The sequence below is a fragment of the Streptomyces subrutilus genome, from assembly GCF_008704535.1.
Lineage (GTDB): Bacteria > Actinomycetota > Actinomycetes > Streptomycetales > Streptomycetaceae > Streptomyces > Streptomyces subrutilus.
Window position 1 is genome coordinate 1929098 of record NZ_CP023701.1, and the last position, 57671, is coordinate 1986768.

Genomic DNA, 57671 nt, shown 5'->3' on the forward strand with positions numbered 1-57671 from the left:
GAGTAGACGCCGACGATCTTGTCCTTGCCCAGCGCCGAGAGGGCGGCCGCCATGTTGGTGTTGGCGTTCTCCGGCTTCCACTCGACGGTGTCGTACTCCTTGCCGACGGTCACCTTGCCGTCGAGGACGGAGTGCGCACCGGACTTGAAGAGCTTGGCGTTCGGGTCGGTCACCGAGCCGTTCATCATGACGATCTGGCCGTCCTTGGCCTTGTCGCCGAGCGCCTCCAGCAGCGCCTTGCCCTGGACCTTGCCGACCTCTTCGTTGTCGAAGGAGGTGTACGCGTCGATCGGGCCCTCGGCCAGGCGGTCGTAGGCCACGACCGGGATGCCGGCCTCCTTGGCCTTCTTGACCGAGCCGGCTATCGCCTTGGAGTCCACCGCGTCCACGATGAGGACGTTCACCTTGTTGGTGATCATCGTGTCGACCTGGGAGTTCTGCGTGGTGGCGTCCTGCTTGGCGTTGGCGTAGACGACCTCGCCCTTGCCGCCCGTGAGTTCGGCGACCTTCTTCTCGATCAGCGGCTTGTCGAACTTCTCGTACCGCGCCGTCTGGTTCTCCGGCAGCAGCAGGCCGACCTTGATCGCGTCGCCGACGGCGGCGGAGTCCTTGGGCTTGTCTCCGGCCTCCTTCGCGCTGCCACAAGCGGCAAGCGAAACGGCCATGGCGCCGGCGGCAACGGCTACGGCGGCTCTACGCATACGCGTGTTCATTACTTGAACCTCCCTGACGAGGCCGCAACGCTGCGGCCGAGGTGGATGTGAGTCAACCCCGGCCGCGTTTTGCCGTCAAGGAGTGAATCCTTAACGAGATGACAACGGTGCCATCCGTTATCTACCTGAAGACAAGATGGCGGGAGCCCGCACCCCGCTCGCATGGTCCGACAAAAGCGTCGAATCACCCATCTCGCTGAGGACGAGGGCCAGCGCGCCCAACACCTCGGCCCGCCCGCCCAGCGAACCCGTGAGGACCGACAACTGCCGGGCCGCGCTGGGGATCGCGTACCTCCCCACTGATTCACGGATGGGGGCCAGGACGAGTTCACCGGCGTCCGCGAGGGAGCCGCCCAGGACCACCCGGCTCGGGTTCAGCAGGTTGCACAGGCTGGCCACGCCGCTGCCGATGTGGCGGCCCACGTCCGTGATGACCCGGCGGCAGCCCGGGTCCCCGCCGCGGGCCAGCTCCACCACCTGTTCCATCGTCAACTCCGGTCCGTGCGTGCCCTGGAGGAGCGGCAGCACGTAGCGCGCGGCGGCGAAGGTCTCCAGGCAGCCGCGGTTGCCGCAGCGGCAGACGGGGCCCGACTCGTCCAGGGTGATGTGGCCTATCTCCCCGGCGGTGCCGCCCGGCCCGCGGTAGATCTCCCCGTTGATCACCAGCCCCGCGCCGACCCCGCTGGCGACCTTGATGTACGCGAGGTCCTTGACCCCGCGGCCGCTCCCCCACACCAGCTCGCCGAGGGCCCCCAGGTTCGCGTCGTTGTCCACGTAGACCGGCACGCCGAGCCGCCGCGAGAGCTCCTGGCGGGGGTTGATGCCCGCCCAGCCCGGCAGGATCGCGGTCGAGCCCAGCGTCCCGGACTCCACGTCGATCGGACCCGGGACGCCCAGGCCGACGCCGATGACCTTCTCCAGACCCACCCCGACGTCCGCGACCAGCCGGCCGACCAGGGTCTCGGCCCGGTCGAAGCCGTCCGTCCACGACGCGTCGACGTCCAGCGGCTCGGATTCCTCGGCCAGCACCCGGTGGGCCAGGTTCCCCACCGCGACCCGCAGGTGGGTATGGCCGAAATCCACGCCTATGACGATGCCGGCGTCGCCGCTGAGCGAGACGCTGCGCGCCCGCCGGCCGCCGGCGGAGGTGTCGGTGACCTCGACGGTCCCCCCGTCCTTCAGCTCCCGGACGATGTTGGAGACCGTGGCCGCCGACAGTCCGGTGGCGCGGGCGATCTCCGCCTGGGTCAGCGATCCCGCGAGCCGCACCGCCCGCACGACCCGTTCCAGATTCGCGCGATGCAGCGAGGACTGCGATCCGGGAGTCTGCACGACTCATCCACTCCTGCCCATAAGCGACGGCCAGCCGTCGCCCCCCGGCCGGGCCCCTGCGGCTGCACGCTCCGAGACCCCGGCGTCTCTCCAACTTGTGAACCTTAAGTCGAGCCTTTGCGCATCCTGACGTCAAGAGGCTGACGCAGCACGAATCGGCCACTACCGGCCACAAGAGGGAGGGAACGGTCGGGGAGATCGTGCTACGGTCGCCAGGGCGCCGGTCCTCTGCGGCCTTCCGGCCGGACCGGGCGCCACGTCATGACAGCGCTGCGCGAGGAGGTGTTCGGGATGAGTCCCGATCGAAGTCCTCGCAGCGCCCTCCTCGGCTGATCCGTTGACCGGCTGACCCCTTCCCGAGCGCGCGCCGCCGCGGCACTCCCGCCGGCTCCGTGCGCTTCCGCGTACCCTCCTTCCCCCTTTTCCGCTTCCCTCCCCCCCTTCCTTCCGCATGCCCCGACGGCACCGTCGGGGGTGCGCCCCCATGCCCTCCGGCGTGCCCGCGGCCCCTACGGCGCCGCTGCGCGCCCACCCCCCATCACTCCACGTGACCGGGCGGCTCCGCGCTGCCCGGGGACCGTGGAAGGAGGCCATTGCCATGACCATGCTGACCCCCCGCACCCCCTCCCCGCTCGCACCGCCGGGCCGGGGCCGCCGCGAGCGCAAGGCCGCCGAGCTCGCGCTGCGCACCCGGCTCGCCGCCGAACGCCTCACCGCGGCCGGCGCCCGACCGGCCGCCGAGGCCCTTCGGGCCGCCGACTCCTCCGCCGACGGCCTCACCCACGCCGAGGCGGCCCGGCGCCTGGAGCGCCACGGGCCCAACGCCGTCGCCCGGGAGCGGGCCCCGCGCTGGTACCTCCAGCTGGCGAAGGCCTACGCCAACCCGTTCATCGCCGTCCTCGTCCTCCTCGCCGCCGTCATGTACGCACAGGACCCCGCGGACCCGGGCGTCGTCATCCTGTCCGTGATGGTGGGCGTCAGCGGACTGCTGCGCTTCTGGCAGGAGTTCCGCTCGGGGCGGGCCGCCGACGCGCTGAAGCGGCTCGTCACCACCACCTGCGCGGTGCGGCGGCGGGCCGGCGGCGGCTGCGTGCCCACCACCGTCGAGGTGCCGGTGGACCGGGTGGTCCCGGGCGACCTGGTGAAGCTGGCGGCGGGCGACCTGGTCCCCGCCGACCTGCGGCTGGTGGCCTCCAAGGACCTGATGGTCTCCCAGGCCGCCCTGTCCGGCGAGTCCCTGCCCGTCGCCAAGGCCGACGTCCGGCCCGACGACCTCGGCCGCCCGGGCGCCGACGACCCGGTCGAGGCGGAGAACCTGGCGCTGATGGGGACCTCGGTCACCTCCGGTACCGCGTCCGGGGTGGTCGTGGCGACGGGCTGCGACACCTACTTCGGTTCCATGGCCGGCTCGCTGGTCGGCGAGCGCCCGCAGACCAACTTCGACACCGGGGTGCGCAAGGTCGGCTTCCTGCTGGTCCGCTTCATGCTCGTCATGGTCCCGGTCGTCTTCGTGGTCAACGGGGTCACCAAGGGCGACTGGGACGAGGCCCTCCTCTTCGGCATCGCCGTGGCGGTCGGTCTGACCCCGGAGATGCTGCCGATGGTCGTCTCCGCCAACCTGGCGCGCGGCGCGGTCGCCATGTCCCGGCGCAAGGTCGTCGTGAAGCGGCTGAACGCCATCCAGAACCTGGGCGCGATGGACGTGCTCTGCACGGACAAGACCGGCACCCTCACCGAGGACCGGATCGTCCTGGACCGCTGCCTCGACGTGCACGGCGAGGCGGACGAGGAGGTCCTGGAGTACGGCTACCTCAACGCGCACTTCCAGACCGGGCTGCGCAACCTGATGGACCGGGCGGTCGTCGACCGCGTCGGCGAGGCCGAGGAGGTTGTCGTCGACGCACGGTTCTCGATGGTCGACGAGATCCCCTTCGACTTCGCCCGGCGCCGGATGTCCGTGGTCCTCGCCCGCACCTCCCCGGGGGACGGCGCCGGCCGCACCGAGCACGTCGTCATCACCAAGGGCGCCGTCGAAGAGGTCCTGGACCGGTGCACCCACCTGCTGGACCGCGGCCGGACGGTCGGGCTGACCGGGCGGCTGCGACGCGACGCCGCCCGCGTCGCCGAGGAGAACAACCGGCAGGGCCTGCGCGTCCTGGCCGTCGCGACCCGTACGGTCGCCGTCCCGCGCGACACCTACACCGTCGCGGACGAGGACGGCCTCACCCTGGTCGGCTTCCTCGCCTTCCTCGACCCGCCGAAGGCCGACGCCGCGCGGGCCCTGCGGGGCCTGGCCGACAAGGGCATCGCGGTCAAGGTGGTCACGGGCGACAACGACCTCGTCGCCGCCCGGGTCTGCGCGGACGTCGGCCTCGACGTCGGCCGGGTGGTGCTCGGCGCCGAGACCGAGGCCCTCGACGAGGGGGCGCTGCGCGCGCTGGCCGCCGGTACGACGGTCTTCGCCAAGGTCAACCCGGTGCAGAAGGCGCGCATCGTCCGGGCCCTGCGGTCCGGCGGGCACACGGTCGGGTTCCTCGGGGACGGCATCAACGACGCGGCCGCGCTGCGCGACGCGGATGTCGGCATCTCGGTGGACACCGCCGTCGACATCGCCAAGGAGTCGGCGGACATCATCCTGCTGGAGAAGGACCTGACCGTCCTGGAGCAGGGCGTGCTCCAGGGCCGGACCACCTTCGGCAACACCGTCAAGTACATCAAGATGACGGCGTCGTCGAACTTCGGGAACGTCTTCTCGGTGCTGGTCGCGAGCGCCTTCATCCCCTTCCAGCCGATGCCCGCGATCATGCTGCTGGTCCAGAACCTGGTCTACGACCTCGCGCAGCTGGCCACGCCGTGGGACCGGATGGACGAGGAGTACCTGCGCAGGCCCCGCAACTGGGACGCCCGGGGCATCGGCCGCTTCATGGTGGCCATCGGGCCCGTCAGCTCCGTCTTCGACATCTCGATGTTCCTGGTCATGTGGCACGTCTTCGGTGCCGACAGCGAAGCGGACCAGGCGCTCTTCCAGTCCGGCTGGTTCGTCGAGGGGCTGCTCTCGCAGACCCTGATCGTCCACATGATCCGCACCCGGAAGATCCCCTTCGTCCAGTCCCGGGCCTCGTGGCCGGTGATGGCGGCGACCGTCCTCGCGGTGCTGACCGGGCTCTGGCTGCCCTTCTCGCCGCTGGCCGCCCCGCTGGGGTTCGTCGCCCTGCCCGCGGGTTACTTCCCGTGGCTGATCGGCGTGCTCCTCGCCTACTGCACGCTCACCCAGTTCGTGAAGAACCGGTACGTGCGCCGGTTCGGCGGCTGGCTCTGAGCGGCCGGCCGCGCCGGGCCCGGTCCGGGTCCGGCGCGGCCGGGGGCGCGCTCGCGGGGGCCTACTTGAGGGTGGCCGAGGTCAGGCCGGCCTGGATCTGGCGCTGGAAGGAGAGGTAGACGGCGAGCATCGGGATGATCGCGATGGTCGCGCCGGCGAACAGCACCGGCAGGTCCGTCTCGTACCCCATCTGCTGCTGGAGCTGGATGAGGCCCTGGGTGAGCATGTAGCGCTCGGGGTCCTCGCTCGTCTGCGGCTGCATGAGCACCGCGGGCAGGATGTACTGGTTCCACTGCCCCAGCACGTTGAATATTCCGACGCTGATCAGGCCGGGCTTGGCCATGGGCAGCATCACCTGGAAGAAGATCCGGGTGTCGGAGGCCCCGTCGATGACCGCCGCCTCGTACACCGCCGTCGGCAGGGTCCGGAAGAAGGAGTGCATGAAGAAGACGGTGAACGGCAGCGAGTAGGCGATGTAGACCAGGATCAGGCCCTGGTAGGTGTTCAGCATGTCGAACCGCTTGACCATGAAGAACAGCGGGACGAGCGCCAGGAAGACGGGGAACATGGCTCCGCTGACGAAGAAGTAGTAGACGGGCCGGTTGCCCCGGAACGGGTAGCGGGCCAGTACGTACGCGGCCATGGAGCCGAACAGCATGGTCAGCGGGACCGAGAACACCAGGACGATGACGGTGTGGGCGAAGTAGCCCCCGATGCCCTTGTCCCAGGCCCGCGAGAAGGCGTCGAAGTGCCAGTTGGAGGGCCAGCTCAGGGCCGAGCCGCCGATCTGCGCATCGGTCTTGAACGAGCCGAGGACGAGCCAGATCAGGGGCAGCACGATCATTATCGCCCAGAGGGCGAGGAAGCCGTGCGAGAAGACGTTGAGGACCATGCCGTCGGCGCGGCGCTTCTCCCGCTCCTTCGCCTGTCCGGCTCCCCCGGAGCGCTCCGCGGGGGCCTCGCCCGGAGCCTTGATCACTGTGGACTCTGCGGTCATCGTGGAACTCCGCTCAGAACTCGATGCGCTCGCGGCGGGTGGCGCGCAGCGTGACGACGGAGAGGATCATGGTCAGGGTGAGCATGACCACGCCCATGGCGCAGGCGTATCCGCTCTTGCCGAAGTACAGGAAGTTGCGCATCAGCACCGTCGCCATGACCTCGCTGTGGTGGTCGGGTCCGCCGCCGAACTGGCCGGAGGTCATGGTCGACACCAGCACGAACATGTCCATCGCGGCGATGCCCAGGTAGACCGCGGAGGTCTGCACAGAATCCCACAGCAGGGGCAGGGTGACCCTGAAGAACGTCTGGGCGCGTCCGGCGCCGTCGAGCAGCGCCGCCTCGTAGATGTCCTTGGGCACGGTCTGCATGGCCGCGGAGAAGAGGACGAGGTAGAAGCCGACGCCGTGCCAGACGACCACGAAGAGCAGGCACCAGAGCACGAAGTTCGGCTCGTTGAGCCATTCGACGGGGTGCTGGGGGTCGACGACGCCCAGCTTGACGAGGAAGCCGTTGAGCAGGCCGCCCTCGTCGCTGCGGTAGATCGCGCCGAAGAGCACGGCGAGGATCGCGAGGGAGAGGACCTGCGGGAAGAAGTAGATGACCTTGTACCAGCGCGAGCCGCTGACGCCCTGCACTCCGCCGGCCCCGCCGCGCCCTCCCGCGTTCACCATGAAGGCGAAGAAGAGGGCGAGCAGGATGGTGATCACCGGGACGAACACCAGGAGCAGCAGGTTGTGCCACAGCGCGCCGCGGAAGACCTCGTCCTTCATCAGGGCCGCGTAGTTGTCCACGCCGACGAAGTCGAAGGTCGGCGACTGGCCGGTCCAGTTGGTGAAGGAATATCCGAATGTCTGAACGTACGGCCAGATGACGAAGGTCAAATACAGTGCGAGTGGCGCGATGAGGAAGCCGGCGATGAAGCCGCCCTTCCCCCTTCCCTGGGCTACGTGGCTCATGGTGTCCGTCCCTGGTGTTGCCGGGTGACCGGTGGACGCGGCGTCAGCTGCGGCGGTTGTTCTTGGCGTTGGGGTCCTTGGCCGCCTTGTCTACCGCAGCCTGGGCGCGCTTGATCCACTCCTTCGGCTGGATCCGCTGCGCCATCAGCTCATTGGACGCGTTCTCGATCTCGGTGCCCATCTCGCTGTACCACTCGGTGTACAGGTAGTTGAAGGTGTTGTCACCGGCGCCCTTGAGCGCTTCCACGGCCGACTGGGTGCCCGGGCGGAGCTTGACCGCCGGGTCCACGCCGTCCTTGACCACGGTGAGCGAGTTGGCCTGCTGGGCGAAGATCGTCGACCATTCGCGCGACAGCATGGAGCGGAGGAACTCCAGTCCGCCGGCCTTGTTGGCGGCCTTCTCCGGGACGATGAAGGGCTCGCCGGCTCCGGCCCGGATGGCCTCGAAGGGCAGCTTGCTGTCGGCGAGCACCGGGACCGGGAGGAACTTCATGTCGAAGTCGTCCGGGGTCTGCTTCAGCTGCTCGTTCTCCAGCCAGGAACCGGAGGGGATGAAGGCGGCCTTGTACTGGTTCCAGGCCGTCTGGGACTCGGTGTGGGTGAGGCCGTTGGTGCCCGGCATCAAGAGGCCCTTCTCGACCACCTCGTAGACCGCCTCGACGGCGGCGAGGGCGACCGGGCTGCCCTCGAAGGCGTTCGGCTCCAGGTTGTCGATCGCCTTCATGGCGTCCAGGCCGCCCTTCTTGGCGATCAGGTCCATGATGACGACGTTGATGTAGTACGGGAACTTGCCCTGGTGGGCGAGGCCGCCGATGCCCGCCTCCTTGGCCTTGGTGCAGACGGCGAGGAACTCGTCCCAGGTCTTCGGCGGGGTCCAGCCCTTCTCCTTGAAGAGCTTGCCCGAGTACCAGAGGCCGAAGACCGTGTACACGTAGTTCAGCGCGACGAACTTGCCGCCCTGGGTACCCTGCTCGACGGTGCCGGCGATCAGGGTGTCGCGGACCTTCTTCGCCGGGTCGTCCAGCGAGGGGGCGTCGAGGAGCACGGCGAGGTCGGCGAGCTGGCCGCCCTTGGCGAGCACGTCGAGCTTGATCTGCTGGGCGCCGGCGTCGTCGACGACGTCCGGCGGGTTGCCGCCGTTGAAGCGCGGCTGGAGCTTGGCGGTGATCTCCTGGGTGCCCAGGTGGGAGCTGGTGGTGCCCCACTTCTTGTCGAAGGCGGCCTCCCATGCCTTCGCGTAGTCGTCGCCGAACCCGCCCTTGAAGACCACGACGTCGAGCTTGCCGCCCTTGGCCACGCCGAAGGGGTTCTCCTTGGTGACCGCTCCCTTGGGGGCGCCGCCCTTGGTGGCCGACTCGTCACCGCCGGCGGCGCACGCGGAGAGGAAGCTCATCGTCGGCACGGCGATCAGGCCGAGTGCGGCGGATCGCTTGATCAGGTCGCGGCGGCCGAGACCGTCGGTGCTGTTCTCGCCGTGGGCGGAGGTGGATCCCATGCTCAAGTCCTCGCCTTCGTCAGAAGTGTGAAGGAGGGGGAAGTCGCAGCAGTTGCCGTACGTGCGGCATCACCGCAGGTCCCCGCCGTCCCCCGGTCCGGGGCCGCTCGATGCGCGGTGGTCCGGACGGGCACAGGTATAGTCCACTTCCGCTCGTGTGAGCAAGATCATGCACAAGGATCAGCCCCGGCTTTTCCGAGTTGAGACCTCACCGTCACCTGATCCGGCCGCCGAAGGCACCGGAACAAACGGAAGGGCCGTATCCCCTTTTTCGGGGATACGGCCCTATGGTGCCGACAAGCGGAGCCGAGTCGACTGATTCGGCTCCGCCTGGCGCGCCCCTAGCCTCGGATGAGGTTGCGGAGCACGTACTGCATGATGCCGCCGTTGCGGTAGTAGTCCGCCTCGCCCGGCGTGTCGATGCGCACGACCGCGTCGAACTCCACACCGGTGTCGGTGGTCACCTTGACGGTGCGCGGGGTGGTGCCGTTGTTGAGCTCCTCCACACCGGTGAAGGCGAAGGTCTCCTCGCCGGTGAGGCCCAGGGAGGCCGCGGTGGCGCCCTCGGGGAACTGCAGGGGCAGGACGCCCATGCCAATCAGGTTGGAGCGGTGGATGCGCTCGTAGGACTCGGCGATGACGGCCTTCACGCCGAGCAGCGCGGTGCCCTTGGCCGCCCAGTCGCGGGAGGAGCCGGAGCCGTACTCCTTGCCCGCCAGGATGACCAGCGGGATGCCGGCGGCCTGGTAGTTCTGCGAGGCGTCGTAGATGAAGGAGACCGGCGCGCCCTCGACGGTGAAGTCGCGGGTGAAGCCGCCCTCGGTGCCCGCGGCGATCTGGTTGCGCAGGCGGATGTTGGCGAACGTACCGCGGATCATGACCTCGTGGTTGCCGCGGCGGGAGCCGTACGAGTTGAAGTCGCGGCGCTCGACGCCGTGCTCGGTGAGGTACGTGCCGGCCGGGGTGTCGGCCTTGATGGCGCCGGCCGGGGAGATGTGGTCGGTGGTGACCGAGTCGCCCAGCTTCGCCAGCACGCGGGCGCCGGCGATGTCGGAGACCGGGGTGGTCTCCATCGTCATGCCCTCGAAGTACGGGGGCTTGCGCACGTAGGTGGACTGCGGGTCCCACTCGAAGGTGTTGCCGGTCGGGATCTCCAGCGCCTGCCACTGGGCGTCGCCCGCGAAGACGTCCTGGTAGGACTTGTTGAACATGTCCTCGCCGATGGCGTTCGCCACGACGTCGTTGACCTCGGCCTCGGAGGGCCAGATGTCCGCGAGGTAGACCGGCTTGCCGTCCGTGTCGGTGCCCAGGGCGTCCCGGGTGATGTCCACCTTCATGGAGCCCGCGATGGCGTACGCGACGACCAGCGGCGGGGAGGCCAGGTAGTTCATCTTGACGTCGGGGTTGATGCGGCCCTCGAAGTTGCGGTTGCCCGAGAGCACCGAGGTGACGGCGAGGTCGGCCTCGTTGATCGCCTTCGAGATCTCCTCGTCCAGCGGACCGGAGTTGCCGATGCAGGTGGTGCAGCCGTAGCCGACGAGGTTGAAGCCCAGCTTGTCCAGGTACGGGGTCAGGCCGGCCTTGTCGAAGTAGTCGGTGACGACCTTCGAGCCCGGGGCCAGGGTGGTCTTGACCCAGGGCTTGCGGGTCAGGCCCTTCTCGGCCGCCTTCTTCGCCACGAGCGCCGCGGCGACCATGACGTAGGGGTTCGAGGTGTTGGTGCAGGAGGTGATCGCGGCGACGGTGACGGCGCCGTGGTCGATCTCGAAGGAGGTGCCGTCGGCCAGCGTGACCGGGGTGGGCTTGGTGGGCACGCCGTTGGCGGCGGCCGGGGAGTCGGACGCGGGGAAGGACTCCTTGCCGGCCTCCTCGTCGTCGCTGACGTAGTTGCGCACGTCGACCGCGAACTGCTCCGCGGCGTTCGCGAGGACGATGCGGTCCTGCGGGCGCTTCGGGCCGGCGATGGAGGGGACGACCGTGGAGAGGTCGAGCTCCAGCTTCTCGGAGAAGTCGGGCTCGGCGGCCGGGTCCAGCCACAGGCCCTGGGCCTTGGCGTAGGCCTCGACGAGCGCGACCTGCTGGGCGTCGCGGCCGGTCAGGCGCAGGTACTTCAGCGTCTCCTCGTCGATCGGGAAGATCGCGGCGGTGGAGCCGAACTCCGGCGACATGTTGCCGATGGTGGCGCGGTTCGCGAGCGAGGTGGCGGCGACGCCCTCGCCGTAGAACTCGACGAACTTGCCGACGACGCCGTGCTTGCGCAGCATCTCGGTGATGGTCAGCACGAGGTCGGTGGCGGTGGTGCCGGCCGGCAGCTCGCCGGTCAGCTTGAAGCCGACGACCCGCGGGATCAGCATGGAGACCGGCTGGCCGAGCATCGCGGCCTCGGCCTCGATGCCGCCGACGCCCCAGCCCAGCACGCCCAGGCCGTTGACCATGGTGGTGTGCGAGTCGGTGCCGACGAGGGTGTCGGGGTAGGCCTGGCCGCCCCGGACCATGACCGTGCGGGCCAGGTGCTCGATGTTGACCTGGTGGACGATGCCGGTGCCCGGGGGGACGACCTTGAACTCGTCGAAGGCGGTCTGACCCCAGCGCAGGAACTGGTAGCGCTCCTTGTTGCGGCCGTACTCCAGCTCGACGTTCTGGGCGAACGCCTCGTGGGTGCCGAACTTGTCCGCGATCACCGAGTGGTCGATCACGAGCTCGGCCGGAGCCAGCGGGTTGATCTTGGACGCGTCGCCGCCGAGCGCCTTCACGGCCTCGCGCATGGTGGCGAGGTCCACGACGCAGGGGACGCCGGTGAAGTCCTGCATGATCACGCGAGCCGGCGTGAACTGGATCTCCTCGCTGGGCTGGGCCTGCGAGTCCCAGTTGCCCAGCGACCGGATGTGGTCGGCGGTGATGTTCGCGCCGTCCTCGGTGCGGAGCAGGTTCTCCAGCAGGACCTTCAGGCTGTAGGGAAGGCGGGCGGAGCCCTCGACCTTGTCCAGCTTGAAGATCTCGTACGACTCGTCGCCCACCTGCAGCGTGCTGCGGGCGTCGAAGCTGTTCGCCGACACGACAGTCTCCTTCATGCATGAATTCGCGCGTTTTACCGCAATCCTGCCGCGTGGCGCTCTGGCCAATCCGCTAAGGTGAGGCTAAGTTAGGTAACCCTTACTAGCGGGACGGCTGCGGTTCGCCTGGGGCAGATATCTCGATGTCGAGATAACTCTAGTACATGTCCGGGGGCCGGGACGAGGTGCGCACCCTCAGTCCTGTCGCCACCGTGCGCTGCCCCGGCGATTCCGCTTGTCCGGATTCGATGATCCCGACCAGCGCGGACACCGCCACGACCGCGATCCGCTCGGGGTTCAGGGTGACGGTGGTCACGGCGGGCTCGTGGTCCGCGTACCCCGCGTCCTCGCTGGCGCAGACCAGCAGCAGGCCCTGCGGCGTCCGGATTCCGTGCCGGGCGGCCGCCGCGAGCACCTGGTGTCCCCCGGGGTCGTAGACGCTGTAGACGGCGTCCGGGCGGTCCGGCGCGGCGAAGGCCGCGTCGAAGGCGTGTCCGGCCGTGTCCGCCGGGTCGAAGGGGATCACCAGGGCCGGTACGCCGCGCTCCGCGCACCACTGGGCGTAGGCCGAGGTGACGGCCGCGGTGTAGTGCTCCCGCCCGTACCCGGAATGCAGGGCGGGGCGGCGGGCCCCGGACGCGGCGAGGTGGTCGAGCACGGCCCGGGTGGTGGCGGTGTGGTCGTTGTCCACCCACACGTCGTCGGGCCGGGGCGCGGCGGGCCGCCCGTCGAAGACCACCGGCAGCCCGCGCGCCCGCAGGGCCCGGAGCACCAGGTCCCCGTCCGGGCTGTCGAGCAGCAGCATGCCGTCGACGGCCAGGGTGTGCCAGAGCGGCTCGGCCCCGCGGTCGGCGGGCAGGGTGGTCAGCGCGTAGCCGCGGGCGTGCGCGGCGGAGGTGGCGGCGGTCAGCAGCCGGGAGAAGTAGGCGACGCCCGCGAAGTCCCAGGCCGAACCGGCGTACGTGGTGACGGCGAGGCCGAGGGTGCGGGTGCGCGTACGGGGGCCGCGGGCTCCGTAGCCGAGGGCGGCGGCCGTGTCGCGGACCCGGCGGCGGGTGCCGTCGGCGAGCCGGCCGGTGCCGTTCAGCGCGTGCGAGACGGTCGCGGTGGAGACCTCGGCGGCGCGCGCGATGTCGGCGATGGTCGGTCCCGGTCCTGGCACGCGGTCATCGTACGGAGCGGGGCTGCGGATTCCGTGGGCCGGAGCGGGTTCCGGTTACGGCCTTAACCAAAGAGTGTCCTGGCCACGTCCAACGTTTGGAGTGGTCATGACGGATTCTTCCCTGACGCCGGCGCAGCCCGGCCCCCGCCCCCTGTCACGGCGGGGGCTGCTGGCGGCGGCCGGAGCCGCCGGGGCGGCGGGCCTGGTGGGCGCGACGGCCGGCCCGGCGACGGCTGCGCCTTCGGCATCGGCATCGGCATCGGCATCGGCATCGGCATCGGGGCGCGGTTCGGCCGCGCTGGTCGTCCGCAACGCACGGGTGTTCAGCGGGGTGACGCGGGGCCGCCCCGCGCAGGCGGTGGCCGTCGGGCGGGACGGGAGGATCCTGGCCACGGGCCCGGACGCGGAGCTGCGCCGGTACGTGGGCCGGGACACCGAGGTGGTCGACGCAGGCGGGAACACCGTGATGAGCGGCATCCACGACGGGCACGTGCACCCGCTGGGCGCCGGCGACCGGTCGCTGCGGCCCTCGCTGGAGGGCGCGGAGACCACCGTGGCCGAACTCCTCGCGCTCCTCGGCGGCTTCCTCGCCGACACCGGGGGCGCGGGGGCCGAACCGGACGGCTGGCTGGTCGTGGAGGACTGGAACCCGGTCGGGCTGCTGCCGGCGGGCACGGCCGCGCACCACACCCTGCTGGACGCGCTGGCGACCCGCAGGCCGGTGGTCCTGGTCGGCGGCGACGGACACAACCTGTGGGCCAACCGCCGGGCCCTGGACCTCGCCGGCATCACCGCGGCCACCCCCGACCCGGTGGGCGGCCGGATCGTGAAGGGCGCGGACGGGCAGCCGACGGGCGTGCTCAAGGACGACGCGCAGGACCTGGTCAAGCGGCACGTCCCGGAACCCTCCCGGGCCGAACTGGTCACGGCGTGCGCCCGGGTGCTGGAACTGGCCGCCGCCTCCGGGGTCACCACGATGATGGACGCCCTGGTGGGACGGCACGAACTGGAGCTCTACCGGGACCTGGCGGGCTCGGGCCGGCTGCCGCAGCGGATCGTCCCGGCGCTGCGGCTCGACGCGGCGCAGGCGAAGGACCCGGCGGGCGCCCTGGCGTACGCGCGCGGCCTGCGGCGGGAGTTCGACGGGGTGGCGGGCCTGCGGTTCGGGATGGTGAAGGTGTTCCTTGACGGGGTGATCGAGTACCCGGCGCAGACCGCCGCGCTGCTGGAGCCGTACCTGGACGGGTCGGGCCGGCCGACCGGCAACCGCGGCGAGCTCTACACCTCGGCGGCGGACTACGGCCGGCTGACGGCCGCCTTCAACACCGCCGGGTGGCAGCTGCACGCCCACGGGCTGGGCGACCGGGCGGTGCGCACCGCCCTGGACGGCTACGCGTACGCCCGACGGGCGACCGGGCTGCGCGACCCGCGCAACGCGGTCGCGCACCTCCAGCTCGTGGACCCGGCGGACCTGCGGCGCTTCGCGGAACTCGGGGTGGCCGCCTGCATGCAGCTCCAGTGGGCGGCCCGGGACACCTGGACCGTGGAGGCGCTGCTGCCGTACATCGGGCCGCGGCGGCACCGGTGGATGTATCCGGCGCGCAGCCTGCAGAAGGCGGGGGCCCGGCTGTCCGGCGGCTCCGACTGGCCGGTGGACGCCCTCCAGGTGTGGAACCAGCTGCGCACGGCCGTCGACCGGCAGGGCGCGCACGGTACGGGCGGGCTGTACCGGGAGCTGGAGGGGCTGGACCGGAGCACGGTGCTGCGGATGCACACGTCCGGGACGGCGTGGCAGCTGCGGCAGGAGGGGCTGACGGGGACGGTGGAACAGGGCCGGGCCGCCGACCTGGTGGTGCTGGACCGGGATGTGACCCGCTGCCCGGTGGCCGACATCAGCGGGACGCAGGTGCGGATGACCCTGGTCGGCGGCCGGGTGGTGCACGACGCGGAGTCGTCGGCGGGACGGACGGCCGCGGCCCGCCTGGCCCGCGGCACGTCCGCACCGCGCCCGTCCGCGTACGCGTCGGTCCACGGCGGCCGCCACCGCGCCTGCGGCTGCACCGGGGGGTGAGGGGAGCGGGGCGGGGGGCCGAGGCTGGGCCGGGTCGGGTCGGGGTCGGGTCGGGTCGGGTCGAATTTGAGTCGCGCCCAGAGAATGGGGACGAATTCCGCCGAATTGGCCCGGCCAGTCCCCCAACGCACGCACCCGGAGCATCCGTCCACGGGAAGGCGACAAATAGCCCCATGTCCACCCGAACAGCACCCGACCGGCACCCGACCGGCACGCGTTCACCCGTTCGGCCGTTCCGCCGCGCGCCGCTCCCCCGCGGCGCGCACCCTGGAAGCCGACGGACGCCCCGGGCCAACGGGTGTCCGTCGGCACGCCGACGAGATCTGACGGTGGGTAACACCCGTTCGCCACACCCGGCGCGAGCGACATCTCATATCTGAGATACCGTTCACCCATGGCAGACGACTACCTCGTACGCATCGGCAAGCTCATCCGTGACGCCCGGCAGCACCGCGGCTGGACACAGAGTCAGCTCGCCGACGCGCTCGGCACCAGCCAGAGCGCCGTGAACCGGATCGAGCGCGGCAACCAGAACATCAGCCTTGAGATGATCGCCCGGATCGGCGAAGCCCTCGACAGCGAGATCGTCTCTCTGGGCTACGCCGGTCCGATGCACCTGCGGGTCGTCGGCGGCCGTCGGCTGTCCGGTGCCATCGACGTCAAGACGAGCAAGAACGCGTGCGTCGCCCTGCTCTGCGCCTCCCTGCTCAACAAGGGCCGCACCACGCTGCGGCGCGTGGCCCGGATCGAGGAGGTCTACCGCCTCCTGGAGGTCCTGAACTCCATCGGTGTCCGCACCCGCTGGATCAACGGCGGCGTCGACCTGGAAATCGTCCCGCCGGCCCGCCTCGACATGGAGGCCATGGACGCGGACGCGGCGCGCCGGACCCGGAGCATCATCATGTTCCTGGGCCCCCTGCTCCACCGGATGGACCACTTCCGCCTGCCCTACGCGGGCGGCTGCGACCTCGGTACCCGCACCATCGAGCCGCACATGATCGCGCTGCGCCGCTTCGGGCTCGACATCACCGCCACCGAGGGCATCTACCACGCGCAGGTCGAGGCGGGCGTCTCGCCCGACCGCCCGATCGTGCTGACCGAACGCGGGGACACGGTCACCGAGAACGCGCTGCTGGCCGCGGCCCGGCACGCCGGCGTCACCGTCATCCGCAACGCCTCCTCCAACTACATGGTCCAGGACCTGTGCTTCTTCCTGGAGGCGCTGGGCGTCAAGGTCGAGGGCATCGGGACCACCACCCTCACGGTCCACGGCATCGCGAACATCGACGTGGACGTCGACTACTCCCCCTCCGAGGACCCGGTCGAGGCGATGAGCCTGCTGGCCGCCGCGGTCGTCACGGAGTCGGAGCTGACCATCCGCCGGGTCCCGATCGAGTTCATGGAGATCGAGCTCGCCGTCCTGGAGGAGATGGGCCTGGACCACGACCGCTCGGCGGAGTACGTGGCCGACAACGGCCGCACCCGCCTCGTCGACCTCACGGTCCGCCCGTCCAAGCTCGAAGCCCCGATCGACAAGATCCACCCGATGCCGTTCCCCGGGCTGAACATCGACAACGTCCCGTTCTTCGCGGCCATCGCCGCCGTCGCCCAGGGCCAGACCCTGATCCACGACTGGGTCTACGACAACCGCGCGATCTATCTCACCGACCTCAACCGCCTCGGCGGCCGCCTCCAGCTCCTGGACCCGCACCGCGTCCTGGTCGAGGGCCCCACCCGCTGGCGCGCAGCCGAGATGATGTGCCCCCCGGCCCTGCGCCCGGCCGTGGTGGTCCTCCTGGCGATGATGGCGGCCGAGGGCACCTCGGTGCTCCGCAACGTCTACGTCATCAACCGCGGCTACGAGGAACTGGCCGAACGCCTCAACTCGGTGGGCGCCCAGATCGAGATCTTCCGCGACATCTGACGGGCGGGGTGTCGTGCTCCTTGGTGGCAAGGGGCACGACACCTCAATATGCCATCTGACCTGCGGATACCTACCTTCACTACCCTCCACTGATCTCTGTAGTTTTTCAGCACCTTGTGCAACGCTGGTGCAAGATGATCCTGCATCCATGACGGCGCGTCAGGGCAACCTGATGGTCCGTCACTCTTTACGCAGAGTTATCGCCGAAGCGACCTCGCAATGTCCGGCGTCGGTCGCGTCACGTTGGGCCGACGAGCCGAACCGCTATCCACCTGCGGCTGGCGAGCAGGCCGGGCACTCGTCCTCGAACAGCGCCACCAGCGTCTCGCGCTTGTCGGCTTTCGCGCAGGTACGAGGAACGACAGTCCCCCGCAAGCAGGCCGTACCAGCCAGTCAAACATCGTGATCAACGACCACCGCAGGAAACGCGGCTTGATCAATTTGACTATGCGTCACAGCGCCTGACAGCGTTCCGCATCTCGGAACAACCGGGAACAACTGGGGGGTTGGCAATGGGACGTCACTACACCGCGTCGAAAAGTCGTTCGCAGGGGCGAGACGGATGGTCAGTTATCTTCCGGCACCCGAGTCGACTTGATCCGGCGACCGGTAAACAGGGGCGGCGTGTCCGACGAGGACTGGGAACGAGCGTCGACGAGGAGGCTGACGTCCTCGTCGAACAACTGAATCAGATCCTTCAGGACGAAGGACTGTGGGAGTCGCAGGCCCGGTCGAAAGCAATCGCGCTGTACGACCAGCGGATCGTCGATGTCTTCTACGACGGACTCGAAGCCACCCGCACAGACTTCAGAGGACTGCGCGAAGAATTTCTGCCTCTGCCGACCTTGGCTGATGGATACCCCCATGTCCTCCTGTTGGGTACGACAGGTGCCGGGAAAACCACGGCGGTGCGGCAACTGCTCGGCACAGATCCCGGCACCGAGCGTTTCCCGTCCACGTCGACGGCGAAGACCACGGTGGCCGATACCGAGATCATCCCGACGGAGGACGGTCCTTACCAGGCTGCGGTCACCTTCGCCGCTCGAGATGAGGTGATCGATCACCTCACGGACAACGTGTCCTCCGCTGCATTGGCAATCTTCCAGGGGAAGTCGAACAGCGAAGCACTGAGGCGACTTCTGGATCACGTGAACCAGCGCTTCCGGTTCAGCTACACACTCGGCCGGCCGACCCTGACATCCGATGACGACGACATGCCGGATGACGAGGACGAGACGGACGAGGACCCGACTGCGCTCGAAGCCGACGAACTCGCCGCCATCGACAGTGACGCGACCGCCGCCATGCTCATCACGGCCGTGGCCGAGCTGCGAAGGTTGGTGGCGGAACAGAAGCAGGGTGCCCTTGCGGACCTGCAGCCGCAGGCGGGTGACGACGAGCGTGTCATCGAGGAACTCCTGGAAGAAGTGCTCGACTCCTCGCTCCGTCAGCTGGAGGAGTTCCACATCATCGTCGACAACATGCTCCACGAGATCGAACTCCGTTTCGCACTCCTCACGGAGGGCGAACTCCGGCGCACGCGTCAGGGGTGGCCGCTCACCTGGACGCTGTCGACCGAGGACCGTGGCGCGTTCCTCAAGTCGGTCACGTGGCTTTCCAGCAACTACGCTCCGCTCTTCGGCCGGTTGCTCACGCCACTCGTCAACGGTATCCGAGTGGGGGGGGCCTTTTACTTCCTCGTGGGCAGATGCGCCCCAACGGATGGTCCTCATCGACCTGGAGGGTCTGGGGCATACGCCGAAGTCGGCGTCCACGCTCTCCACCGATCTGGCCAAACGACTCGACGAAGTCGATGCCATCCTCCTGGTGGACAATGCCACCGCTCCCATGCAGGCAGCCCCGGCCGCAGCTTTGAAGTCCATCGCCGTTTCGGGGAACACAAGCAAGCTGAGCTTCCTGTTCACCCATTTCGACCGCATGAGAGCCGACAACCTTCCGAGTTTCGCGGACCGGGAGGAGCATGTTCGCGCCTCGGCGGAAAACATGCTCAGCTCCATCGGGGAGGAGCTGGGTACGACAGCAGAGCGGGGAATCCGACGGCGACTGGAGCGACGCTGCTACTTCGTCGGTGGAATGCACAAGCCACTACGCCCCGTCAGCAACAGTGCCAGACGCACCATCAGTCAGCTTGAGGCATTGACACGACAACTCGCCGAGGGTGAGAAGTCGGTGCCACTGGGGCCGGCGAAGCCGGTCTTCGACCGGATGGATCTGGCCCTCGCCGTGACCAAAGCGGCGAGCACCTACCGTGCTCGATGGCGTGGGCTTCTCGGTCTCGAGTCGAACTCGAAAGAGCATTGGACGCGGATCAAGGCACTTTCCAGGCGGCTCGGTGAATGGGGTTGGGACGAGTACGACACACTCAAACCTGTCGCTGAACTCCGCAATGAGCTTCAGGTGCAGATCATGTGGCTGCTTGAGCGTCCCGTGCGCTGGGAAGGGGAATCTCCGACCGGTGAGCAGCGGGACGCGATCGTCGAAGAGATCAGCAGCGCCATCACCAGCAAGATCTACGCTCTGACGGAAAAACGCATCAAAACGGATGTTCAGAGTGCCTGGCTGGATGCCTACTGCCAGCAAGGAAAGGGCTCCACCTTCATTCGGGCGGAGATCATCGACTCCGACGTGCTGGAGCGTGGCGCTCCCATCCCCACCGCCACCCCGTCACGCGATGGTAACGGCCTGCTGCATGCCATGTCCGCTCTCGTGGACCAGGTGATCGAGGAACAGGACCTGTTCCGCTGGAACGGTCACCGATCCTAGGCAATAGCGCGGACATGTCGGTCAAGTACAAGGAGACCGCCAGCGGCGGCCTCGCGGTGAACATCATCGAGTGTTAGGCATGTAGGCCCTGACCAGCGCGTTCGTACCTTTCCGCGCTGTCAGGGCCTTCCCTGCTTGCACAGCGGAAAGTCCCTGGAAACCCCCTGGGACAGACGTGAAAGTCCCTGAAAAGTCCCTGGGCTGTGCCATGTCCTGAGACCCGGTCGGATGCGGCCCGAGTCACCTCTCGGTCGCCAGCGCACAACGCCGTCCAAGCAGATCAGGACTCCAGCTGCGGAGCGCACGCGTGCGGTCGCATCGCACGGAGTCGCGCCTCGACGTCGGCGACGACCAGCTTGGATTCCTCGGTCGGGCGTCCCACTGGGTCGGCGAGCGGACATGTCATGACCCTCACCGCGAGTCCGTCGAGATCGACCATCGTCGCCACTTCCGCGCGCTGACGGGAGTCGTAGCGGGTGAAGTCGTCACACGCTTCGACCAGAGCGACGAACGACGGCAGCCGGGCCGTCAGCTCGGACCGCAGATCCTGGATGACGCGTTGCACCTCCTCGGAGTGCTCGTGCAGCGCGAGCGCCTCGTCCCGTCTCTGCTTGACGGCGGCTTCGCGCCGTTCCAGTCCTCGCGCCTCATCCTGCTGGCCGTCCCCGAACGTTTGGATCCGCCACGTCGCAGCGACTTGGTAGGTGATCTTGGCTGACTTGAATTCGATCTTGCCCAGCACCTTCCTGCCGGCTGCTCGCCCGCCACCGCCGACCGCGACAGCCCCGCGGCCAAACCATGCTTCCGCCGCGTTCCGGGCTGCGGCCCCACGAAGCGTCTTGATCGCCCTGCCCGTGGATGCGGAGCCGAATTCCTGCACCGCTCGATAGGACCCCGACTTGGCAGCGTGACCGACAGCGAGACGGGAGCGCGACGAACAGAACCACACGACCCGCCATGCGAGCGGCCGGCAACACGGCGATACCCCCCGTTCGCCTTGGCTCGACACCCCCCTCACGGCTCACAGTGGACATCTCGATCGTCGCCAGAGCGAAGTGATCCACGTTCTTCAGACGCCCGTAAACATCACGGGAGGGAAGAACGGCCACTTCGCAGAGCATCTGCCGAGCCTCGTTCAGGGCAATGCAGTCCTCAGCGGCTTGCTGATCGAGCTCCTGCGTAGCCTCTTGCAAATGCCTTGCGCATCTTCCGGTTTCTACGGACGAGCCCTACGGCGTCGACTACGTCGATGGTCACGTTGCCCCCCACATGCTTTTGTATGAGCGTAGTTGAGATCGCCGAGTCGCGTCTCGGCGTTCGGCTACGCCGAAGTCACGCAGGTCGACTTGATCGTTCTCGGCCCTCCGCCCGTTGATGCGAAGACGCCGTCGGCCCTTGGCATCCGCGGGCACGTACGACGGCAGCCGTAACGTGCTTCCGACGTGGGCCGAAGGACTTGCCCGCAGTCTTCGTCCGCCTCTCGATTGCGTTCTGCCAGTCAGCATCGTTCGCAACCGCTGCCTGACGGCGCTCGGCCTGTCAGTCAGCCAGGAGCTTGCTGCACCGTCCTGGGATCACCGGGTAATGGTGTTCAGCCGTTCGCCCTGAGGAGACGGGGCGTCAACCTGCACCCCTTCGGCAGTCGACCGATTCAGCCAAGAGTTCGGTCCGTTCCGAACAGATTCGATCAACTTGGTTTATCGGCTTGTAACTTGCTTCGCTCCGAGCTCATCCTGATCAGGTTCGGAGAAGCAGAGGATGTCCGGCCACGGCGTCGTGCCATGGCGGCTTCTGACTCGCGGACCCTGGAGATTCCCGTGGACACCCCTGTCCTGCGGGCCGGTTGTGCATGCTCGTCGCCGCCGGCACGTACCTCGGAGCCGCCTCGGCTCCCCCGTCGCTCGTTCGTGAGCGACGGCGCCAGTCTGCTGCTCAGGCCCTCCTGCAGCGCCTCCTCCCTGTCGGCGACCTACGCCGAGGCTGGAGGAGGGACGCCGTGACCACACCGCCGTTCAAGCCGAGCGTTACCCAGCAAACGGCTCTCGTCGAGCACCTCGTGAGCGCGGTGGTCACCGACGCGACAGGCGAGGCACAGGGCGACGTCTGCCTCGGCGAACCTCCCAGCGCGCGCTACTTCATGGAGAGCCTCGGCCCCCACGCCGTCGAGCCGGGTGGCGCCGCCCCCAGGTACGGTCGGATGACTCCGGACAGCCTCGGGTTCGAGTTCGAGGCCGAGAACGCCAGCTCCGTCATGGTCAGGGCGAAGGCGTCCTTCTACTACGCGGCCCTGCCGACCCGAGCGGAGCAGCTGGAGTGGGCCGGCGACCGCGAGGAGCCGTACCGGCTGGCGCCGTTGTTCAGGCGGCTTGACGTGGCGGTCGGCCCCGTGGAGATCGTCCTCGGTCAGGCCGGCCTCCGTCAGACTCTGGAGGGTGAGTTCCGGCACGCCTTCGCGGGGGCCGTCGAGCTGGCGCTCCGTGATCCGCGTATCGACCGTCGCGTGGGCAACGACCGGCGGGAGCGTCTGGTGCCTCCCGCAGCGATGGAGGACGACAGGTCATTCGAGCAGTGGCTGGCCCGGGAGGTGGCCGGGGATCCTGTGATGCCGGCCCCCGCAGCACACGTCGTCATCACGTCGAGGCCGGTGGCCCCGGGACGGCTCCGGGTGACCGCGACCCTGCAGAACCTCGCCGCGGACCCGGTCGTGACCGTCCAGGGAAAGGGCAGGAACGCGGGCCGCAGCCGCCGCGACGAGGCGAGGGACAACGCCCTGTTCCGCGCGGGGCTGGAGATCGACGGTGACCGTCTCCTGCCCATCGTGATGGATCTCGGTGCCGACGCCTACCGCTACTCGGGGGACCTGGGAGCATACGCGAACAACTGCGGTGTCGAGCCGCGGTGGCACGACGGCCGGCTCGTCTCCGTCCGCAGCGTGCCCGTGCCGCAGCACGACACCCATCGCGCGGTGGCCCGTGCTGACGAACGCTGGGGCTACTCGGCGCTCGCTGCGGACCCGCTGCCGGTTCTGGAGGAGCTCGCCGACGAGATGGAGGCGTATCTCGACGCCCCCGCGTGGAGCACGGAGGACCTCCAGGACAGGCCGGAACTGGCCCGCCGGAAGGAGTCCGACCGCCAGGCCGCCGCGTTGGAGGTCGCCCGCTTCCGCGACGGCATCGCGTGGCTGCGGCGGGATGACCGTCTGCTGACCGCGTTCCAGCTCGCGAACGAGTCCATGACGGAGCTCAACACGCGGTCAAAGCGGCCGAACCGGGGGTGGCGCCTCTTCCAGCTCGTGGCCATCGTGAGCCAGCTCGGCGCCCTGGCCTGGCGGGAGCACCCCCAGGAGCTCTTCACGCCGGGACTCTGGGGTGACGACCAGGACGTGGATCCCACCGAAGCGGCGACCGTCGTCTGGTACCCGACCGGGGGCGGCAAGACGGAGGCCTATCTCGGCTTGGTCCTCGTGTGCATGTTCTACGACCGGACCAGAGGAAAGGAGGTCGGGGTCTCGGCCTGGTGCCGCTTCCCACTCCGGCTCCTCACCCTCCAGCAGACACAGCGGCAACTCGACGTCATTGCTGCCGCTGACATCGTCCGAGGCCGCAACGCCGACCGCATCAAGGAGGTCGGCGGCAATCCCGGGTGGCCCTTCTTCATCGGTTTCTACGCCGGCGGAGGCAACACCCCCAACTCGCTCACCTCCGATCGCACGCTCGACCGCCTTCGGTCGAGCGAGGCAGAGCGGCATGCGTACCGACTCGTACACGACTGCCCCTACTGCGGTGAACGGTCGGTACACATCCCGCCCCCCGATCCCCAGGAGCTCAGGCTCAAGCACGTCTGCGGCAACGAGCAGTGCGGGAAGGTCCTGCCCATCGTCGTGGTGGACACCGAGATCTACCGCTACCTGCCCACGGTCGTGGTCGGCACCTTGGACAAGCTGGCCAACGTCGGGCTGTCGGACAAGTTCGGCGCGCTCCTGGGGGACGTCGACTGCTGGTGCACGCCGCACGGGTTCGGTCGGGGCGGGAAGTGCCACGAGCGCCACGCGCCCGGTCATCCGAAGACGGCTCCCGGGCCACTGAAGGCACCTCTCTACGACCCCTCCCCCTCCCTGGAGATCATCGACGAACTGCACATGGTCAACGAGGAGCTCGGGGCCTTCTCGGGGCACTACGAGGGGCTCCTGGCAGAAGTGCAGCGCACCCTGACGTCGAGGCACCGGGCCGACGGACGAGCAGTCCGCATGAAGGTGGTGGCGACGACCGCCACCATCCGGGGCGAGGACCGCCAGAGCGAGCATCTCTTCGGCCTCAGGTCCGTCGTCGTGCCTCTCCCGGGACCGAACCTCGACGAGAGCTTCTACTGGCGTCTGGACCGAGGGCTCCCCCTCCGTCGTTTCGTCGGGGTCATGCCGACCCGGGGAACTGCGGAGATGACGCTGGTCAGGATCCTGACCTCCGCACACCGAGCCCTGTGGAAGCTCGAGCAGCGCCGTGAGCTGCCGCCGGCCTTCGAGGCATGGCCGGAGGAGGAGCTTCGTGCGGTCGTCGACCTGTACCGCACGAGCCTCACGTACGCCACCACGCTCGTCGACTTCGGCCGTATCCGCCGCTCGCTGGACACGCAGGTCAACGAAGCGCTGCGCCGGGAGGGTTATCCGGACCTCCGCGTGGCCGAGCTGAAGAGCGAGACGCGCCTGGACGAGGTGCGTGGCGTCTTGGACGACCTGAGCAGCACCAACGGCGAGACAGGCATGGTCGTGGCCACGAGCATGGTGAGCCACGGGGTCGACGTGGACCGACTGAACTTCATGCTGTTCAACGGCATGCCCAGGTCGATGGCGGAGTACATCCAGGCGTCCTCACGAGTCGGCCGCGCACACCACGGACTCGTGTTCATGCTCTTCAACCCGGTACGAGAGCGGGACCGCTCGCACTACCGGTACCACGGCAAGTTCCACGAGTACCTGGACCGCATGGTCGAACCTGTGGCGATCAATCGCTGGAGCCGGTTCGCGGTGCGCAGGACCCTTCCCGGAATTCTCATGGGTCACCTGCTCCAGATCGCCAACCGCGACTGGTGGCAGGCGGGCAACGCCCCGGGGCATCTGCACGACCTCTCCAAGATGCAGGCCGCTCTCCGCGATCCCTCCCGTGGCGGCCTGGAGGGCGTCCAGCTCACCGAGCTGCTCGAGGCGCTCCATGCGGTCTTCCAGTCCCATCGGCCGGAAGGACAAGAACTCCGGGGCGACTTGGAGCAGATGGTGAAGGACGCGATCGCCAGCCTCCGTTCTGCAGGCGCCTCTGCCGCCCTCGCTGGCGGGAACAACCGGGGGTACCGCGCGACGGGCGACTACCTGGGACTCGAGCACCGCCCGATGACGAGTCTCCGCGACGTCTCCGAGGGCATCCCGTTCCACGTCGTGTCCGACAGCCGGAGGTCGTGATGGCGTTCAACCCCAGGAACGACGAGATGTCGCGCGACCGTGGCCAGGTCCTCTTCCGGTTCCGGCCCGGCCAGACCTTCGACCACCGCGCCGGCTACACCGCGCAGGTGATTCAGCTCGGGCGTGACGAGGAGTTCGACGGCCCCTCCCTGGATCGTGACCACCTCGTTCAGGAGGCGATGCGGTTCGTTCGCAGATGGCGGGCCGCCGGACGTGCGTTCGTCGCCGGATCCGACCGGGCCCCTGAGTTCCCCGGGGACCAGGACAGACTCGCCGATCGCCACTACGAGGTCGTGGTCCCGGGCAAGGTCTTCTGCCGCATCTGGCCCCGGGTGGTGCGCTGCTCCAGGGCAGGATGCGGGCACGTCTGGACGGCCAGCGACCCACGGCCCGGAACCGACGACTGGCCGCCGGCCTGCCCGGCCTGCGGCGGCGTCGTCGGCAACCGGCAGCTCCAGTTCGTCTTCGCGCACAAGTGCGGGGAGACGTCACCCATGTACCCTCCGAGCAAGTGTCCCAGGGGGCACACCCGGTTCAGGCTCGACGACCGCGCCAGCCGGTTCCTGGACTTCCGGTGGGAGTGCATGACCTGTGGCTTCCCGCTGGGCGTGCAGTGGAGTTGCAGCAACTCCTCGTGCAGCTACCCGGACAAGTTCATGAACCCCCTCCTTCACTCCGCGGGAACCGCGCACGTCGGCCACGGGCTCACCCTCGTGAACGTGACCACGACGGAGGAGGCGACCCGGCAGAGCAATCCCCTGTACACCGCGGCCGTACTCGGCTGGTGGCTCGGGGAGATCACCGAGGACGAGTTCCGTCGGCTCACGGACGGACACACGGTCGATGTCCCCGACGAGGTCGTCGAGAGCATCCGGGTGATGGAGGATGCCGGTCTGCACGACCAGGCGCGTGCTCTGCGGGCACGCTTCATGCCGGTCGAAGTGGACCATCTGCGGGACCGGGTGGGTAAGGCCCTCGGGCTCGACACGGGGAGTGACGACGCCCGCGGGCTCGCAACCGAGCTGCACACCTACCGTCGCGTTCTGAACCTGAAACGCCTCGGGGTCCCCCGACTGCAGCGAGAAGCGCGCAACCCGGAGCGGCTTGCCCTCTACGAACGCTACCCCGGAGTCCTGGCAGCTGCCGGTCTCAGCCGTGACACCTGCCTGGTAAGTGATCTCCCGATCACGTACCTCGCGATCGGCTACAGCCGGACCGGCTTCAGCCCCGAGGAGGCGGACCTGGTGCCCTACCGGGGTCGCGTTTCACGGAGTGCTCCCGAGAAGACCCTTCTCTACGCGCACCCCACCCAGGCGGAAGCGCTGCTCTTCCCGGTGGACCGGGACCGGGTGAGCCGTTGGATGGTCCGCAATGATCTCGTAAGCCAACGCACTCTTGATGACGCCGGGGGCGTCGCCCAGTGGCTCGTTCATCAGCTCGGTCCGAGTAACGGCCAGGCTCTCTCCCACGAGGTACGACCTGCTCCGGGACACCCCGACCTGCCGGTGCACGAGCTGTTCGGTCTGCTGCACTCCCTGTCGCACCAGATCCTGCGGGCGCTGGCGGTCGACAGCGGGTACAGCGAGACGAGCCTGTCCGAGTACCTGTTCCCGTACGACCTGGCCTTCGCCGTCTATCCCAACGGGGGCAGCGACTTCAGCCTGGGTGCGATGCGGACCGTTTTGGAGCAGAACCTCGACGCCGTCGTGAGTCGCGCCGTCGACAACGACTCGTGCCTGTACGACCCCAACTGCATGATCACGAACGAGGGTGCCGACCACGGCTGCCTGCAGCTACCCGAGACGGCCTGCCAGTCCTGGAACAGGAACCTCTCCCGCTGGCACCTGTTCGGTTCCCCGGACGGTTCGAGAGTCGGGTACTGGGACCCGACTCTCTGAGCCCGAGGACCGTCCCCGCCCCGCCCTGTCGACAACGCAGGGCTCCCGACCACCGAAGTGCACGAGTGGAGCTCTGCGTGAGACCAGAACAGGACCTGCTGGGCATCCTTGCCGACGCTCGGGACCGGGCCCGAACGCTGCACGGATGGAACTCCGGTCCGGAGCGGATCTACGATCTGCTCCGGACCGCGACCAAAGTCCGCGCGATGGAGATCAGCGCGGGAGTCACGACAGACGTGCCGTGGGAAAGCGTTCTCGCGCAACTCGTCGCGTGGCATCACGACCAACCCGTCGGCACTGGTGCGTGCTCGGAAGAGGACGCCGCCGAGATCGTCCTCGCTGCAGTGGCAGCTCAGCGGTTCGACCCTCTGGAGGCCAGCATCCGGAGCGGCGTCTACGAGGTACACATGACGAGAGGCGACTTTCGCGTGCGTCACCGCTGGGACGCCTCGGCCGAGGTAGCCGACATGCTCCTCGAGCAGGACGCGCGACCCACGGGCGTACCCCCGCTCTCCGACGTGGAGCGAAAGTGGATCTCGTCCCAAGTCGTCGGCTCCCGTAGTGGTCCACCGCTGGAGGTCCTCGAGGCCGCCGTCCAGCGGGCAGCTGCAACGATCGAGGTGTACCGGCAGTCGGTACCCGAGGGCCAGGTTCCCGACTCCTTCCAACTCGGAGAGGGAATGACCGCCGGTGACATGACCAGCGTCTTGGCCGTGATCACGGGAATCGCCTCTCTGAGTGAGCACACTGCGCACAGGCTCTCCCGTCTGGAGGCGACGCTCGCGCACATGCCGACCTCCCAACTGCGCGCCGTCATCGCGGAGATGTGCCCGAACGTGTCGGAGGCGCACCAGGCTCTGGTGGTGGAGAGACTCACCTACCGACCCGGCAGGTCCTGTAGGACCTCCCCCTTGATCAGCCACGACGGCGTCGTGATCATCTGTCCGCCCCTCCTGACGCCGAGGGCCGTGGACGCGATCATGCTTCGCTCAGCTACTCATGCGCCTGGTGGATTCGGCCGCATCGGAAGGGAGCAGGGTGCACGTGCGACAGCTTGGGCTGACTGGCTGCGCGCCGCTCCGGGCGCCTTGGTAGCCGAGCGCGTCCCGGCCGCCAGGACCGACGGCGCGTCTGCCGGCGATCTGGACGTGCTCGTCGTGGACCCGGCCCGTCGGCTCGGCCTCTGTCTCGAGATCAAGTGGCCGATCGAAGCCCTGTCCCTGCACGAGGGCACGAAGGTAGAGAGCTGGATCAGTTCTGCAGCACGGCAGTTGGACCGTCTCAGAGGCGAGCTCCGATCGGGTGCCGCGAGTGCTCGTCTGCCGAGAAGCTGGCCCTCGTTCGACTCGATCAGCTGGACCTGGTGCGTCGGCACGCCGCAGCAGCTCACCACGCGCCCTCTTCCCGTTCCGGACATGCACGCCACCTCTCTCCGTTACGTGCAGGCGCTGGGGACGCCGCCCGACCTCGGTTCCTTGGTGACCGCCCTGAGGAGCCCGGATCTCCCGGCCAGAGGGGTGCACTTCGACGTGCGGAAACGGTCGATCTCCGTGGGCCGACACCGAGTACACGTCGACGCGCTCGGGATACGCACGAGCTCCTGGCGCCCCCGCTTCGGGTAGCGAGTCAGCCTGGACATCGACTGTCTGACGCGTCATGTGAACTCGTCCGGTCAACCAGCCGAACCGCTAAGAGCGCGGTGCTTGTGCGTCCTCTCGGGACGGCGATACATCCCCTGCAGGTAGCGATGCCGGTGGATAATCATATCCATCACCAGAACTCGGAAGTAGGCTGGAAAATCGGCGTGACGTATGACATCGCGGCTCCGGAGCCGGCGGGCCTGGTCGCCTCCCTCAGTTCTCTCGGGTACTCGCTTCCTGCCGCCATCGCGGACCTCGTGGACAACAGCATCTCCGCCGGAGCGTCAACGGTCGACGTCGAGTTCACCTGGGCCGGAAAGGACTCGTGGATCGCCGTCGCAGACGACGGTGCCGGGATGACGGCCGAGGACCTCGTGACCGCCATGACCGTCGCCGCGCGCGGACCCGCGGCAACCCGCAGTGCCACCGATCTCGGGCGTTTCGGCGTGGGTCTCAAGTCCGCGTCCTTCTCCCAGGCCCGGCAGCTCAGCGTCGCCACCGCGAGGTCCGGCGAATGGCACGTGCGCACCTGGGACCTCGACGTCGTCGAGACCTCCGGTCAGTGGCGGCTGCTCCGCGGCGCGGACGAGGCGACGACCGAACTGCTGGAGCGGATCCGGGGGACGGCGGACCACGGGACGGTCGTGTTGTGGCGGCGCCTGAACGGCTACCACGGCGGCGCGGTGACGGTGGAGGACGAACGGACACAGAAGCAGTTCTACGCGGAGTCCGCGCGCACCGAGTCCCACCTGGGGATGGTCTTCGCGCGGTTCCTCACCGGAGGCCGCCGGCTCAACCTCCGGGTGTCCGGTACCCCCGTCACGCCCTGGGATCCCTTCCTCGCCCGCCACCCGTCCGTACAGCCACTTCCCGTCGAGCGCCTGCCGCTGGGATCGGGTTCCGTACGGGTGGAGGCGTTCGTCCTCCCGAGCGCTCAGAGGCTCACCCCGGACGAGTACGAGAAGGCCGGAGGCCCACGTGGATGGCTGGACCAGCAGGGGTTCTACGTCTACCGCCGGAACCGTCTGATCCTGGCGGGCGACTGGCTCGGACAACGCGGGCTACGCCGCGAGGAGAAGTACAACCTGGCCCGGATCGCCGTGGACATCCCCGCCGAGACCGACGTCGAGTGGATGGTCGACGTGCGGAAGTCCAGCGTCGTGCCGCCCGTCGCACTTCGTTCCCACCTGCGACGCATCGCCCTGCAGGCCAGGAGACGAGCCTCCGACGTGCTGCGGTACCGCGGGCAGATCGCGGCGCGCACGCACGGGGACCCGCTGCTGTACGCGTGGAACGTGCGTCGGTCCGAGGACCGGGTCACCTGCCGGGTCAACCGTGGTCATCCCCTCGTGAAGGCGGCGCTGCGTGCCGGCGGTGCGAGCCCGGACGACGTTCGTGCCCTGATCCGCCTGCTCGAGGAGACCGTGCCGGTCACCGCCCTCCGTGTGATGCACGAGACGGACACCAGCGACGACCCCGAGCCCTTCGGCGGCCCCGGTCCCGCCGACGCAGGGGCCATGGAGGTCGCACAGCGGATCTACGAGGCGTTGGTCTCGGACGGCCGTTCCCCTGCGGCCGCCCGCGAACGCCTGCGGACCATGCCCCCCTTCGACCAGATGCAGGGCTTCTGGAACGGGTGAGGCCGTTGTCAGTGTCCGCGCGTAATCTGCCCCATGCCGTTCCCGCTCAGCCGGAGGTCTGCCGTGAGTTCCACCCCCGACAACTCGTCGGAGTCCCTTGCCAAGGCCCGTCGTCTGGTGCTGGCACTGCTGTCGCAGGACCGTCAGCCGTCGCCGGAGGAAGTGCAGAACGCGGTGACCGTCATCTTCGGGATGCTCGCCGGCCAAGGCGAGGTTCTCGACCGTGACCAACTGGCCAAGGAGATCGAGGTCCTGACAGCCGTGTTCCAGGAAGGCTCTTCCGGCCTGGACAGCGACAGCGGACACGAACCGTGGCTGCCGGAGGCGAAGAACGACCGGGCATGGGACTTCTGGGAGCGCTACCGGCGCTACCTGGAGGACGTACGCAGCCTCCCCCCGCTGGTCGTTCGTCGGCTGGACCAGAGCACAGACGAGGTCCTGAGTCAGCTCGAGGACCCTCGCCGAGTCGGCTCCTGGCGTCGGACGGGTCTGGTCATCGGTCAGGTGCAGTCAGGAAAGACCGGCCAGTACATCGGTCTGGCCGCGAAGGCGGTGGACGCGGGATACCAGTTCGTAGTGATCCTCGCCGGCATCCACAACGACCTCCGGAGCCAGACCCAGCTCCGTGTCGACGAGGGGCTGCTCGGGTTCGATACACAGCACCAGCAGCGGTCCAACCAGAACGGGAAGTCCCGCCTCATGGGGGCCGGACGGATGCCGGGGGTCAAGAAGCTCGACATCGCGTCCCCCACCAACAGCTCGGAGAAGGGCGACTTCGGCCGCCAGGCCGCCAACGCCGTCAACTTCCCGCTCGGCCGCTTCCCGGTGGTCCTCGTCGTCAAGAAGCACTGGAGGATTCTGGAGTACCTGCGAACGTGGGTGACCGAGGTCCAAGGCACCGAGGACGAGACGGGGAACAAGGTCGTACGCGATATTCCCCTGTTCGTCATCGACGACGAGGCGGACAACGCCTCCATCAACACCGAGCGCGACCCCGACGCGGACCCGACCAAGACGAACGGCGCGATCCGCGAGCTCATGAAGAGCTTCGAGAAGTCGGCGTACGTCGGGTACACCGCCACTCCCTTCGCCAACATCTACATCGACCCCGACGTCAACCACGTCGAACTCGGAGCAGACCTCTTCCCCGACAGCTTCATCCGCACGTTGCCCTCGCCGACCAACTATCTCGGTCCGGAACGCGTGTTCGGGCTCCGGACCGACAACGACGACGAGGAGGACGTTCCTCCTCTGCCCCTCGTGCGACCCGTAGCCGACTCGGAGAGCTGGATCCCGAGCAAGCACAAGTCCTCGTTCGTCCCCTCCGACGACCTTCCGCAGTCCCTCCGCGACGCGATCGACTCGTTCGTCGTCGCCAGCGCCGCCCGGAGGGTACGGGGACAGACGAAGGTGCACAACTCCATGCTCGTGCACGTCACCCGCTTCACGGCGGTCCAGGGGATCGTCCGCGACCAGGTGGACGACTACCTGCGCCTCCTCGTGGACTCTCTCCGTGACCGATACGGGCAGGCAGCACAACGCACGGCCGGGCTCCGGGCCCTGTGGGAGGGCGACTTCGCACCCACGACAGACCACTTCCCTGCGGACGAGGCCCGGCGCGTCACCTGGGACGACGTGTCGAACCAGCTGATGCCCGCGCTGCGGAAGATCGTGGTAAAGACAGTGAACGGCGCCTCTCGCGACGCCCTGGACTACTACGAGCACCGCCGGACCGGTCTCTCGGTCATCGCGATCGGGGGCCAGAAGCTCTCCCGGGGCCTCACTCTGGAGGGGCTGACCGTCAGCTACTACCTGCGTACCTCCACCACGTACGACACCCTGCTCCAGATGGGACGCTGGTTCGGTTACCGACCGGGGCACGAGGATCTCTGCCGTCTGTACACCACGCCCGACCTGCAGGCGAAGTACATCGAGGTGACCGCTGCGACCGACGAACTGCGTCGCGAGGTCGAGGAGATGGCGGCGCTGGACCTCAGCCCGAGGAACTTCGGACTGAAGGTCCGTGCCTCGTCACTCGGGCTCGCCGTCACGGCCGCCAACAAGATGCGCCAGGGCACGAAGGTCATGCTCAGCTACTCCGGGGAGGGGCCGGAGACGGTGATCTTCAAGCTCTCCGACGGGGTCCCAGAGCACAACCTCAAGGTCCTCGAGGAGTTCGTCCGGAGACTCGAAGCCCACTCCACAGGGCGGCAGGAGACGACAGGTGCCAACGTGACGTGGTCACAGGTGACCTCCGACGCCGTCGTCGACTTTCTCAGCCGTTACGAGACGGACCGTATGGCGCAGAGAGTCCGCCCCCGCTTCATCGCGAAGTACATCGAACAGTGCACGGCCGTCGGAGAGCTTCCGGAGTGGACGGTTGTGCTCGTAGGGAAGAGGGCGTCCACGGACTACCAGAACGTCTCCGGTCACGAGGTGGGACCCGTGGAGCGCACGGCGCTGAACGACACGGAAAGGGACGGCCGGCACACGATCCGTCGTCTGCTCAGCCCTCCCGACGAGCACCTCGACCTCGAGAAGGACCAGGTTCTGGCGGCCCTCCAGGCGACGCAGAAGGCGGCGGCCATCAAGAAGCGTGAGAAGGTGCCCCAGACCCCTTCAGGTGATCATCTCCGATGGCAGCGACGACCCGACCAAGCATTGCTGCTCGTCTACCTCGTCGAACGGCCGGCTTCCGAGAACGCCTCCCCTCAGTCGCCGCTCGTTGGCTTCAAGGTGAGCTTTCCGCTCTCGAAGCACCAGTCCGACACCGAGTACGTCGTCAACAGCATCTGGCAGCAGGAGGGCCTCGACGCCCTGGACGACGAGGGGGACGGAGAGTGACCATCACGGAGGCCGAGTGGCGCGACCTCGAGGCGCCTCAGACCGCCCAGGGGCGATCCAGCATCCGCCTGTACCCCGACGCCCCGTTGGACGTCTTCCTGTCCGTCTCCCACCCGGCGCACCGACGGATGCTCGTACTCAGGACCGACGCACGCTCCGCGGACCACATCGTGCGCTCCGTGACTCGCCTGCCCAGCGCGGCGGGCCTGGAGATGAACCTGAGTGCCGTGTCGCGGCTCGAGTACGAGCTGCAGGTGGTCCTCACCGCGGACGAGCACCGCGAGGTGTTCAACCCCCTCGTCACCGACGTCGCCGACACCGTCAGGGGAGCTCCCGGAGCCGCGGCAGCCCTGACCGCGGCCGTGGAGCGGTTCGAGCGTTGGCAGGACCTTCTTCGCTCCGTGGGCAAGGATGGTCTCGGTCCCGAGGCCCGTCGCGGGCTCGTCGGCGAGCTCCTGTTGCTGCGCGACCGCGTCCTGCCAGTCGTCGGGGCGTCCGAAGCCGTCGGCTCCTGGGCCGGACCGAGCGGGGCCAACCAGGACTTCCACCTGTCCGCCGTGGCCATCGAGACGAAGGCCAGCACGGCCAAGCGCCCCCGCAACATCCGTATCGCGAGCGAACGCCAGCTGGACGGCACGGGGACGCCCTCACTCCTGTTGTCCTTGGTCATGCTCGACGAACGTCGTGGTGGTTCCGGCGAGAGTCTGAACCGCCTGGTGGACCGCGTACGTGAGCAGCTGACGAGCACGGCCGTACGCGCCGACTTCGACGGCCGGCTCGTGAGGGCCGGCTATCTCCCGAGCCACCGGGACCTGTACGAAGAGCCTCGGTACACCCTCCGAGACCTGCGTTCCTGGCACGTACGGGACGCCTTTCCGAGGCTCGTCGAAGCCGACCTGCCCGAGGGAGTGGGCGACTGCACGTACAGCCTGAGCATCTCGGCCTTGGATCGGTACCGTGCCACGGCCGACGAGGTGACCGCACTCATCGGGGGGACCCATGCCTGAACTCGACCTGTACCAGTACGCCCACGACGTCGTCGTCGACGTCCAGGCCACGGCCGAGGCCGAGGGGACGACCACTCCCGAGGTCTTCACGCGACGCGTGTTCGAGGACTTGGAGAAGGGCGGAATCGCCTCCAACACGTTCAGCGCCTTCCACGGCTCACACGGTCACCTGGTCCACGGCTACGGCATCGGGGACACGGGTGAGTGTCTCGACCTGTTCGTCACGGACTTCGACATGGAGCCGTTGGCTTCCAAGCTCACGAAGGTCCTGGTCGAGTCCTACTTCAGACGGCTCCTCACGTTCGTCCGTCGCTGCCGGGACGGGCTGCGCCAGCACATCGACGAGTCCTTCGACGTCTACGACATGTGCGCGGCGGTGGAGAAGTCCCTCACCGAGGTACAGCGGGTTCGGCTCTTCCTGCTGAGCAACCGCGTCAGCACCGGCACCGCGGTGCCGCCCACCGACTTCGACGGTCTCCCCGTGACCCACGAGGTGTGGGACCTCGCGCGCCTGCACCGTCACGAGACCTCCGGCAGCATCAGCGAACCCATCGTCGTCGAGTTCGTCCCGCCACTGCCATGCGTCGCAGCACCCAGCAGCGAACCCGACCACTCGGTGACCATGACCGTGATTCCCGGCCAGAGGCTCGCCGAGCTGTACGGGGAACACGGGACCAGGCTCCTCGAACTGAACGTCCGCTCCTTCCTACAGGCCCGTGGGTCCGTCAACCGCGGTATCCGGGAGACACTGCTGAACTCCCCCGGGAGGTTCCTGGCGTACAACAACGGCATCACGGCCACCGCCTCGCAGGTCGACTTCGTTCACGACGCCGAAGGCAGACCGACCGGTGTCCGCCGCGTGCACGGGCTGCAGGTCGTGAACGGCGGTCAGACGACAGCCTCACTGCACTACGCGAGAAGCCGTGACAAGGCGGACCTGTCGCACGTGTCCGTTCAGATGAAGCTGACGGAAGTTTCCCCCGAGCGTCTGTCGGAGATCGTCCCGATGATCTCCGAGTACTCCAACACCCAGAACCGGGTGACGATGGTCGACTTCAGCTCGAACCACGAGTACCACGTGGCCGTGCAGCGGATCACCCGCTCCCTGTGGGCGCCGGCCACGGACGGCAGCGGCCAAGAGGTCCACTGGTTCTACGAGCGGGCGCGCGGCCAGTACACCGACGAGGTGGCCAAGGCCCGGACTCCGGCGAGGCAGCGCGCCTTCAAGAACCTCAACCCGACGAACCGGAAGTTCACGAAGTCAGACCTCGCGAAGTACTGCAACTCCTGGAACCACCTCCCGTTCCAGGTCAGCCGTGGCGCACAGAAGAACTTCGTCGCGTTCATGGACCGCATCGGTGAGGCGCCCCCGCGTGTCGACGTCCAGTACTGCCAACGTGTGATCGCCATGGCCATCCTCTTCAAGGCGGTCGACCGCATCGCGACGAGCCACGAGGCCGGGAGCTACAAGAGCATGATCACGGCGTACACCGTGGCCCGTCTGTCGCTCGCGACGAACCAGCGCATCGACCTGGACAGGATCTGGCGGGAGCAGCAGGTCTCCCCCGCGGTCAAGGCGGCGATCGACGACCTCTGTCCCAGGGTGATGCGCGTGGTGACCAGGCCGCGTGAGGGAAACCACGTGGGCGAGTGGGCGAAGAAGGTCGTGTGCTGGGACACGGTCTCCCGCGTGCCATGGTCCGTGCCCGCAGACCTGAAGGCCGAGCTCCTCGAACATTCGTTGAACGAGAAGACCCTCGCAGGGGGCTCAGGAGGTGGCCAGGGCGCCTGCGACGAGGTGGCGTCGATCCCGGCGGACGAGTGGTACGCCGTCGAGCGGTGGGCGAAGGAGACACGCAATCTCGTGCCCGCGCAGCGGCAGCTGGCACAGTACGTCGGCAGACGACTCGAACTCGGTCAGGAGGTCCCGGAGCCGCAAGCGGTTCAGGCGCTACACGCACGCAACAGGGCTCTGTCCCTCGGGTTCGTCTCCGAAGCCTGAACCCGACACCTCGTCGATTTCAGAGCTTCCCGCATTCGAGGAGATCCCTCATGGCGTCCTCGGCGCGGCGGAGCACGATCCGTCCGTCTCCGTCGCTGAAGGCCAGAAGACCCGACCCAGGGGCGATGCCGGCCTCTGCGAGCAGGCCGAGGGGAAGCTCGATCCGTCCGCGGTCGTCGACACGGAGTTCTGCTGGTTCACGAAGCATGGGACGAGTGTGGCACTCTCACCCTTATAGGAGCGACATCGGCCTGGGGACGAGCCATGGCACCAGATGAGGAAGCTGCCCTCAAGGGATGGGTCCGCACCGAGCAGAGCGGCCACCTGCGCGGTCGGCGCTCCCGGGACACCAAACCCGAAGTCGCTCTGCGGCGGGCAGTGCACCGGCTCGGCCTCAGGTTCCGGCTACAGCGCAAGGTGGCCGCCCGCTGCACGGCGGACTTCGTCCTGCCCAGGCACGGCGTCGCGGTGTTCGTCGACGGATGCTACTGGCACGGGTGCCCCGTCCACGGCCCGAAGACGTTCCGCGGTCCGAACGCCTCCCTGTGGACCGCGAAGATCAAGACCAACAAGGAACGGGACCGTCGGAACACCGCTGCGGCCGAAGCTGCCGGGTGGACCGTCGTCCGTGTCTGGGAGTGCGAGATCCGGACGGACGTCGAGGGCGCTGCGCTCAGCGTCTCCCAACAGTGCGACCAGCCTGACGCGACTGGGCGGGCACCGTATCCCGATCGTTCGTCTCGTTCGGCACCTCCGTGAACAGGTGATCGCTCGAGAGACTTTCCCTGTCAGCGCAGTACTGGCTGAGAGGACAGGCGTCACAGACAGGCTCCTTGGCCCTGCAGATACTGGTCCCGATGAGGCGGAGCGCTGCCATGCGCAGGGGCGCGTCCTCGCCTGCCCCGACGAGCTTCACCAAGTCCACTCGACCGTCGCTGAGCCTGTTCGTACGGTCCGAAGCGCTGCCGTGCAGACGAGCGGCGACGCGGAGTGCACCCTGCCCGACCCACAGAAGGTCCTCCGCGATCAGCAGCCGGTAGACCGTCGCCTCCGCCGGCTTCAGCATCAGGGACTCGCGGACCTTCTTCTCGTCCTCCCAGGCGCTGGACTCGCCGACCATCACCGAGAGCCGGGCGACCCGGGCCTTGGCAGCCTCGGTCGGCGCAGCCGTGGTGAGCGCCTCCAGTGAGGCCGTGTTCATTGACGTCAGCCCCCGTACGACCTCGACCATCGCCGACAATTGGGCGGGCTGCATCCTGGTCCCGGACAGTATGGCCACCACGGCAGCTTGCAAGCCTGACATGTGCCTGCCCGGCAGCTGGTACCAGTTCTCCGCGTCACGTTGTCCCCGGGCCCAAGCGGTCAGGTCCTCTCGCACCGTCCGCCAGTGGGGTCGGAGTCCGCCCTCAGCCGACTGTCCGTCACCTACCGGCAGCAGCGCCTCGGCCGCGGCCTCACCCAGGAGAGGCGGCACCGCGTTACCGATCTGACGGAAGGCGTCACTGCGCGTGCCCGCGAAGCGGAACTTGTCCGGGAAGGTCTGCACCCGTGCCGACTCCCGCACGGTGAGGGTGCGTGGCTGCTCCTGGTCGGGGTGGATGTACCAGTAGCCGTCCTTGGCGATGTGGGCGGTGATCGACCTGCTGAGATCCGACCAGTCGAGCTTCTTGTACTTGTCCGTGAAGTGGTCGGCCTTGTAACGCTGCAGTTCCGGCGAGATCTGCGAGTACAGGGTGGTGGAGTCCATGCTGGAGAAGATCTCGGCGTCGTCCGCTCGGACCCGTCGAGTCATGTGGTCCCACACCCGGTCCTTGCGCGCCCGCTTACGCATGTCCTGAGCGAACTTGGAAAGCTCGGACGGTTCCTCGTACGGGAGTTCGCGCTGCCCGACACGCTCGGTGGGCACGACAGGCAGCACCGGCAGGTCACCGATGGCGTCACGCAGCGTGGTCCGCTGATCGTGCTCCAGTTCCTTCCGCCACGAGAAGCACTCCACGTCGTTCCTCGCGAGCAGGATCAGTCGCTTCCTGTGCTGCGGAACGCCGTACTTCCACGCATCGACGAGACGGATCTGCGTCGCGTATCCGAGGTCCTCCAGCTGCTCCTCGATGGTGCGTACCACGAAGAAGTCGTCGCCGAGACCCATGTCCGGCACGTTCTCCATGAGGACCGCACGTGGCCGGAGGCGTTTCACGACGTCGAGGTAGGCGCTCCACAGCTCCTTGCGGCGATCATGGGGATCGCGGCCGTGATGCTCCACGAGACTGCGGATCTTGCTCCGGCCAGCCCTGCTGAACGGCTGGCATGGCGGGCCTCCGGCCACCAGGTCGATCTTGGCGGGCTCCAGTATCTCGACGAGCCTGTCACGCTCGTCAGGATTACCCAGATCCATGTGGAGACTCATACCCGGGAAGTTCGCAGCGTGCGTCTGGAGCGCCCGCTCGTCGAAGTCGACCGCAGCCGCGACCGTCCACCCGGCTCGCTCTAGCCCGAGGCTCAGTCCACCCGCTCCAGAGAAGAGGTCGACGGCCAGACGCTTGTCAGCACCGAAGCCACCGAGCCACTTGCCGAAGTTCTCGGGCTTGCAACTGTTCCTGTGGCGCCTGAGCTCCAGACAGTCGCTCCGCTCCAGAGGCACCCCATAGTGCTGCCTGCGCACTGCGCCAACCTCCATCGGACGAGAAGAACGAGCACCAGGAGATCACACAACCTCTGGCAAGATCAAGAATCCGACGTCCACCTCGGATGACTGGATCGATTAGGACGCTACAGGCGCCCCGAGAATATTACGCGGCGCCCATCCCTGTATGGGAAAGCAACCCCCCAGTAACACCGGAGAGGGTCAACCATACGGACAAACACTGACAAGACCATCAGAGCTCTCGCCAGTCGAGATTCATGTCATCGCCTCTCCCGCGGGCTCGGCTCTCGCCCCGAGGCGATGTCGGCGTCCTGCACTCGGCCAATCCCATGGTCGAGCTGCCTGCCCTTCCCCCTACCCGACGCGGAATGCCCGCAGCGTCCTCTTGATTGCAACTCTATAGCGATCACGGGAGGGGGCGCTGGGGTGGCCGAGCTGATGATGTTCCGACGGGACGCGGACGGTCGGGATGTCGAGCTGCCCAGCTCGACGGTGGCGCTGGAGGCGGAGCTGCAGCGACGGGTCGAGGCTGGTCTGGAGTAGATGTTGGGCGTCCGGTTCCTGGCGTCGGAGTATCCAACCGGTCCGTGGCACCGAGGGCGGATCGACACCCTTGGGTTGGACGAGAACGGCAGCCCGGTGGTGATCGAGTTCAAGAAGGGCTCGGACAGCGGAGTGATGTCCCAGGCGGTCTCCTACCTGTCCTGGCTGGAGTCGGCGCACCACGAGTTCGAGGCGCTCGTGCGGAAGGTGCTGGGGACGGAGGCCGCCGAGTCCGTCGACTGGCGTCGTCCGCGGATGATCTGCATCGCGGTGGGCTTCTCACACCACGACCGGGTGGCGGTGCAGAGGTTGCCCGAGCGGATCGACCTGGTGCGCTACCGGATCTTCGACGGTGGCTTGCTGGGGCTGCTGCTCGTGGACTCCGCGACCGGCTTCCCGAGCGCTGCCTCGTCTCACCGGGGTCGGGAGCGGGCGCCCGTGGCGGATAGCGTGACGACGGCTTCGGCGGTCTCCGCCTGCGGGTGGAGGAGCGGTGCCGGAGTGCCTGCGGGACCTGTACGCGGAACTGGACGAGGCGCTCACGGCATGGGGCGAGGTGGAGGTGGCGTCCCTGCGGCACTACATCGCCTACCGGCGGTTGGTGAACGTGGCGTCGGTGATCTTCCGTCCGAAGCACGAGGCGATCCTGGTGTACCTCAGACTCGACCCGGACACGGTCGAGTTGGAGGAGGGCTTCACCCGGGACATGCGCGGTATCGGACACCTCGGGACCGGCGAACTGGAGGTCCGTATCGTCTCGGCAGCCGACTTGGAGAAGGCGGCGCCGCTGATCCGGCGGGCGTTCGAGGCGGCCTGACGTACAGGAGGGGCGGCTGGTGCATCGGTTAGTCGATGTCCAGCCGCCCCTCTGGCGTCTGTGGGCCGCCGGCCCCGGCCTCTCCGCTCTCACGCTCATGCCTCCGGTCCGGCCAGCTCGAAGTCGGCCTTCGTCAGTTCGGCCCGCAGCCGCTCCTCGGCGACGTCGGCGTAGTGCGCGGACAGCTCGACGCCCACGAACCGACGTCCCTCACGCAGGGCCGCGACCCCGGTGGAGCCGCTGCCGGTGAACGGGTCGAGGACGGTGCCGCCCTCGGGGCAGACCTGGACGAGCTGCTGCATGACCTCGACCGGCTTCTGGGTGATGTGAACCCGGCCCTTGCGGGGCTGGGAGGCGATGTAGTGCCCCGGCAGGTAGAGGTCACGGGTGTTGTCGAGGGAGCCCTTGACGCCCCAGATGATGAACTCCGAGTCCTGCTTCGGCCCGCCCTTGCGGGGCCGGCTGGAGGGCTTGATCCACGGAATCGTGCCGCTCCAGGTCCATCCCGCCATCTGGAGGGCGTCGGAGGTGGTCGGCTCCTGTCGCCAGTCGGTGAAGACCATCGCGACCGCGTGCTCGGTCGAGGCCCGGTACGCCTCGGTGAGGAGTTCGGTGAGCCAGGAGCGGTAGGAGCGCTGGTCGCGGTTCTCGCCCGGGAAGTTGGCGAGGTCGTGCGCTGAGTTACTCGTGACGTACTTGGCACGTGCGGTACGGCCGGTTCGGTCCGAGCTGGTGCGGCCTCCGGAGTTGTACGGCGGATCGGTGATCACCGCTTGGACGCTCTCGTCCGGGAGGGACTTCAGGACGGTCAGGGCGTCGCCTCGGTGCAGCGTGTAGCTCATGGGGGGGCCTCTTTTCGGGCGCGGCGGAGTCTGGACCTGCTCCGGACAGCGCTCAACGGCGTGCATCCGGTGCGAGGTTGCAGCGGAGGTTAACGGCGAATTCCGGCCGCACCCAACGAGGCGGCTACCCGCTTTGGACTCCGGGACGGCAGTCGTTTGGTGCGGCCGGAATCCCGGTCTACTGTCTCGCCGTGCCACCGGAGAGGAGCGCTGTTCCACCCCCGTTGAGCTGTGCTTATCCGTGCCGCCTCGTCCAATCGAGCAGCGTCGGAGGCATGTTGCCCATCTGCCCGCGAGCGCCGTGAGGAGGCCCCTGTGCACTGCCTGATATTACGAGCGCGGCTGGCTGCCGCGCGTGACCTGAAACCGGCGTCCGGGACCCGCCGGTCGAGGTGACCCGACCCTGGGGCAGCAAAGGCGGCGACCCGGTCACGGTGCGGCTGATCTTCTACACCCGGGAGAAGACCGCCATTCAGTCGAATTGGTTCAACTCCTACCGCTGGAAGCCCGCCCTGGCGTCGGCCGGCCTCATCAAGCCCCTTGAGCCCGACGCGAAGGGACGACGCTGGGAGAAGTCCCGCGACGTGATGATGCACGCGCTCCGACACCTGTACGCGTCGATGATGATCAACGGCGGGGTAGACGTGTACACGCTCGCGGACCGCCTCGGACATGCCGATCCCGCGTTTACCCTGCGTAAATACGTGCACCCGGTCGTGGGAGCCGGTTCCAAGGTCCGCATCGCGGTCCGGAGCGCCTACACCAGGGCCGCGTGACTCCTGCCCTGTTCGGCTTGTGCAACAACCGTGCAAGATGATCTTCGAGAGGTGTCATTTACGCAGGTCAGAAGCTTTGTCCATGAGTTCCGCGACATCTGACCAGACCGAGCGTGACGGGGGACGAGCTCGCGCATGTCGGCGGCCCCGGAGGCCGGTCGGAGGGGCGCGTGTGTCGAGGGGTGTCGCGGTGGTGCCCGGCGGTTTCCGGACGGATGGGGGTGCGGTGCTCGCGGCCGCCGGTGCGCGCCCTGCACAATCGGGCGTCGGCGGGCACACGGGACGAGGGGGCGGCCATGGCGGCGGGGACGGCGGCGGAACCGGTCGGTGCGGTGCCGGAGTTGGCGGGGGTGCCCGTACTCGGGTCGCTCTTCGACCTGAAGGCGGACTCCCTGGGCACCTTCCTGCGCGCCCGGGAGCTGCACGGCGACGTCGTGCGGATCGCGGCCGGGCCGCCCGGGCTGCGCTCCGAGCTGTACTGCGTGTTCTCCGCCGAGGGCGCGCAGCAGGTGCTGGCCTCGGAGTCGGCCAACTTCCGCAAGGACAACCGCTTCTACCAGGAGATCCGCGACTCCTTCGGCAACGGTCTGCTGACCAGTCAGGACGAGGACTACGTGCGCCAGCGCCGCCTGGTGCAGCCCCTCTTCACCCGCCGCCGGGTGGACGGGTACGCCGGCGCCGTCGCCACCGAGACCGCGGCCACCCTCGCGGGCTGGCGCGAGGCACCGGGCGGGGTGGTGGACGTCGCCCGCGCGATGACCCACCTCTCCCTGCGGGCGGTCTCGCGCATCCTGTTCGGCACCGACGTGGAGGCCACCGTCGAGGTCGTCGACCGGTGCTTTCCGGTCATCACCGAGTACGTGCTGCGGCGCGGCTACTCCCCCGCCAACCTCCCGCGGCACTGGCCGACCGCGGCCAACCGGCGGGCCGCCGCCGCCCTGGACGAGCTCTACGGGGTCTGCGACCGGATCATCGCCGAGCGGCGCAGCGCTGCGGGCCCGTCGTCCGCCGCCGGCGAGGACCTGCTGACGCTGCTCTCGGGTGCGGGTGCGGGTGCGGGTGCGGCCGCCGACGGCGCCGGTGACGCGGGCGCCGACGGCGCGGGCGGGGCGTTCGACGCCGGCGAGCTGCGCGACCAGGTGCTGGTCTTCCTGCTCGCCGGGCACGAGACCACCGCCACCTCCCTGGCGTTCGCCCTGCATCTGCTGGCCCGCCATCCCGAGCAGCAGGACCGGGCCCGCGAGGAGGTCCGCCGGGTGCTGGGCGACCGCACGCCGCAGGCCGCCGACCTGGACCGGCTCCCGTACGTCACCCGGGTGTTGAAGGAGGCGATGCGGCTCTACCCGGCCGCCCCGGTCATCGGGCGCAAGGCCGTCGCCGCCGCCGTGGTCGGCGGGCGGACCGTCCCGGCGGGCGCCGACGTGATCGTCGCGCCGTGGGTGACGCACCGGGACCCGCGGTACTGGCCGGACCCGGAGCGCTTCGATCCCGAGCGGTTCGCGCCGGAGGCGGAGGCCGCGCGGCCGCGCTACGCCTGGTTCCCGTTCGGCGGGGGCCCGCGCGCCTGCATCGGGCAGCACTTCTCGATGCTGGAGTCGGTGCTCGCGCTGGCGATGGCCCTGCGGTCGTACGCCTTCGAGGCCGTGGACACCGCGGTGCCGGTCAGTGCCGGGATCACGCTGCGGGCGGCGGGCCCGGCCCGCTGCCGCGTCCGTCCCCTGGACGCGTAGGCGCCGGCGCACCCCTGAGGCGTCGGCCGGGGTGCGCCTACACGGCCGTCGGCGCGTGGGCGCCCTGGAGGCGGGCGAGGTCGGAGGGGCGGACCTGGATGACGAACAGCGCGATCAGCGCCGCGACCAGGGTGAAGGCCGTCGCGACCACGAAGGCCGAGCTCACGCCGGAGGTGAGCACCAGGTCGCCCCAGGGGTCGGGGAGCTGGCCGGTGCGCAGGAAGAGGGCCTTCTGCTCCGGGTTCGCCACGCCGAGGAAGGCGGGCACCTGCTCCTTGGCCTCGTTGCGGCTGGCCGTGCCGAAGACCGTCACCAGGATGGACAGGCCCAGCGAACCGCCCACCTGCTGCATGGTGTTCAGCAGTCCGGAGGCGGCGCCCGACTCCCGGTCGCGGACGTTGGACAGGGCCGTCAGCGTCAGCGAGACGAACTGCATGCCCATGCCGGCGCCGAACAGGAGCATGGGGCCCAGGATGCTGCCCAGGTAGGTGGAATGGACGTCGGTCTGCGTCAGCCAGGCGAGCCCCGACGCCGCGCACAGCGCGCCGGTGACCATGAAGGGCTTGGGCCCGAACTTCGGCAGGAGCTGGGAGGTGATCCCGGCGCCGGCGGCGATGACGACGCTGATCGGCAGGAAGGCGAGGCCGGCCCGGAGCGGGCTGAAGCCGAGGACGTTCTGCACGAAGAGGGTCAGGAAGAAGAACATGCCGAACATGGCGCACGCGAGGAAGAGCATGATCCCGTAGGTGCCGGCCCGGTTGCGGTCGGCGAACATGTGCAGCGGGGTGATCGGCTGCGGCGAGCGGCGCTCGTTGACGACGAACAGCGACAGCAGGACCACGGCCGCGGCGAAGGACCCGAGGGTCAGCCCGTCCGTCCAGCCCTCCTGGGAGGCGCGGATGAAGCCGTAGACGAGGGAGACCATGCCCAGGGTGGAGAGCAGGGCGCCCGCGAAGTCGAAGTGTCCGGGGTGGCGTTCGGACTCCCGCAGCACCCTCCTGCCCAGGACGGCGATCGCGAGGGCGATGGGGACGTTGACGAAGAGCACCCAGCGCCAGTTGAGCCATTCGACGAGGATGCCGCCCGCGAGCAGGCCGATCGCGCCGCCGCCGGCCGACACGGCGGCGAACACGCCGAAGGCCCGGTTGCGCTGGGGGCCTTCGCGGAAGGTGGTGGTGATGAGGGCGAGGGCGGTGGGCGAGGCGATGGCGCCGCCGATGCCCTGGAGGGCGCGGGCGGCGAGCAACTGGCCCTCGTTCTGGGCGCATCCGCCGAGCAGCGAGGCGAGGCCGAAGAGCAGGACGCCGAAGATGAAGACGCGCCGCCGGCCCAGGATGTCGCCGGTGCGGCCGCCGAGCAGGAGGAGTCCGCCGAAGGTGAGGGTGTAGGCGTTGACGACCCAGGCCAGGCTCTCGGTGGAGAATCCGAGGGCGGTCTGGATGTGCGGCAGCGCGATGTTCACGATGGTGACGTCGAGAACGACCATGAGCTGGCAGCAGGCGATGATGGCCAGGGCGAGGCCGTTGCCGCTCCCTCGGACCTTGCCGTCGGTCCCGTTGCTGATCGGCTGTGCGTTCGGGTCCACCTGTCCGACGCTAAGCCCGCGCTTCGCCGGTCACCACTCGAACAGCCTAGTAGTGGTGATATTTCACATGTCACACTACGCCTATGGACGACTTCCTCAGGCTCTCCGCGGACACGGCCCGGTTCACCCGCGGAGCCCCGCGCGCCTTCGCCTTCGGGGACGGCGGCAGGCTGCTCTGGTTCCTCCGCTCGACCGGTCCCACCGACGCCTTCGAGAGCCTCTGGGTCCTCGACACGGCCACCGGCACCGAGACCCGGCTCGCGGATCCGCGCGACCTGTGTCCCGAGCCCGGCCCCCTGCCCGTCCTCGAACGGCGGCTGCGCGAGCGGATCCGGCTCACGGCCGCCGGGATCGGCTCGTACGCGCTCTCCGGCGACGGCCGGCACGCGGTCTTCGCGCTCTACGGCCGGCTCTACCGGGTGTCCCACCCCGGCGCGACGCCGGCCGGACCCGCCGACGGGCACGCCGCGGCCGGGGCGCCGGCCCCGCGCCCCGTCGAGATCGCCACCGCCGGCCCCGTCTTCGACCCCCGCCCCGACGCCGACGGCTCCACCACCGCCTACGTCACCGACGACGCCCTCCACCTCTCCCCCGGCGGCCGGATCAGCCCCGCCGACGGGGCCCGCTGGGGTGTGGCCGAGTTCGCCGCCGCCGAGGAGCTCGGCCGCTCGCGCGGGCACTGGTGGTCCCCGGACGGCGCGGCCCTGCTCGTCGCGCGCGTCGACGAGGACGCCCTGCCCCGCCGCTACTTCGCCGACCCCGCCGAGCCCGGGCTGCCGCCCGAGGACTTCGCCTACCCCGAGGCGGGCGGCCCCAACGCCGACGTCCAGCTGTGGGTGCTGCGACCGGGTGCCGCGGCGGACCCGGTGCGGCTCGACTGGGACGCCGGGACCCACCCCTACCTCTCCGACGCCGACTGGGAGTCGGCCGGGGAGATCCTGCTGACCGTCCGCGACCGGCTCCAGCGCAGCGTCCTGCTGCTCTCCGCCGACCCGGCCACCGGCCGCACCCGCGAACTCTCCCGCACCACGCACCCCCGGTGGGTGGACCCGCTGGACGGAACCCCCGCCCGGCTGCCGGACGGCCGGACGCTGACCGCCGCCGACACCCGCGGCGGGGCGGCCCGCGGACTCGCGGTCGACGGCGCGCCGCTCACCGGCGACGGCCTCCAGGTCCGGCGGGTGGCCGGCGTCCACGCGGGGCACCTGCTCGTCGAGGCCGGGCGGCGCGACCCCGCCGAGCAGCAGGTGCTGCTGCTGGACCCGGTGACCGGGCACCCGACGCCGCTCGCCGACGGGCCCGGGGTGCACACGGTGCTCGCCTCGGCCGGGGCGCTGCTGCTGACCTCGGCCGACGCCGACGGGTTCCGCCGTACCGTACGCACCGCGGACGGGCGGGAGTTCACCCCCGGCGACCTGTCCGCGCCGCTGCCCCACCGGGTCGTCCCGGTGCTGGAACGGGTCACCGAGCACGGGGTCCCCACCGCGCTGGTCCTGCCCCGCGGCCACGTACCGGGGCGGCGGCTGCCGGTGCTGGTCGACGTGTACGGCGGCCCCGGCTACCAGGACGTCAGCGCCGAGCCGCGGCGCTGGCAGGCCAAGCAGTGGTGGGCGGACCAGGGCTTCGCGGTGGTGACCGTCGACAACCGCGGGACCCCGTACGTCTCGCCCGCCTTCACCCACGCCGTGTACCGCGGCTTCTCCGGGGTGACGCTGGAGGACCAGGTCGCCGCGCTCCGGGCGCTGGGGGCCCGCCACCCCGACCTCGACCTCGGGCGGGTGGGGGTGCGCGGCTGGTCCTACGGCGGCTACCTGTCGGCCCTGGCGGTGCTGCGCCGCCCGGACGTCTTCCACGCCGCGTCGGCCGGGGCCGCGCCGACCGACTTCCGGGGCTACGACACGGCGTACACGGAGCGGTACCTCGGGCTCCCCCAGGACGGTCCCGGCGTCTACGACCGGGACTCGCTCCTCGCGGACGCCCCGGGGCTGACGCGCCCGCTGCTGCTGACCACGGGGCTGGCCGACGACAACGTGCACCCCTCCCACACCCTGCGCCTGTCCCGCGCCCTGACGGACGCGGGCCGCCCGCACCGGCTGCTGGCCCTGCCGGGGGTCACCCACATGTGCGCCGGAGACACGCGCGAGAAGGTGATGGCGCTGGAGCTGGACTTCTTCCGCGAGGTGCTGGCCTGAGCCCCGTGGGCCCGGGGCCCGGCCGGGCGGCGTAGGACCAAAGGGCGAGCGGGGCACCGCCGTCGGGCCGACGCGGGGGCGGCCCGCGGCCCCCTAGCGTCGCGGCATGAGGATCGCGATGATCGGAACGGGCAACGTGGGCCGCGCACTGGCCGCCGGATGGTCCCGGGCGGGCCACGACCTCGTCTTCGGCTCCCGCCGGCCGGACGACGAGGCGCTGCGGGAGGAACTGGCGGAGGCGGTGGGCGCGCGGGTGCCGGTGCTGGACCCGGCGTCCGCCGCCACCGGCGCGGAGGTCGTGGTGAACGCGACGCCGGGCACGGAGTCGGTGGCGCTGCTCGGCGCGGTCGGGGCGCGGGCCCTGACGGGGAAGGTGCTGCTCGACGTGGCGGTCGGCTTCCGGGAGGACGGCGCCCTGTCCCATCCGGTGGAGAGCCTCGGGGAGGAGCTCCAACGGGCGTTCCCGGGGACGGCGGTGGTCAAGACGCTGTGCACCGTCGACGCGGGGCTGATGTGCGCGCCCCACGCGCTGACGGGCCCGAGCACGCTCTTCCTGTCCGGTGAGGACGCCGTGGCCAAGCGCACGGTGGGCGCGCTCCTGCGCGACCTGGGCTGGCCGGAGGAGTCCCTGCTCGACCTCGGCGGCATCGCCACCGCCCGCGGGCAGGAGCACTACAGCCTGCTCTTCCTGGGCGTGGCCGGGGCCCTGGGCACGTACGGCTTCGGCATCCGGATCGTGCCGCCGGCCGCCGAGGGCTGAGGTCTCGGCCGGGGCCCGGGTCCCGACCGGACCGGGCCCGACCGGACCGGGCCCCGGCCCGACCGGGCCTTACGTCCGGACGCCGGAGGCGCCGAGCACGCCCGGGGTGCGGCCCACCGGCTCGTCGCGGCCCTGGGCCCAGAGCGAGCGGACGTGGCCGAGGTGGCGGGTCATGCACGCCTCGGCCGCCCGTGCGTCCCCGCTCAGCATCAGGTCGAGCAGTTCGATGTGCTCCTCGGCGGAGGAGACCAGCTTGCCCGCCTCGTCCAGGCCGGTCAGGCCGTACAGCCGGGAGCGCTTGCGCAGGTCGCCGACGGTCTCGACCAGGCGGTCGTTGCCCGCGAGGGCCAGCAGCCCGAGGTGGAAGCGGCGGTCCGCCTCCAGGTAGCCGATGAGGTTGTGCTCGCGCGCGCTGGTGACGATCTCCTCGGCGACGGGGCGCAGCGCCTCCAGCTGTTCGGCGGTGGCGATCTCCGTGATCCGGCCGATGGTCGGGACCTCGATCATCGTGCGCAGTTCGGTGTACTGGTCCAGGTCGCGTTCGCTGACCTCGGTGATCCTGAAGCCCTTGTTGCGCACCGGTTCGACCAGGCCCTCGCGGGCCAGGTCGAGCATGGCCTCGCGCACCGGCGTGGCCGAGACGCCGAGTTCGGACGCGAGGCCCGGGGCGGAGTAGACGCTCCCGGGGCGCAGCTCTCCCGCTATCAGGGCTGCTCGCAGGGCGTGGCCGACCTGGTCCCGGAGCCGTTCCTGGGCCTTGATGAGACTGTGCTGCTTCAGGTCACCCATTGCATTTCCTCCGAGACCCCCGACACTGCGACCAGCAGGCACAGCGTACAATGTCACGTTGCGCTACTGGTCCCGGCGGCCCGGAACACCGCGACCGCCACGGCAAGATCCTCCCAGGCCGTGCCGACGCTCTTGAAGAGCTGTGGACAACTCCGCGCACCGTCCGCCGGCGCCCGCCCCGCGACCAGGTCGGCCAGCGTCCCCGCGATGTGCCCGGGGCCGATAGCCCCCTGCGCCAGCGGGATCAGCAGGTCCCCCGCCTCCGCCAGGGCCGCCGCCCGCGATTCGACGTACACGGCCGAGCGGCGGACGAGGCCGGTGTCGGTCTCCCGGGCCGTCGGCTCGTGCGAACCCACCGCGACGACGGTGGCGTCCGCGCGGACCAGGCCGCCGTCGAAGAGCGGCTCGCGCGCGGAGGTGCAGCAGACCACCAGGTCCGCCCCGGCCACGTCCCCGGGCCCGCCGGTCCGGGCCGGTACGCCCAGACCCCGTGCGTACGCCGCCAGTTCGCCCGCGCCCGTCTGGTCGCGGGCGACGACCACCGCCCGGGCGAGGGGCCGTACGGCGAGGAGGGCGTCGAGGTGCCCGTACGCCTGGGGCCCCGACCCGAAGAGCACCAGCCGCAACGGCCGCCCGGCGGGCGTCAGGTGGCGCACGGCGAGGGCGGAGACGGCCGGGGTGCGCAGGGCGGTCAGCGCGGGGCCGTCCAGCAGGGCGAGCGGCCGCAGGGTCGGCCCGTCGAGCAGCAGGTACCCGCCGGTGATCCGGGGCAGCCCGCGCCCCGGGTTGCCGGGCGCGACCCCCGCGATCTTCACCCCGGCGTACGGGCCGCGGGCGGCCGGCATCAGCAGCAGTTCGCCCCCGGGGACGGACACCGCGGTGCGCGGCGGGCAGTCCTCGGGGTCCGGCCCCGCCCGCAGGGCCGCGGCCAGCGCCTCGACCGCGGCGGCGGGGCCGAGCAGCCCGGCCGTCCGCGCGGGGCCGAACCAGGCGGGGCCGTCCGTCCCGCCGGTGCGCGCCGGCGGGACGGTCACAGCAGGAAGCCTCCGGGGAAGGGGTCGGACGGATCGAGGAAGTACTGGGCGGTGCCGGTGATCCAGGCGCGTCCGGTCACGGTGGGCACGACGGCCGGGCGGCCGCCGACGGTGGTCTCGCCGACCAGGCGGCCGGTGAACTCGGTTCCGATGAAGGACTCGTTGACGAAGTCGGTGTCCAGGGGCAGCAGTCCGCGCGCGTGCAGCTGGGCCATCCGCGCGCTGGTCCCCGTCCCGCAGGGCGAGCGGTCGAACCAGCCGGGGTGGATGGCCATGGCGTGCCGGGAGCGCCGGGCGTCCGAGCCGGGGGCGGTGAGGTAGACGTGCTTCACGCCCGCGATGGAGGGGTCCTCGGGGTGGACGGGGCGGTCGGCGGAGGCGTTGACCGCGTCCATGACGGCGAGTCCGGCGGCCAGCAGGTCGCCCTTGCGGGCGCGGTCGAAGGGGAGGCCGAGGGCGTCCAGGTCGACGAAGGCGTAGAAGTTTCCCCCGTAGGCGAGGTCGTAGGTGACCGTGCCGTACCCGGGCACGTCGGCCTTCAGGTCGAGGCCGACGCAGAAGGACGCGACGTTGGTGAGGGTGACGGCGGTGGCCGCGCCGTCCTCGACGCGGACGTCGACGCTCACCAGGCCGGCCGGGGTGTCGAGCCGGACGGTGGTGACCGGCTCGACGACGGGCACCATGCCGGTCTCGACGAGGACGGTGGCGACCCCGATGGTGCCGTGCCCGCACATGGGCAGCAGTCCCGAGACCTCGATGTAGAGCACGCCGAAGTCGGCGTCCGGGCGGGTGGGCGGCTGCAGGAGGGCTCCGCTCATCGCGGAGTGGCCGCGCGGTTCGTACATGAGCAGGGTCCGGACGTGGTCGCAGTGGTCGATGAAGTGCAGCCGCTTCTCGGCCATGGTGGCGCCGGGGATCACCCCGACGCCCCCGGTGACGACCCGGGTCGGCATGCCTTCGGTGTGCGAGTCGACCGCGTGGTAGACGTGACGGGTGCGCATGGGATTCCCCCGGGGAGCTAGACGAGGCCCTCGGCGAGGACCTTCTCGGTGGCGGCGCGGACGGCGGCGCCGCTCTCGCCGGTGAGCGGGAAGCGCGGCGGCCGGGTGGGGCCGCCGGGCCGGCCGGCCAGGTCCATGGACATCTTGATGGCCTGGACGAACTCGGTCCTGGAGTCCCAGCGGAGCAGGGGGTGCAGCGACCGGTAGAGCGGGAGGGCGGTGACGAGGTCGCCGGAGACCGCGGCCCGGTAGAGGGCGGCGCAGGCGCGCGGCAGGGCGTTGGGGTAGCCGGCGATCCAGCCGACGGCCCCGGCCAGGGCGAGTTCGAGCAGGACGTCGTCGGCGCCGACGAGCAGGTCCAGGCCGGGGGCGAGCTCGGCGATCTCGTAGGCGCGGCGGACGTCCCCGGTGAACTCCTTGACGGCGACGATCGATCCGTCGGCGTGCAGCCGGGCCAGGAGGGCCGGTGCGAGGTCGACCTTGGTGTCGACGGGGTTGTTGTACGCGACCACGGGCAGCCCCGCGCGGGCCACCTCCGCGAAGTGGGCGCGTACGGCGTCCTCGTCGGCGCGGAAGGCGTTGGGCGGCAGCAGGAGCACCGAACCGGCGCCGGCCTCGGCCGCCTGTTCGGCCCAGCGGCGGGCCTCGGCGCTGCCGTAGGCGGAGACGCCGGGCATGACCCGGGCGCCGTCGCCGGCGGCCTCGACCGCGGTGCGCACGACGCGCGTGCGTTCGGCGTCGGTCAGGGTCTGGTACTCCCCGAGGGAGCCGTTGGGGACGACGCCGTCGCAGCCGTTGTCGAGGAGCCAGGCCACGTGGTCGGCGTAGGCGTCGTGGTCGACGGAGAGGTCCGCACGCAGCGGGAGGGCGGTGGCGACCATGATGCCGTGCCAGGGGCGGGTGCGGGTGTCGGGACGGGTGCGGGACGCGTGCGTCATGAAGGGACTCCCTAGTGTGATGTGTGACATTTTATTGGGCGGCGCGACGTGTCCACAAGGGTCCGTCACCCCGGATCAGCCGCCGGCTCCCGGGCGCCCGCCGCCGGCCGGGTAGCCCGGCGGCGGGGCGGGCAGGGGCAGCGGCAGGTCGGCGAGGTCCCCCAGCGCGACCGGGCAGGACAGGGGGCGGCGGTCGGGGGCCGGTTCCTCCCCGGCGAGGGCGGCGACGGCCGGCCCGCACATCCGCCCCTGGCACCAGCCCATGCCGGCCCGGGTCAGGAGTTTGGCCGTACGGGCGTCCCGCGCGCCGAGCGCCTCGGCGGCCTCCCGGACCAGGCCCGCCGGGACCTCCTCGCAGCGGCACACGAGGGTGTCCTCGCGCAGCCAGCCGGTCCAGCCCGCACCCGGGCGGTGGGCGCGGCCCATCGCGTCGGCGAAGGCCCGCAGCCGCGCGCGGCGCCGGAGCAGGGCCGGGGGCACGGGCCGCCCGGCGATCGTACGGGCGGCGATCTCGCCCTCGGCCAGGGCCGGGCCGACGCCCCCGATGCCCGCGCTCTCGCCCGCGGCCCACACCCCGGGCACGGAGGTGCGCTGCCCCGCGTCCAGGTCCAGCGCGACGGCGCCGTCGGCGCCCCGGCGGGTGGCGCAGCCGAGGCCGGTCGCGAGCTCCAGCTGGGGCACCAGCCCGTGCCCCACCGCGAGCGCGTCGCAGGGGATGCGGCGGGCGGAGCCGGGCAGCGGCCGCCAGTCCCGGTCGAGGCGGGCCACGGTGACGGCCTCGACCCGGTCGGCGCCGTGGGCCTCGGTGACGGCGTGCCGGGTGAGGAGCCGGATGCCGTGGCGCAGCAGGGCGCCGCCGTACGCGGCGCCTTCGGCGAGCTTGGCGGGGTTGCGCAGCAGCGCCGGAGTCCGGTCGGCGTAACCGGTGTACGACGCCGCCTCCACCACGGCCGGGACGGCCGCGCCGGCGGCGGCCAGGGACCCGGCCACCGCGAGCAGCAGCGGCCCGCTGCCCGCGACGACGACGCGCCGGCCCGGCAGGACGAGCCCGGACTTGAGCATGGCCTGCGCGCCCCCCGCCCCGACCACGCCGGGCAGGGTCCAGCCGGGGAAGGGGAGTTGGCGTTCGTAGGCGCCGGTGGCCAGTAGGACGGCCCGGCTCCGGACGGCCGCGGGCCGCTCCTCGGGGCCGTGCCCGGCGAGGGCGTGCAGGAGCCAGCCGGCGCCGTCCGGGACCACCGACCAGACGTGGTGCCCCGGCCGCCAGGCGATCCGGCCGGCCGCCGCGTGGGCGCGCAGGGCGGCTTCGCGCGCGGCGAACGCGGCCCAGCCGTGGTGCAGCGCCTCGGGCCGGGCGGCCCCGAGGCCGGGGGCGGGGTGGCGGTAGTACTGGCCGCCGGGCCGCTCCCCCGCGTCGAGCAGCGCGACCCGCAGTCCGAGCCCGGCGGCGGTCACGGCCGCGGCCAGCCCGGCGGGTCCGGCGCCGACGACGGCGAGGTCGAAGGGCCCGGCCTCCGGTTCCGGTCCGCCGGGGGCGCCGGCGGGTCGGGACGGGCTCCGGGCGTCCGGTGCCGGGTCAGACGGCGAGGTCGGCACGGCCGGTCCCCTCCTGGGTGGTGACGGCGTCCCCCGGGCGGGCGGGGACGAGGCAGGCCCGCTGGTTGGGGTGGCCGTTGACGGTGACGAGGCAGTCGAAGCAGGCCCCGATGCCGCAGAACGCGCCGCGCGGGGCCGCGGCCCCGCGGGTGGTGCGCCAGGCGAGGATGCCCGCGGCCCAGAGCACGGCGGCCACGGACTGGCCGGGCTGGGCGGGGAGCTCACGGCCGTCGAAGCCGATGGTGAACTCCGCGGCCGGAGTGCCGCCGACCAGGGAACGGGGGCTGCGCATCGAGGGGTCCTCCTCCTTGGGGGGTGGTGGCACGGCGGGTGGTGGCACGGCCGGGGCGGGCGCGCGCCTCGGGGCGGCGGGCTCCGGGGCGCGCGCCCGTCAGAAGCGGTCCGGGCGGAACGGCCCGGGGGGCAGCGGGGGTTCGGCGCCCGTCAGGGCGGCGGCGATGAGCGCGCCCGTGGCGGGGGCCAGGCCGATGCCCGCGCCCTCGTGGCCGCAGGCGTGCAGCAGTCCGGGGACGCGGGGGTCGGGGCCGATCGCCGGGAGGTGGTCGGGCAGGTAGGGGCGGAAGCCGTGGTAGGCGCGGATCGCCCGGACCTGCGCGAGGACCGGGAAGAGGGCGGTCGCCTGGGCGGCCAGGCGGCGCAGGGCCTCGGTGGACGGGGACCGGTCGAAGCCGACCCGTTCGCGGGTCGCGCCGATCAGGACCGGGCCCGCGGGGGTTCCCTCGACCACGGCCGAGGACTGCAGGGCCGCGGAGCCGCTGGCCACGTCCGCGATGTAGTCGGCGGCGTAGACCTTGTGCCGGACGACGCGGGGCAGCGGTTCGGTCACCAGGACGAAGCCGCGCCGCGGCAGCACGGGCAGGGCGGTCCCGGCGAGGGCGGCGACGGCGCCGCCCCAGGTGCCCGCCGCGTTCACCACGGCGGGGGCGGCGAGTTCGCGGCCGGTCGTGCGGACGCCCCGTACGGCTCCCGCGCGGTCGCGCAGGACGGCCGTCACCTCCTCCCCCGTGTACACCCGGGCCCCCGAGGCGGCCAGCAGCCGGGCCGCGGCCTGGGCCGGTTGGACCTGGGCGTCCTGCGGGTAGCGGAAGCCGCCCGCGAGGCCGGGGGCCAGGTGGGGCTCCAGCGCGGCCAGTTCGTCCGGACCGGCCTCGACGGCGTCGACACCGGCCGTGCGCTGGGCCCCCGCGAAGGCCCGCAGCGCGGTGAGGGAGGCCGCGTCGGGGGCCACCACCAGGCCGCCCTTGGCCTCGTACTCGACGGAGGCGGGGAGCAGTTCGGCCAGTTGCCGCCAGAGGGACGCGGACAGCAGTGCAAGGTCGAGTTCGGGGCCGGCCTCCTTGTCGGAGACGAGGAGGTTGCCCTCGCCCGCGCCGGTGGTGCCGCCGGCGACGGGGCCCCGGTCGACCACGGCCACGGAGAGGCCGGCGCGCGCCGCGTAGTAGGCGCACGCCGCTCCGACGACGCCGGCGCCGATGATCACGACGTCCGGGGAATGTCTCTTGAGCACGGCAGTAATATGTCACATTCTTCAGTAGCTGCCCATACCGTCCGCACCGCTCCTCGCGGTCCGGGCGGCCCGCCTCGCGCGGACCGCCCGGACCGCACCGGATCAGCCGCGCAGCGGGCCCTCACAGCTGTAACCGGCGGTGGCGGCGGTCTTGTTGCTCCAGATCTCCAGCGGACCGAAGGAGCAGTTCATGTCGGCGAGGTTGTTGGAGGCCGCGCCCGCCCGGTCGAGGATGAAGTAGTCGACCGTCTCGGACATGTCCTTGAAGTTCTGGTCGTCGCTGCGCCAGTTCGTCAGGTTGGCCGTGATCCGCCCCGTGCAGGTGAAGCGGCGCTTGCCCGCGTCGCCGTTCTCCACGCAGTCCGGCGTGTTGTAGGTGGCCGTGGCGAACGAGGACTTCACGGAGGCCAGCGCGGCGTCGCGCAGCTGCGCGTTCGGCGTGAACGTGGTGTTCGGGACGTACAGCTGGTCGACCTTGGCGATCTGCGCGGTCAGGAAGCGGTCGTAGTCCCGCTGGAGGGAGGCGTCCGCCCCCGTCCGGCTGCGCCAGGCGTCGTACGCGGCCACGTCGTTGCCGCGCAGGTGCGTGTACATCTCGCGCAGCAGGCCGGGCTTCTCGGTCCACAGGAACTCGAAGAACGTCCCCGCGTAGCTGTAGAAGCGGAAGCCGTCGCCGTCGTAGGTGGCGTTCAGCAGCTGCTGTACGGTCATCCGCGGCCCGCCGCCGGCCGTGTCGGCGATGACGCTCTTGACCAGGGACTTGCGCACGGCGATGCCGTTGTCGCGGGTGGCGCCGTCGAAGAACTCGGCCGTGCCCTCGTCCATGGCCGTCGTGCGGTCGCCCTCGTACCAGGGGCCTTCGCCGAAGGAGCCGGGGACGGCGTAGCGGCCGTTGAGGTAGTGCGTGTACTCGTGGCGGAAGAGCTCTTCGAGGGTGAGGGAGGAGTCCTGCGGGACGCGCCGCTGGTAGGTGTAGAAGGTGGCGCCGTTCTCGATGTAGATGCCGCCGTTGTTGGTGTCGTAGCCGGTCAGGATCGGGTGGTAGTTCTCGTAGTCGGCGCGGGAGGCGTACAGCACGATGGTGAGCGTGGTGTTGGTGTCCCCGGCCAGCGGCCGGTCGGTGCCCAGGACGCGGTGGTACTGCGCCTTCACCTGCTTGCTCGCGTAGTAGAGCTGGTCGACGACGGCCCGGTCGAGTGCGGTGCGGACCTTGATGGCGCCGTTGTCGTACAGGTAGGTGTAGGGGAACAGCTGCTTCTCGATGTCCTCCTTGCACACCCCGTACGGCTTGCAGGCCCCGAAGTAGTTGAGCCAGGAGACGATCTTGGCCCATGGCTGGCTGCCGTTGCCGAAGGCGGTGCGCACCGGCTCCAGCAGGGCGCCGAGGTCGGTGGTGATCTGCGGCGTGAGCGCGGGTATCTCGCCGAAGCGGCCGTATTCCCCGAGCGCGTCGCGCACCACCCACGCGTTGCCGGTGCCCTTGAGGTGGGTGTAGCCGGCGAAGGCCTTGAAGACGGCGCGGTAGGCGGGGTCGGCGGAGACGGCCGCGCGGAAGGCCGCGTCCTGGTTGCCCGAGTAGACGCCGAGGTAGTTGACGGACAGGGCGGCCAGGGCGGCGCCCGCCCAGCCGCTGTCGAGGTGGGTGGCCGGATGAGCGGGGTCCATGGTGGCCAGGACCTTCTTGATCAGGCCGAGTTGGTGCTGGCGCAGGCCGGGCGCGCTGCCCGCGTTGAGGGCCTCGCGCAGGGTGTCGGCGTTGGTCGCGGTGACGTCGAAGGTGCGGGCGGCGTTGCCGAAGTCGGCTATCGCCCGGCGCATGGCGTCGACGGTCGGGGCGTCGGTGATGTCGATCTCGGAGCGGGAGTAGTCGTGGTAGGCGACGGCGTGCAGGTACGTGAACATCTCCTCCAGATGCGAGGAGTTACGGCCGTCGTGGGCCGCGGACAGGCTGGAGATCCGGCGCGAGACGGCCTGGACGTGGGCGTCGGACATGACGGGGGCCAGCCGGGCGTCCCAGGTCCAGATGAGCCCGCGCAGACAGCCGTCGGCGAGGACGGCCGGGTCGCCGAGGAAGTCGGCGAGCTGCTCCGGGGTGAGGGTCGTGATCCCGTCGAGGGTGCAGGGGACGGCGGCGGCCCGGCCGCGCACGGTGGTCGCGGCCCGGGGCGCGGCGTCGGCGCGCTTCTCGGCCCGGGCGTCCACGGCCGCGGCCGTGGCGGCCCCGGGGACGCGGCCGGCGGCCGCACCGCCGGGGGCCGGGTCCGTGCGGGCGGCTCCGCCGGGGGCCGGGGCGGGCGCCGGGGCGGCGTCCCGGGCGTCGGCGAGGCGGTCGACCTCGTCGAAGGGGTTGGCCGCCGGCGCCCCGGCGGTGAAGGTGCCGGGCGCCGGGGCGCCCGTCGCGGCGGCGGGGGTCCCCCGGTCCGCGGCCCGGGTCACGGCCTGGCCGGCGGTGGCGAGGAGGGTGACCGCCACGGCGGCGGAGAGGAGGGAGGTACGCACGGCTCGGTGCTGGAACACCAATGACTCCTGTGGGAGGGGAGGTGGGGGAAGGTGTGTGTGCGGATGTCGCGTCAAGTGCCGCGCGCCGCAGGGGTGTCGGGGATGAGCGGCG

37 protein-coding genes and 1 pseudogene (1 of these 38 cut by a window edge) are annotated in these 57671 nt (G+C 70.2%); 17 read left to right on the forward strand and 21 right to left on the reverse strand.

All coding sequences use genetic code 11. The features are described 5' to 3' along the window. Both CP968_RS08265 and CP968_RS08270 read right to left on the reverse strand, forming a co-directional pair. Positions 1 to 713 carry the 5' portion of a sugar ABC transporter substrate-binding protein gene (locus CP968_RS08265; protein ID WP_189828878.1) on the reverse strand. It extends 397 nt beyond the left edge of the window, so the window shows 713 of its 1110 coding nt (coding positions 1-713); the start codon lies at positions 711 to 713; its stop codon lies off the left edge, out of view. 117 nt (positions 714 to 830) lie between these two features. Next, positions 831 to 2045, reverse strand: coding sequence for an ROK family transcriptional regulator (locus CP968_RS08270; protein WP_150517378.1), 1215 nt, complete (start codon positions 2043 to 2045; stop codon positions 831 to 833). A gap of 598 nt (positions 2046 to 2643) precedes the next feature. Between CP968_RS08270 and mgtA the strand changes: the two genes are divergently transcribed. Beyond that, positions 2644 to 5364 carry a magnesium-translocating P-type ATPase gene (gene mgtA, locus CP968_RS08275; RefSeq protein WP_150517379.1) on the forward strand — a complete coding sequence of 907 codons (2721 nt, stop codon included), beginning with the start codon at positions 2644 to 2646 and terminating at the stop codon, positions 5362 to 5364. Between the two features lie 61 nt (positions 5365 to 5425). Here the strand turns inward: mgtA and CP968_RS08280 are convergent, their stop codons facing one another. From CP968_RS08280 to CP968_RS08300, 5 genes are all read right to left on the reverse strand, one after another. Continuing rightward, on the reverse strand, positions 5426 to 6361 hold the full coding sequence (locus CP968_RS08280; protein WP_150517380.1) for a carbohydrate ABC transporter permease: 936 nt from the start codon (positions 6359 to 6361) through the stop codon (positions 5426 to 5428). 13 nt (positions 6362 to 6374) lie between these two features. Continuing rightward, positions 6375 to 7319, reverse strand: coding sequence for a carbohydrate ABC transporter permease (locus CP968_RS08285; protein ID WP_150517381.1), 945 nt, complete (start codon positions 7317 to 7319; stop codon positions 6375 to 6377). A gap of 43 nt (positions 7320 to 7362) precedes the next feature. After that, positions 7363 to 8814 (reverse strand): N-acetylglucosamine/diacetylchitobiose ABC transporter substrate-binding protein, encoded by a 1452-nt coding sequence (ngcE, locus tag CP968_RS08290; protein ID WP_150517382.1) that lies wholly within the window; start codon positions 8812 to 8814, stop codon positions 7363 to 7365. A 341-nt stretch (positions 8815 to 9155) separates the two neighbouring features. Next, the gene (acnA, locus tag CP968_RS08295; protein ID WP_150517383.1) at positions 9156 to 11870 is read right to left on the reverse strand and encodes an aconitate hydratase AcnA; all 2715 of its coding nucleotides are present in this window, start codon (positions 11868 to 11870) and stop codon (positions 9156 to 9158) included. Between the two features lie 154 nt (positions 11871 to 12024). Further along, positions 12025 to 13029: a LacI family DNA-binding transcriptional regulator gene (locus tag CP968_RS08300; protein WP_150517384.1), complete on the reverse strand. Its 1005-nt coding sequence runs from the start codon at positions 13027 to 13029 to the stop codon at positions 12025 to 12027. A 106-nt stretch (positions 13030 to 13135) separates the two neighbouring features. Between CP968_RS08300 and CP968_RS08305 the strand changes: the two genes are divergently transcribed. Both CP968_RS08305 and CP968_RS08310 read left to right on the forward strand, forming a co-directional pair. Next, positions 13136 to 15100, forward strand: coding sequence for an amidohydrolase (locus CP968_RS08305; RefSeq protein WP_229886180.1), 1965 nt, complete (start codon positions 13136 to 13138; stop codon positions 15098 to 15100). 394 nt (positions 15101 to 15494) lie between these two features. After that, positions 15495 to 17024, forward strand: a complete 1530-nt coding sequence (locus tag CP968_RS08310) for a helix-turn-helix domain-containing protein (protein WP_150517385.1) — start codon at positions 15495 to 15497, stop codon at positions 17022 to 17024. A 566-nt stretch (positions 17025 to 17590) separates the two neighbouring features. Here the strand turns inward: CP968_RS08310 and CP968_RS34730 are convergent. Further along, on the reverse strand, positions 17591 to 18514 hold the full coding sequence (locus CP968_RS34730) for a hypothetical protein (protein ID WP_229886179.1): 924 nt from the start codon (positions 18512 to 18514) through the stop codon (positions 17591 to 17593). 232 nt (positions 18515 to 18746) lie between these two features. Between CP968_RS34730 and CP968_RS34735 the strand changes: the two genes are divergently transcribed. Next, on the forward strand, positions 18747 to 19808 hold the full coding sequence (locus CP968_RS34735) for a hypothetical protein (protein WP_229886177.1): 1062 nt from the start codon (positions 18747 to 18749) through the stop codon (positions 19806 to 19808). 280 nt (positions 19809 to 20088) lie between these two features. Here the strand turns inward: CP968_RS34735 and CP968_RS34740 are convergent, their stop codons facing one another. After that, entirely contained in the window at positions 20089 to 20688 is a 600-nt protein-coding gene (locus CP968_RS34740; protein ID WP_229886175.1) for a hypothetical protein, read from the reverse strand. Between the two features lie 1116 nt (positions 20689 to 21804). Here CP968_RS34740 and CP968_RS08325 point away from each other — a divergent pair. The 7 genes from CP968_RS08325 to CP968_RS08355 all read left to right on the forward strand — a co-directional run bounded on the left by CP968_RS08325 (position 21805) and on the right by CP968_RS08355 (position 36288). Beyond that, a complete protein-coding gene (locus tag CP968_RS08325; protein WP_150517386.1) occupies positions 21805 to 25257 on the forward strand; it encodes a helicase-related protein in 3453 nt (1150 codons plus the stop codon). A 26-nt stretch (positions 25258 to 25283) separates the two neighbouring features. Then, positions 25284 to 27155: a hypothetical protein gene (locus tag CP968_RS08330; RefSeq protein ID WP_150517387.1), complete on the forward strand. Its 1872-nt coding sequence runs from the start codon at positions 25284 to 25286 to the stop codon at positions 27153 to 27155. A gap of 77 nt (positions 27156 to 27232) precedes the next feature. Then, the gene (locus CP968_RS08335) at positions 27233 to 28777 is read left to right on the forward strand and encodes a hypothetical protein (protein WP_150517388.1); all 1545 of its coding nucleotides are present in this window, start codon (positions 27233 to 27235) and stop codon (positions 28775 to 28777) included. A gap of 182 nt (positions 28778 to 28959) precedes the next feature. Then, complete coding sequence (locus CP968_RS08340; protein WP_097891610.1) at positions 28960 to 30435, forward strand: ATP-binding protein; 1476 nt, start codon at positions 28960 to 28962, stop codon at positions 30433 to 30435. A 63-nt stretch (positions 30436 to 30498) separates the two neighbouring features. After that, on the forward strand, positions 30499 to 33279 hold the full coding sequence (locus CP968_RS08345; protein ID WP_150517389.1) for a Z1 domain-containing protein: 2781 nt from the start codon (positions 30499 to 30501) through the stop codon (positions 33277 to 33279). Then, complete coding sequence (locus CP968_RS08350; protein ID WP_150517390.1) at positions 33276 to 34286, forward strand: PD-(D/E)XK motif protein; 1011 nt, start codon at positions 33276 to 33278, stop codon at positions 34284 to 34286. The genes CP968_RS08345 and CP968_RS08350 overlap by 4 nt, the downstream gene beginning before the upstream one ends. After that, positions 34279 to 36288 carry an AIPR family protein gene (locus tag CP968_RS08355; RefSeq protein ID WP_150517391.1) on the forward strand — a complete coding sequence of 670 codons (2010 nt, stop codon included), beginning with the start codon at positions 34279 to 34281 and terminating at the stop codon, positions 36286 to 36288. The genes CP968_RS08350 and CP968_RS08355 overlap by 8 nt, the downstream gene beginning before the upstream one ends. A gap of 19 nt (positions 36289 to 36307) precedes the next feature. On the opposite strand, the gene CP968_RS08360 is transcribed toward CP968_RS08355, so the two are convergent. Then, positions 36308 to 36496 carry an AbrB/MazE/SpoVT family DNA-binding domain-containing protein gene (locus tag CP968_RS08360; RefSeq protein ID WP_150517392.1) on the reverse strand — a complete coding sequence of 63 codons (189 nt, stop codon included), beginning with the start codon at positions 36494 to 36496 and terminating at the stop codon, positions 36308 to 36310. Between the two features lie 56 nt (positions 36497 to 36552). Between CP968_RS08360 and CP968_RS08365 the strand changes: the two genes are divergently transcribed. Then, positions 36553 to 37047 carry a very short patch repair endonuclease gene (locus tag CP968_RS08365; RefSeq protein WP_150517393.1) on the forward strand — a complete coding sequence of 165 codons (495 nt, stop codon included), beginning with the start codon at positions 36553 to 36555 and terminating at the stop codon, positions 37045 to 37047. Here the strand turns inward: CP968_RS08365 and CP968_RS08370 are convergent. Continuing rightward, complete coding sequence (locus tag CP968_RS08370) at positions 36962 to 38947, reverse strand: DNA cytosine methyltransferase (RefSeq protein WP_150517394.1); 1986 nt, start codon at positions 38945 to 38947, stop codon at positions 36962 to 36964. The genes CP968_RS08365 and CP968_RS08370 overlap by 86 nt on opposite strands. A 525-nt stretch (positions 38948 to 39472) precedes the next feature. Here CP968_RS08370 and CP968_RS35545 point away from each other — a divergent pair. Next, a pseudogene (locus CP968_RS35545) lies at positions 39473 to 40289 on the forward strand (DUF5655 domain-containing protein). A 95-nt stretch (positions 40290 to 40384) separates the two neighbouring features. Here CP968_RS35545 and CP968_RS08380 read toward each other — a convergent pair. Beyond that, positions 40385 to 41131: a DNA-methyltransferase gene (locus CP968_RS08380; RefSeq protein WP_150517395.1), complete on the reverse strand. Its 747-nt coding sequence runs from the start codon at positions 41129 to 41131 to the stop codon at positions 40385 to 40387. 392 nt (positions 41132 to 41523) lie between these two features. Between CP968_RS08380 and CP968_RS08385 the strand changes: the two genes are divergently transcribed. Next, entirely contained in the window at positions 41524 to 41907 is a 384-nt protein-coding gene (locus tag CP968_RS08385) for a tyrosine-type recombinase/integrase (RefSeq protein WP_229886172.1), read from the forward strand. Positions 41908 to 42203: 296 nt separating this feature from the next. Beyond that, a complete protein-coding gene (locus tag CP968_RS08390; RefSeq protein ID WP_150517396.1) occupies positions 42204 to 43637 on the forward strand; it encodes a cytochrome P450 in 1434 nt (477 codons plus the stop codon). 37 nt (positions 43638 to 43674) lie between these two features. Here CP968_RS08390 and CP968_RS08395 read toward each other — a convergent pair whose 3' ends face one another. Next, positions 43675 to 45222 carry an MFS transporter gene (locus tag CP968_RS08395; protein ID WP_150517397.1) on the reverse strand — a complete coding sequence of 516 codons (1548 nt, stop codon included), beginning with the start codon at positions 45220 to 45222 and terminating at the stop codon, positions 43675 to 43677. 83 nt (positions 45223 to 45305) lie between these two features. On the opposite strand from CP968_RS08395, the gene CP968_RS08400 reads away from it, so the two are divergent. Further along, on the forward strand, positions 45306 to 47414 hold the full coding sequence (locus CP968_RS08400; protein ID WP_150517398.1) for a prolyl oligopeptidase family serine peptidase: 2109 nt from the start codon (positions 45306 to 45308) through the stop codon (positions 47412 to 47414). A gap of 106 nt (positions 47415 to 47520) precedes the next feature. Continuing rightward, positions 47521 to 48174: an NADPH-dependent F420 reductase gene (locus CP968_RS08405; protein ID WP_150517399.1), complete on the forward strand. Its 654-nt coding sequence runs from the start codon at positions 47521 to 47523 to the stop codon at positions 48172 to 48174. Between the two features lie 69 nt (positions 48175 to 48243). On the opposite strand, the gene CP968_RS08410 is transcribed toward CP968_RS08405, so the two are convergent. The 8 genes from CP968_RS08410 to CP968_RS08445 all read right to left on the reverse strand — a co-directional run bounded on the left by CP968_RS08410 (position 48244) and on the right by CP968_RS08445 (position 57577). Continuing rightward, positions 48244 to 48963, reverse strand: a complete 720-nt coding sequence (locus CP968_RS08410; protein WP_150517400.1) for a GntR family transcriptional regulator — start codon at positions 48961 to 48963, stop codon at positions 48244 to 48246. Positions 48964 to 49016: 53 nt separating this feature from the next. After that, entirely contained in the window at positions 49017 to 49925 is a 909-nt protein-coding gene (locus CP968_RS08415) for an ornithine cyclodeaminase family protein (RefSeq protein WP_167536919.1), read from the reverse strand. A gap of 68 nt (positions 49926 to 49993) precedes the next feature. Next, a complete protein-coding gene (locus tag CP968_RS08420) occupies positions 49994 to 50998 on the reverse strand; it encodes a proline racemase family protein (RefSeq protein ID WP_150517402.1) in 1005 nt (334 codons plus the stop codon). Between the two features lie 17 nt (positions 50999 to 51015). Next, entirely contained in the window at positions 51016 to 51936 is a 921-nt protein-coding gene (locus tag CP968_RS08425) for a dihydrodipicolinate synthase family protein (protein ID WP_150517403.1), read from the reverse strand. 75 nt (positions 51937 to 52011) lie between these two features. Continuing rightward, positions 52012 to 53532, reverse strand: a complete 1521-nt coding sequence (locus CP968_RS08430) for an FAD/NAD(P)-dependent oxidoreductase (protein WP_150517404.1) — start codon at positions 53530 to 53532, stop codon at positions 52012 to 52014. Next, complete coding sequence (locus CP968_RS08435) at positions 53513 to 53824, reverse strand: (2Fe-2S)-binding protein (RefSeq protein WP_150517405.1); 312 nt, start codon at positions 53822 to 53824, stop codon at positions 53513 to 53515. The genes CP968_RS08430 and CP968_RS08435 overlap by 20 nt, the downstream gene beginning before the upstream one ends. Before the next feature lie 99 nt (positions 53825 to 53923). Next, positions 53924 to 55060 (reverse strand): NAD(P)/FAD-dependent oxidoreductase, encoded by a 1137-nt coding sequence (locus tag CP968_RS08440; protein ID WP_150517406.1) that lies wholly within the window; start codon positions 55058 to 55060, stop codon positions 53924 to 53926. A 102-nt stretch (positions 55061 to 55162) separates the two neighbouring features. Then, complete coding sequence (locus tag CP968_RS08445; protein WP_150517407.1) at positions 55163 to 57577, reverse strand: collagenase; 2415 nt, start codon at positions 57575 to 57577, stop codon at positions 55163 to 55165. Between the last annotated feature and the right edge of the window lie 94 nt (positions 57578 to 57671).

Excerpts from the sequence above, each read along its gene's own strand:
- mgtA (WP_150517379.1), top strand. The coding sequence starts at position 2,644 with ATGACCATGCTGACCCCCCGCACCCCCTCCCCGCTCGCACCGCCGGGC.
- CP968_RS08280 (WP_150517380.1), bottom strand. The coding sequence starts at position 6,361 with ATGACCGCAGAGTCCACAGTGATCAAGGCTCCGGGCGAGGCCCCCGCG.
- CP968_RS08285 (WP_150517381.1), bottom strand. The coding sequence starts at position 7,319 with ATGAGCCACGTAGCCCAGGGAAGGGGGAAGGGCGGCTTCATCGCCGGC.
- ngcE (WP_150517382.1), bottom strand. The coding sequence starts at position 8,814 with ATGGGATCCACCTCCGCCCACGGCGAGAACAGCACCGACGGTCTCGGC.
- CP968_RS08305 (WP_229886180.1), top strand. The coding sequence starts at position 13,136 with ATGACGGATTCTTCCCTGACGCCGGCGCAGCCCGGCCCCCGCCCCCTG.
- CP968_RS08310 (WP_150517385.1), top strand. The coding sequence starts at position 15,495 with ATGGCAGACGACTACCTCGTACGCATCGGCAAGCTCATCCGTGACGCC.
- CP968_RS34735 (WP_229886177.1), top strand. The coding sequence starts at position 18,747 with ATGGTCCTCATCGACCTGGAGGGTCTGGGGCATACGCCGAAGTCGGCG.
- CP968_RS08330 (WP_150517387.1), top strand. The coding sequence starts at position 25,284 with ATGTCGCGCGACCGTGGCCAGGTCCTCTTCCGGTTCCGGCCCGGCCAG.
- CP968_RS08355 (WP_150517391.1), top strand. The coding sequence starts at position 34,279 with ATGCCTGAACTCGACCTGTACCAGTACGCCCACGACGTCGTCGTCGAC.
- CP968_RS08360 (WP_150517392.1), bottom strand. The coding sequence starts at position 36,496 with ATGCTTCGTGAACCAGCAGAACTCCGTGTCGACGACCGCGGACGGATC.
- CP968_RS08365 (WP_150517393.1), top strand. The coding sequence starts at position 36,553 with ATGGCACCAGATGAGGAAGCTGCCCTCAAGGGATGGGTCCGCACCGAG.
- CP968_RS08380 (WP_150517395.1), bottom strand. The coding sequence starts at position 41,131 with ATGAGCTACACGCTGCACCGAGGCGACGCCCTGACCGTCCTGAAGTCC.
- CP968_RS08390 (WP_150517396.1), top strand. The coding sequence starts at position 42,204 with ATGGCGGCGGGGACGGCGGCGGAACCGGTCGGTGCGGTGCCGGAGTTG.
- CP968_RS08400 (WP_150517398.1), top strand. The coding sequence starts at position 45,306 with ATGGACGACTTCCTCAGGCTCTCCGCGGACACGGCCCGGTTCACCCGC.
- CP968_RS08405 (WP_150517399.1), top strand. The coding sequence starts at position 47,521 with ATGAGGATCGCGATGATCGGAACGGGCAACGTGGGCCGCGCACTGGCC.
- CP968_RS08410 (WP_150517400.1), bottom strand. The coding sequence starts at position 48,963 with ATGGGTGACCTGAAGCAGCACAGTCTCATCAAGGCCCAGGAACGGCTC.
- CP968_RS08420 (WP_150517402.1), bottom strand. The coding sequence starts at position 50,998 with ATGCGCACCCGTCACGTCTACCACGCGGTCGACTCGCACACCGAAGGC.
- CP968_RS08425 (WP_150517403.1), bottom strand. The coding sequence starts at position 51,936 with ATGACGCACGCGTCCCGCACCCGTCCCGACACCCGCACCCGCCCCTGG.
- CP968_RS08435 (WP_150517405.1), bottom strand. The coding sequence starts at position 53,824 with ATGCGCAGCCCCCGTTCCCTGGTCGGCGGCACTCCGGCCGCGGAGTTC.